General features: G+C 50.9%; 52 protein-coding genes and 2 pseudogenes (1 of these 54 running past the window's edge). 27 read left to right on the top strand and 27 right to left on the bottom strand.

What is annotated here, in order from left to right:
- From pepA to valS, 3 genes are all read left to right on the top strand, one after another.
- Positions 1-793, top strand: partial view of a leucyl aminopeptidase gene (gene pepA / locus ACJHW7_RS21630; protein WP_000397144.1) — the 3' portion only. It extends 719 nt beyond the left edge of the window; 793 of the gene's 1,512 nt are visible here — the last part of the coding sequence; its start codon lies off the left edge, out of view; its stop codon occupies positions 791-793.
- A 352-nt stretch (positions 794-1,145) separates the two neighbouring features.
- On the top strand, positions 1,146-1,589 hold the full coding sequence (holC, locus tag ACJHW7_RS21625; protein WP_000786399.1) for a DNA polymerase III subunit chi: 444 nt from the start codon (positions 1,146-1,148) through the stop codon (positions 1,587-1,589).
- Positions 1,589-4,444: a valine--tRNA ligase gene (gene valS, locus ACJHW7_RS21620; RefSeq protein ID WP_000416407.1), complete on the top strand. Its 2,856-nt coding sequence runs from the start codon at positions 1,589-1,591 to the stop codon at positions 4,442-4,444. Before holC ends, valS begins: the two co-directional genes overlap by 1 nt.
- Positions 4,445-4,499: 55 nt before the next feature.
- On the opposite strand, the gene ACJHW7_RS21615 is transcribed toward valS, so the two are convergent.
- Positions 4,500-5,696, bottom strand: coding sequence for a YjgN family protein (locus tag ACJHW7_RS21615; protein WP_021557478.1), 1,197 nt, complete (start codon positions 5,694-5,696; stop codon positions 4,500-4,502).
- A gap of 192 nt (positions 5,697-5,888) precedes the next feature.
- On the opposite strand from ACJHW7_RS21615, the gene ACJHW7_RS21610 reads away from it, so the two are divergent.
- Positions 5,889-6,392 carry a GNAT family N-acetyltransferase gene (locus ACJHW7_RS21610; protein WP_001059397.1) on the top strand — a complete coding sequence of 168 codons (504 nt, stop codon included), beginning with the start codon at positions 5,889-5,891 and terminating at the stop codon, positions 6,390-6,392.
- Positions 6,393-6,437: 45 nt separating this feature from the next.
- Here the strand turns inward: ACJHW7_RS21610 and rraB are convergent, their stop codons facing one another.
- Positions 6,438-6,854: a ribonuclease E inhibitor RraB gene (rraB, locus tag ACJHW7_RS21605; protein ID WP_000002953.1), complete on the bottom strand. Its 417-nt coding sequence runs from the start codon at positions 6,852-6,854 to the stop codon at positions 6,438-6,440.
- A gap of 161 nt (positions 6,855-7,015) precedes the next feature.
- Here rraB and argF point away from each other — a divergent pair, with 161 nt between their 5' ends.
- Positions 7,016-8,020: an ornithine carbamoyltransferase gene (gene argF / locus ACJHW7_RS21600; RefSeq protein ID WP_040234452.1), complete on the top strand. Its 1,005-nt coding sequence runs from the start codon at positions 7,016-7,018 to the stop codon at positions 8,018-8,020.
- A gap of 56 nt (positions 8,021-8,076) precedes the next feature.
- Here the strand turns inward: argF and ACJHW7_RS21595 are convergent, their stop codons facing one another.
- From ACJHW7_RS21595 to ACJHW7_RS21585, 3 genes are all read right to left on the bottom strand, one after another.
- Positions 8,077-9,873, bottom strand: coding sequence for a hypothetical protein (locus ACJHW7_RS21595; RefSeq protein WP_021557476.1), 1,797 nt, complete (start codon positions 9,871-9,873; stop codon positions 8,077-8,079).
- A gap of 122 nt (positions 9,874-9,995) precedes the next feature.
- A complete protein-coding gene (gene tabA, locus ACJHW7_RS21590) occupies positions 9,996-10,448 on the bottom strand; it encodes a toxin-antitoxin biofilm protein TabA (protein ID WP_001308227.1) in 453 nt (150 codons plus the stop codon).
- Positions 10,449-10,592: 144 nt separating this feature from the next.
- Positions 10,593-11,186, bottom strand: coding sequence for a TetR/AcrR family transcriptional regulator (locus tag ACJHW7_RS21585; protein WP_001545166.1), 594 nt, complete (start codon positions 11,184-11,186; stop codon positions 10,593-10,595).
- A 70-nt stretch (positions 11,187-11,256) separates the two neighbouring features.
- Here ACJHW7_RS21585 and bdcA point away from each other — a divergent pair, with 70 nt between their 5' ends.
- From bdcA to ridA, 6 genes are all read left to right on the top strand, one after another.
- Entirely contained in the window at positions 11,257-11,970 is a 714-nt protein-coding gene (gene bdcA / locus ACJHW7_RS21580) for an SDR family oxidoreductase (RefSeq protein WP_021557475.1), read from the top strand.
- 130 nt (positions 11,971-12,100) lie between these two features.
- Entirely contained in the window at positions 12,101-12,496 is a 396-nt protein-coding gene (locus ACJHW7_RS21575; protein ID WP_000230277.1) for a RidA family protein, read from the top strand.
- Between the two features lie 280 nt (positions 12,497-12,776).
- On the top strand, positions 12,777-12,911 hold the full coding sequence (gene pyrL, locus ACJHW7_RS21570) for a pyr operon leader peptide (RefSeq protein ID WP_001296693.1): 135 nt from the start codon (positions 12,777-12,779) through the stop codon (positions 12,909-12,911).
- 3 nt (positions 12,912-12,914) lie between these two features.
- Positions 12,915-13,850, top strand: coding sequence for an aspartate carbamoyltransferase (pyrB, locus tag ACJHW7_RS21565; RefSeq protein WP_000013046.1), 936 nt, complete (start codon positions 12,915-12,917; stop codon positions 13,848-13,850).
- Positions 13,851-13,862: 12 nt separating this feature from the next.
- The gene (gene pyrI / locus ACJHW7_RS21560) at positions 13,863-14,324 is read left to right on the top strand and encodes an aspartate carbamoyltransferase regulatory subunit (RefSeq protein ID WP_000148581.1); all 462 of its coding nucleotides are present in this window, start codon (positions 13,863-13,865) and stop codon (positions 14,322-14,324) included.
- A gap of 72 nt (positions 14,325-14,396) precedes the next feature.
- Positions 14,397-14,783: a 2-iminobutanoate/2-iminopropanoate deaminase gene (gene ridA, locus ACJHW7_RS21555; protein WP_021557474.1), complete on the top strand. Its 387-nt coding sequence runs from the start codon at positions 14,397-14,399 to the stop codon at positions 14,781-14,783.
- Between the two features lie 205 nt (positions 14,784-14,988).
- Here the strand turns inward: ridA and mgtA are convergent, their stop codons facing one another.
- Both mgtA and mgtL read right to left on the bottom strand, forming a co-directional pair.
- On the bottom strand, positions 14,989-17,685 hold the full coding sequence (gene mgtA / locus ACJHW7_RS21550; protein WP_000471866.1) for a magnesium-translocating P-type ATPase: 2,697 nt from the start codon (positions 17,683-17,685) through the stop codon (positions 14,989-14,991).
- 140 nt (positions 17,686-17,825) lie between these two features.
- Positions 17,826-17,879: a mgtA regulatory leader peptide MgtL gene (gene mgtL / locus ACJHW7_RS21545; RefSeq protein WP_001387276.1), complete on the bottom strand. Its 54-nt coding sequence runs from the start codon at positions 17,877-17,879 to the stop codon at positions 17,826-17,828.
- 184 nt (positions 17,880-18,063) lie between these two features.
- Between mgtL and treR the strand changes: the two genes are divergently transcribed.
- The 5 genes from treR (at position 18,064) to nrdG (ending at position 25,410) form a co-directional block, all read left to right on the top strand.
- Entirely contained in the window at positions 18,064-19,011 is a 948-nt protein-coding gene (gene treR, locus ACJHW7_RS21540; protein ID WP_001181332.1) for a trehalose operon repressor TreR, read from the top strand.
- A 118-nt stretch (positions 19,012-19,129) separates the two neighbouring features.
- Complete coding sequence (gene treB, locus ACJHW7_RS21535) at positions 19,130-20,551, top strand: PTS trehalose transporter subunit IIBC (protein ID WP_001299664.1); 1,422 nt, start codon at positions 19,130-19,132, stop codon at positions 20,549-20,551.
- A gap of 49 nt (positions 20,552-20,600) precedes the next feature.
- Positions 20,601-22,256, top strand: coding sequence for an alpha,alpha-phosphotrehalase (gene treC / locus ACJHW7_RS21530; protein ID WP_001331056.1), 1,656 nt, complete (start codon positions 20,601-20,603; stop codon positions 22,254-22,256).
- A 393-nt stretch (positions 22,257-22,649) separates the two neighbouring features.
- Entirely contained in the window at positions 22,650-24,788 is a 2,139-nt protein-coding gene (nrdD, locus tag ACJHW7_RS21525) for an anaerobic ribonucleoside-triphosphate reductase (protein WP_000187778.1), read from the top strand.
- A gap of 157 nt (positions 24,789-24,945) precedes the next feature.
- Positions 24,946-25,410 carry an anaerobic ribonucleoside-triphosphate reductase-activating protein gene (gene nrdG / locus ACJHW7_RS21520; RefSeq protein ID WP_001106233.1) on the top strand — a complete coding sequence of 155 codons (465 nt, stop codon included), beginning with the start codon at positions 24,946-24,948 and terminating at the stop codon, positions 25,408-25,410.
- A gap of 44 nt (positions 25,411-25,454) precedes the next feature.
- Here the strand turns inward: nrdG and cybC are convergent, their stop codons facing one another.
- Both cybC and pmbA read right to left on the bottom strand, forming a co-directional pair.
- A complete protein-coding gene (gene cybC, locus ACJHW7_RS21515; protein WP_021557473.1) occupies positions 25,455-25,841 on the bottom strand; it encodes a cytochrome b562 in 387 nt (128 codons plus the stop codon).
- A gap of 183 nt (positions 25,842-26,024) precedes the next feature.
- Positions 26,025-27,377, bottom strand: coding sequence for a metalloprotease PmbA (pmbA, locus tag ACJHW7_RS21510; RefSeq protein WP_001162171.1), 1,353 nt, complete (start codon positions 27,375-27,377; stop codon positions 26,025-26,027).
- 93 nt (positions 27,378-27,470) lie between these two features.
- Between pmbA and yjgA the strand changes: the two genes are divergently transcribed.
- Positions 27,471-28,022 carry a ribosome biogenesis factor YjgA gene (gene yjgA / locus ACJHW7_RS21505; protein ID WP_000166270.1) on the top strand — a complete coding sequence of 184 codons (552 nt, stop codon included), beginning with the start codon at positions 27,471-27,473 and terminating at the stop codon, positions 28,020-28,022.
- A gap of 155 nt (positions 28,023-28,177) precedes the next feature.
- On the opposite strand, the gene mpl is transcribed toward yjgA, so the two are convergent.
- Positions 28,178-29,551 carry a UDP-N-acetylmuramate:L-alanyl-gamma-D-glutamyl-meso-diaminopimelate ligase gene (gene mpl, locus ACJHW7_RS21500; protein ID WP_001219792.1) on the bottom strand — a complete coding sequence of 458 codons (1,374 nt, stop codon included), beginning with the start codon at positions 29,549-29,551 and terminating at the stop codon, positions 28,178-28,180.
- A gap of 175 nt (positions 29,552-29,726) precedes the next feature.
- Here mpl and fbp point away from each other — a divergent pair, with 175 nt between their 5' ends.
- Positions 29,727-30,725, top strand: a complete 999-nt coding sequence (gene fbp, locus ACJHW7_RS21495; protein ID WP_000853753.1) for a class 1 fructose-bisphosphatase — start codon at positions 29,727-29,729, stop codon at positions 30,723-30,725.
- 32 nt (positions 30,726-30,757) lie between these two features.
- Here the strand turns inward: fbp and yjfF are convergent, their stop codons facing one another.
- The 4 genes from yjfF to ytfQ form a co-directional block, all read right to left on the bottom strand.
- Entirely contained in the window at positions 30,758-31,753 is a 996-nt protein-coding gene (gene yjfF, locus ACJHW7_RS21490; protein WP_021557472.1) for a galactofuranose ABC transporter, permease protein YjfF, read from the bottom strand.
- Positions 31,740-32,762, bottom strand: a complete 1,023-nt coding sequence (gene ytfT, locus ACJHW7_RS21485) for a galactofuranose ABC transporter, ATP-binding protein YtfT (RefSeq protein WP_001313531.1) — start codon at positions 32,760-32,762, stop codon at positions 31,740-31,742. The genes yjfF and ytfT overlap by 14 nt, the downstream gene beginning before the upstream one ends.
- Positions 32,763-32,775: 13 nt before the next feature.
- A complete protein-coding gene (ytfR, locus tag ACJHW7_RS21480; protein WP_021557471.1) occupies positions 32,776-34,278 on the bottom strand; it encodes a galactofuranose ABC transporter, ATP-binding protein YtfR in 1,503 nt (500 codons plus the stop codon).
- A 139-nt stretch (positions 34,279-34,417) separates the two neighbouring features.
- Complete coding sequence (gene ytfQ / locus ACJHW7_RS21475) at positions 34,418-35,374, bottom strand: galactofuranose ABC transporter substrate-binding protein YtfQ (protein WP_000265933.1); 957 nt, start codon at positions 35,372-35,374, stop codon at positions 34,418-34,420.
- Between the two features lie 309 nt (positions 35,375-35,683).
- Between ytfQ and ppa the strand changes: the two genes are divergently transcribed.
- The gene (ppa, locus tag ACJHW7_RS21470) at positions 35,684-36,214 is read left to right on the top strand and encodes an inorganic diphosphatase (RefSeq protein WP_000055072.1); all 531 of its coding nucleotides are present in this window, start codon (positions 35,684-35,686) and stop codon (positions 36,212-36,214) included.
- 79 nt (positions 36,215-36,293) lie between these two features.
- Here the strand turns inward: ppa and chpB are convergent, their stop codons facing one another.
- From chpB to tamA, 5 genes are all read right to left on the bottom strand, one after another.
- Positions 36,294-36,644, bottom strand: a complete 351-nt coding sequence (gene chpB / locus ACJHW7_RS21465; RefSeq protein WP_000239579.1) for an endoribonuclease toxin ChpB — start codon at positions 36,642-36,644, stop codon at positions 36,294-36,296.
- A complete protein-coding gene (chpS, locus tag ACJHW7_RS21460) occupies positions 36,638-36,889 on the bottom strand; it encodes a type II toxin-antitoxin system antitoxin ChpS (protein WP_001223208.1) in 252 nt (83 codons plus the stop codon). Before chpS ends, chpB begins: the two co-directional genes overlap by 7 nt.
- A 212-nt stretch (positions 36,890-37,101) precedes the next feature.
- Positions 37,102-37,443, bottom strand: coding sequence for a gamma-glutamylcyclotransferase (locus ACJHW7_RS21455; RefSeq protein WP_001219160.1), 342 nt, complete (start codon positions 37,441-37,443; stop codon positions 37,102-37,104).
- Between the two features lie 2 nt (positions 37,444-37,445).
- Positions 37,446-41,225 (bottom strand): autotransporter assembly complex protein TamB, encoded by a 3,780-nt coding sequence (gene tamB / locus ACJHW7_RS21450; RefSeq protein ID WP_410233577.1) that lies wholly within the window; start codon positions 41,223-41,225, stop codon positions 37,446-37,448.
- Entirely contained in the window at positions 41,222-42,955 is a 1,734-nt protein-coding gene (tamA, locus tag ACJHW7_RS21445) for an autotransporter assembly complex protein TamA (protein ID WP_001269327.1), read from the bottom strand. The genes tamB and tamA overlap by 4 nt, the downstream gene beginning before the upstream one ends.
- Before the next feature lie 205 nt (positions 42,956-43,160).
- On the opposite strand from tamA, the gene msrA reads away from it, so the two are divergent.
- Positions 43,161-43,799 (top strand): peptide-methionine (S)-S-oxide reductase MsrA, encoded by a 639-nt coding sequence (msrA, locus tag ACJHW7_RS21440; RefSeq protein ID WP_001295196.1) that lies wholly within the window; start codon positions 43,161-43,163, stop codon positions 43,797-43,799.
- Between the two features lie 322 nt (positions 43,800-44,121).
- The gene (locus ACJHW7_RS21435; RefSeq protein WP_000935036.1) at positions 44,122-45,465 is read left to right on the top strand and encodes a hemolysin family protein; all 1,344 of its coding nucleotides are present in this window, start codon (positions 44,122-44,124) and stop codon (positions 45,463-45,465) included.
- Between the two features lie 78 nt (positions 45,466-45,543).
- Here ACJHW7_RS21435 and ACJHW7_RS21430 read toward each other — a convergent pair whose 3' ends face one another.
- Positions 45,544-45,750 carry a DUF1107 domain-containing protein gene (locus ACJHW7_RS21430; RefSeq protein WP_000689228.1) on the bottom strand — a complete coding sequence of 69 codons (207 nt, stop codon included), beginning with the start codon at positions 45,748-45,750 and terminating at the stop codon, positions 45,544-45,546.
- A gap of 324 nt (positions 45,751-46,074) precedes the next feature.
- Here ACJHW7_RS21430 and ACJHW7_RS21425 point away from each other — a divergent pair, with 324 nt between their 5' ends.
- On the top strand, positions 46,075-46,629 hold the full coding sequence (locus ACJHW7_RS21425; RefSeq protein ID WP_000175284.1) for a YtfJ family protein: 555 nt from the start codon (positions 46,075-46,077) through the stop codon (positions 46,627-46,629).
- Positions 46,630-46,718: 89 nt separating this feature from the next.
- Here the strand turns inward: ACJHW7_RS21425 and ytfI are convergent.
- Together ytfI and cysQ are read right to left on the bottom strand one after the other, a co-directional pair.
- Positions 46,719-47,630 (bottom strand): annotated as a pseudogene (gene ytfI / locus ACJHW7_RS21420) (protein YtfI).
- 211 nt (positions 47,631-47,841) lie between these two features.
- A complete protein-coding gene (cysQ, locus tag ACJHW7_RS21415; protein WP_000886909.1) occupies positions 47,842-48,582 on the bottom strand; it encodes a 3'(2'),5'-bisphosphate nucleotidase CysQ in 741 nt (246 codons plus the stop codon).
- Between the two features lie 189 nt (positions 48,583-48,771).
- On the opposite strand from cysQ, the gene cpdB reads away from it, so the two are divergent.
- The gene (cpdB, locus tag ACJHW7_RS21410) at positions 48,772-50,715 is read left to right on the top strand and encodes a 2',3'-cyclic-nucleotide 2'-phosphodiesterase (protein ID WP_000589431.1); all 1,944 of its coding nucleotides are present in this window, start codon (positions 48,772-48,774) and stop codon (positions 50,713-50,715) included.
- Positions 50,716-50,832: 117 nt separating this feature from the next.
- On the opposite strand, the gene ACJHW7_RS21405 is transcribed toward cpdB, so the two are convergent.
- Complete coding sequence (locus ACJHW7_RS21405) at positions 50,833-51,213, bottom strand: winged helix-turn-helix transcriptional regulator (RefSeq protein WP_001317588.1); 381 nt, start codon at positions 51,211-51,213, stop codon at positions 50,833-50,835.
- 88 nt (positions 51,214-51,301) lie between these two features.
- Here ACJHW7_RS21405 and qorB point away from each other — a divergent pair, with 88 nt between their 5' ends.
- The 3 genes from qorB (at position 51,302) to ytfE (ending at position 54,005) form a co-directional block, all read left to right on the top strand.
- Complete coding sequence (gene qorB, locus ACJHW7_RS21400; protein ID WP_040234448.1) at positions 51,302-52,162, top strand: NAD(P)H:quinone oxidoreductase; 861 nt, start codon at positions 51,302-51,304, stop codon at positions 52,160-52,162.
- Positions 52,163-52,269: 107 nt separating this feature from the next.
- Positions 52,270-53,235, top strand: coding sequence for a DMT family transporter (locus ACJHW7_RS21395; protein ID WP_001308223.1), 966 nt, complete (start codon positions 52,270-52,272; stop codon positions 53,233-53,235).
- A gap of 107 nt (positions 53,236-53,342) precedes the next feature.
- Complete coding sequence (gene ytfE / locus ACJHW7_RS21390; RefSeq protein WP_000331457.1) at positions 53,343-54,005, top strand: iron-sulfur cluster repair protein YtfE; 663 nt, start codon at positions 53,343-53,345, stop codon at positions 54,003-54,005.
- Between the two features lie 44 nt (positions 54,006-54,049).
- Here ytfE and cycA read toward each other — a convergent pair whose 3' ends face one another.
- Together cycA and fklB are read right to left on the bottom strand one after the other, a co-directional pair.
- The gene (gene cycA, locus ACJHW7_RS21385) at positions 54,050-55,462 is read right to left on the bottom strand and encodes a D-serine/D-alanine/glycine transporter (RefSeq protein ID WP_000228346.1); all 1,413 of its coding nucleotides are present in this window, start codon (positions 55,460-55,462) and stop codon (positions 54,050-54,052) included.
- Positions 55,463-55,770: 308 nt separating this feature from the next.
- Positions 55,771-56,391, bottom strand: a complete 621-nt coding sequence (fklB, locus tag ACJHW7_RS21380; protein WP_000211225.1) for an FKBP-type peptidyl-prolyl cis-trans isomerase — start codon at positions 56,389-56,391, stop codon at positions 55,771-55,773.
- A gap of 218 nt (positions 56,392-56,609) precedes the next feature.
- Here fklB and ytfB point away from each other — a divergent pair, with 218 nt between their 5' ends.
- On the top strand, positions 56,610-57,248 hold the full coding sequence (ytfB, locus tag ACJHW7_RS21375) for a cell division protein YtfB (protein WP_001119478.1): 639 nt from the start codon (positions 56,610-56,612) through the stop codon (positions 57,246-57,248).
- Here the strand turns inward: ytfB and ACJHW7_RS21370 are convergent.
- Both ACJHW7_RS21370 and ACJHW7_RS21365 read right to left on the bottom strand, forming a co-directional pair.
- Positions 57,232-57,339 (bottom strand): annotated as a pseudogene (locus ACJHW7_RS21370) (TetR/AcrR family transcriptional regulator); the annotation flags it as partial. The gene ytfB and the pseudogene ACJHW7_RS21370 overlap by 17 nt on opposite strands.
- A gap of 43 nt (positions 57,340-57,382) precedes the next feature.
- The coding region (locus tag ACJHW7_RS21365; RefSeq protein WP_139813317.1) for an RNA-guided endonuclease InsQ/TnpB family protein at positions 57,383-57,671 on the bottom strand (289 nt) is incomplete at its 5' end.

Genomic DNA, 57,671 nt, shown 5'->3' with positions numbered 1-57,671 from the left:
TCAGGGTTCGCAAAACGAATCGCTGATGTCGGTGATTGAGTACAAAGGCAACGCGTCGGAAGATGCACGCCCAATCGTGCTGGTGGGTAAAGGTTTAACCTTCGACTCCGGCGGTATCTCGATCAAGCCTTCAGAAGGCATGGATGAGATGAAGTACGATATGTGCGGTGCGGCAGCGGTTTACGGCGTGATGCGGATGGTCGCGGAGCTACAACTGCCGATTAACGTTATCGGCGTGTTGGCAGGCTGCGAAAACATGCCTGGCGGACGAGCCTATCGTCCGGGCGATGTGTTAACCACCATGTCCGGTCAAACCGTTGAAGTGCTGAATACTGACGCTGAAGGCCGCCTGGTACTGTGCGACGTGTTAACTTACGTTGAGCGTTTTGAGCCGGAAGCGGTGATTGACGTGGCGACGCTGACCGGTGCCTGCGTGATCGCGCTGGGTCATCATATTACTGGTCTGATGGCGAACCATAATCCGCTGGCCCATGAACTGATTGCCGCGTCTGAACAATCCGGTGACCGCGCATGGCGCTTACCGCTGGGTGACGAGTATCAGGAACAACTGGAGTCCAATTTTGCCGATATGGCGAACATTGGCGGTCGTCCTGGTGGGGCGATTACCGCAGGTTGCTTCCTGTCGCGCTTTACCCGTAAGTACAACTGGGCGCACCTGGATATCGCCGGTACCGCCTGGCGTTCTGGTAAAGCGAAAGGCGCAACCGGTCGTCCGGTAGCGTTGCTGGCACAGTTCCTGTTAAACCGCGCTGGGTTTAACGGCGAAGAGTAATTGCGTCAGGCAAGGCTGTTATTGCCGGATGCGGCGTGAACGCCTTATCCGACCTACACAGCACTGAACTCGTAGGCCTGATAAGACGCGCAAGCGTCGCATCAGGCAATGCTGTTATTGTCGGATGCGGCGTGAACGCCTTATCCGACCTACACAGCACTGAACTCGTAGGCCTGATAAGACGCCAAGCGTCGCATCAGGCAATGCTGTTATTGTCGGATGCGGCGTGAGCGCCTTATCCGACCTACACACAGCACTGAACTCGTAGGCCTGATAAGACACAACAGCGTCGCATCAGGCGCTGCGGTGTATACCTGATGCGTATTTAAATCCACCACAAGAAGCCCCATATATGAAAAACGCAACGTTCTACCTTCTGGACAATGACACCACCGTCGATGGCTTAAGCGCCGTTGAGCAGCTGGTGTGTGAAATTGCCGCAGAACGTTGGCGCAGCGGTAAGCGCGTGCTCATCGCCTGTGAAGATGAAAAGCAGGCTTACCGGCTGGATGAAGCCCTGTGGGCGCGTCCGGCAGAAAGCTTTGTTCCGCATAATTTAGCGGGAGAAGGACCGCGCGGCGGTGCGCCGGTGGAGATCGCCTGGCCGCAAAAGCGCAGCAGCAGCCCGCGCGATATATTGATTAGTCTGCGAACAAGCTTTGCAGATTTTGCCACCGCTTTCACAGAAGTGGTAGACTTCGTCCCTTATGAAGATTCTCTGAAACAACTGGCGCGCGAACGCTATAAAGCCTACCGCGTGGCTGGTTTCAACCTGAATACGGCAACCTGGAAATAATGGAAAAGACATATAACCCACAAGATATCGAACAGCCGCTTTACGAGCACTGGGAAAAGCAGGGCTACTTTAAGCCTAATGGCGATGAAAGCCAGGAAAGTTTCTGCATCATGATCCCGCCGCCGAACGTCACCGGCAGTTTGCATATGGGTCACGCCTTCCAGCAAACCATCATGGATACCATGATCCGCTATCAGCGCATGCAGGGCAAAAACACCCTGTGGCAGGTCGGTACTGACCACGCCGGGATCGCTACCCAGATGGTCGTTGAGCGCAAGATTGCCGCAGAAGAAGGTAAAACCCGTCACGACTACGGCCGCGAAGCTTTCATCGACAAAATTTGGGAATGGAAAGCGGAATCCGGCGGCACGATTACCCGTCAGATGCGCCGTCTCGGCAACTCCGTCGACTGGGAGCGTGAACGCTTCACGATGGACGAAGGCCTGTCCAATGCGGTGAAAGAAGTTTTCGTTCGTCTGTATAAAGAAGACCTGATTTACCGTGGCAAACGCCTGGTAAACTGGGATCCGAAACTGCGCACCGCTATCTCTGACCTGGAAGTGGAAAACCGCGAATCGAAAGGTTCGATGTGGCACATCCGCTATCCGCTGGCTGACGGCGCGAAAACCGCAGACGGTAAAGATTATCTGGTGGTTGCGACTACCCGTCCGGAAACCCTGTTGGGCGATACCGGCGTGGCCGTTAACCCGGAAGATCCGCGTTACAAAGACCTGATTGGCAAATATGTCATTCTACCGCTGGTTAACCGTCGTATTCCGATCGTTGGCGACGAACACGCCGACATGGAAAAAGGCACCGGCTGCGTGAAAATCACTCCGGCGCACGACTTTAACGACTATGAAGTGGGTAAACGTCACGCGCTGCCGATGATCAACATCCTGACCTTTGACGGCGATATCCGTGAAAGCGCCCAGGTGTTCGATACCAAAGGTAACGAATCTGACGTTTATTCCAGCGAAATCCCGGCAGAATTCCAGAAACTGGAGCGTTTTGCTGCACGTAAAGCAGTCGTTGCTGCGGTTGACGCACTCGGCCTGCTGGAAGAAATTAAACCGCACGACCTGACCGTTCCTTACGGCGACCGTGGCGGCGTAGTTATCGAACCAATGCTGACCGACCAGTGGTACGTGCGTGCCGATGTACTGGCGAAACCGGCGGTTGAAGCGGTTGAGAACGGCGACATTCAGTTCGTACCGAAGCAGTACGAAAACATGTATTTCTCCTGGATGCGCGATATTCAGGACTGGTGTATCTCTCGTCAGCTGTGGTGGGGTCACCGTATCCCGGCATGGTATGACGAAGCGGGTAATGTTTATGTTGGCCGCAACGAAGAAGAAGTGCGCAAGGAAAATAACCTCGGTGCCGACGTTGCCCTGCGTCAGGACGAAGACGTTCTCGACACCTGGTTCTCTTCTGCGCTGTGGACCTTCTCTACCCTTGGCTGGCCGGAAAACACCGACGCCCTGCGTCAGTTCCACCCAACCAGCGTGATGGTATCCGGCTTCGACATCATCTTCTTCTGGATTGCCCGCATGATCATGATGACCATGCACTTCATCAAAGATGAAAATGGCAAACCGCAGGTGCCGTTCCACACTGTTTACATGACAGGTCTGATTCGTGACGACGAAGGCCAGAAGATGTCCAAATCCAAGGGTAACGTTATCGACCCGCTGGATATGGTTGACGGTATTTCGCTGCCAGAACTGCTGGAAAAACGTACCGGCAATATGATGCAGCCGCAGCTGGCGGACAAAATCCGTAAGCGCACCGAGAAGCAGTTCCCGAACGGTATTGAGCCGCACGGTACTGACGCGCTGCGCTTCACCCTGGCGGCGCTGGCGTCTACCGGTCGTGACATCAACTGGGATATGAAGCGTCTGGAAGGCTACCGTAACTTCTGTAACAAGCTGTGGAACGCCAGCCGCTTTGTGCTGATGAACACGGAAGGTCAGGATTGCGGCTTCAACGGCGGTGAAATGACGCTGTCGCTGGCGGACCGCTGGATTCTGGCGGAGTTCAACCAGACCATCAAAGCGTACCGCGAAGCGCTGGACAGCTTCCGCTTCGATATCGCCGCTGGCATTCTGTATGAATTCACCTGGAACCAGTTCTGTGACTGGTATCTGGAGCTGACCAAGCCGGTAATGAACGGTGGCACCGAAGCCGAACTGCGTGGTACTCGCCATACGCTGGTGACTGTACTGGAAGGTCTGCTGCGCCTCGCGCATCCGATCATTCCGTTCATCACCGAAACCATCTGGCAGCGTGTGAAGGTACTTTGCGGTATCACCGCCGACACCATCATGCTGCAGCCGTTCCCGCAGTATGATGCGTCTCAGGTTGATGAAGCGGCGCTGGCCGACACCGAGTGGCTGAAACAGGCGATCGTTGCCGTACGTAACATCCGTGCAGAAATGAATATCGCGCCGGGCAAACCGCTGGAGCTGCTGCTGCGTGGTTGCAGCGCGGATGCAGAACGTCGCGTAAATGAAAACCGTGGCTTCCTGCAAACCCTGGCGCGTCTGGAAAGCATCACCGTGCTGCCTGCCGATGACAAAGGTCCGGTTTCCGTTACGAAGATCATCGACGGCGCAGAGCTGCTGATCCCGATGGCTGGCCTCATCAACAAAGAAGATGAGCTGGCGCGTCTGGCGAAAGAAGTGGCGAAGATCGAAGGCGAAATCAGCCGTATCGAGAACAAGCTGGCGAATGAAGGCTTTGTCGCCCGCGCACCGGAAGCGGTCATCGCGAAAGAGCGTGAGAAGCTGGAAGGCTATGCAGAAGCGAAAGCTAAGCTGATTGAACAGCAGGCTGTTATCGCCGCGCTGTAATCAAAACACAGTGATGAAAACGAAGGCCGGAGCATGCTCCGGCCTTTTTTATCTCTTACAGAAATGGTAAAGAAGGCATGATTCCCCGTGAAATACTGGCTAAGAAGCCTTTATCTGGTTGTTCTTCTTTATTGATTAAAGGAAGGTCATCCAAATCGCCCAGCAAATACGTATTTTTTGCCTGCCAGTCAATCATCCATATTTTCAGCAGTGGATAAGCCAGACCGCCCGTAATCCCGGATATCACCACCAACGCACACATGCGATAAAGCATACCGTGGTATGTTAAAGTTGAGCGAAAACGAATACGCCCATCATTCAGTGACAGGTTGCTCATAAAATGATTTCGCAACGACACCGTTAAATAACTGGTGCTAACAGCAATCCCAAAATAATAGATTAACTGCGCGATTATCATTTTACGCTGCATTTCCATAAATTGCTGTAAATTCTCAATATCATCATTTGCATACACAGAACTATCATACGCATTTAATATTTGATCGAAGATAATATAACCAGCAACAGCGAGAAAAGGTAATAAAGCTAAAAATGCGAGGATGGCATATTTTATACAATACGCAGTATCTAATTTCACCTTGAAACGATGTATACCGAAACTGGTATTGCTCCAGAGAAAACTCATTACCAGGCTATATAAAGTACCATTAAAAATACCAATGGAAACAATACCAACTATTGCCATCAGAACCACAGATATAATAACACTACTTGAACTATTGGCATGTAGCATCTTTGTCGAGATAAAGAAAACAGTCCCCATCCCAATGGCCATTAAAATCGGCAAGAAAAAGGTTACCCACCAGAACCCTTTCATAGAGCAATTAAAACTAAATCTTACGCCGTTGAGACTAGTCATCAAGGCCTGATAACGCAGTCCTTTTACTGCCATAAATATAAGCAAAACCAACAGTGACAAAGTCAAAACACAGCCAACAAGCGGCATATCTGCTGACACTGTCATTAAGATTGCGAAATAGAAAAAAACAAAAACAAGACAACTAAAAAAAACATTCCCACCAGTAATTCCATAAGAAAATCGTTGTCCGTTAACTTCCATATTAGCATAGAGATAACGCCTACATTTCATTAATGCCCATGGTAAATAGATACCTAGCGTTATAATCGTTAACAACACATTCACCACACAAATAAGAAAATATCTCTCACCTGTACCATGAAAAACAAACGAATGGGACGGAACATCCATTTCATTAATAACTTGAGCCATAAAAATTCCCTGAATTAAAAAATCCATTGATATAATTTATAGATACAGACAGTAAAATGTTCTGCCACGTTACAATACTCTTATCAGTAATAGGCTGGCAAAAACTTTATTGCTTTATAAGATGCTTGCGCACGTAAGAAGAGAGTGGTATTAAACAAATGTATAATTACTTTATTTTTATTGGGTTAAACTATGAATAACATTGCGCCGCAATCACCTGTAATGCGTCGCCTGACGTTGCAGGATAATCCTGCTATCGCCCGCGTCATTCGTCAGGTATCCGCCGAATACGGTCTTACCGCTGATAAAGGCTACACCGTCGCCGATCCGAATCTTGACGAGCTGTATCAAGTGTATAGTCAGCCTGGTCATGCATATTGGGTGGTTGAGTACGAGGGTGAAGTGGTCGGCGGCGGTGGGATTGCGCCATTAGCAGGTAGTGAATCGGACATTTGCGAACTGCAAAAGATGTATTTTCTTCCGGCTATTCGCGGCAAAGGGCTGGCAAAAAAACTGGCCTTAAAGGCGATGGAGGAGGCAAGAGAAATGGGCTTCAAACGCTGCTATCTGGAAACGACCGCTTTTTTGAAAGAAGCGATTGGTTTGTATGAACATTTAGGTTTTCAACATATCGACTATGCACTTGGCTGCACGGGCCATGTTGATTGTGAAGTGCGGATGTTGCGCGAACTCTAAAAAAATGCCCGCTAGTGTGTGCTATCGGGCATTTTAATCAATTAATTAGTGGCGAACACCGTCATCGTCTTCATCGACAAAATCTTCATCGTCGCCGTCTTCGCCGTTGGGATCTTCAAAGTAAGTGCCCCAACCGTCGTACTCAACGTCAAATTTCTCCGCCAGCGTCATCAGTTGTTCAACCTGGGCATCGATCAGATCGGCATTCAACGCGCACTCGCTGAGGATGTCGCAGCAAATCACGATATCACCATCTTCAACTTCCAGCTCTTCTGGATCGGTCACTTCGTAACCGAGTTTAAACGCTTCAACTGCCGCTTTTTCCAGAGTTTCCAGATCGTCTGCGGAAAGATGGTGTTCGATGGTATACAGCGCGTCCGGATCGCTGCCATCTTCCAGTAATTCTTCAATAATCAAACGTGTTTCTTCACGCTGTTCTTCCAGTTGTTCCGGGTTTGCCATGGCTCATTCCTCTTAATGTCCTGCCGATACTCTTATTGTCACACACCACTGACATTGCCTCCACCTTTGTGACAAAGATTTATGCTTTAGACTTGCAAATGAATAATCATCCATATAAATTGAATTTTAATTCATTGAGGCGTTAGCCACAGGAGGGATCTATGTCCGGGTTTTATCATAAGCATTTCCTGAAATTACTCGATTTCACGCCAGCTGAACTCAACAGCCTGCTGCAGTTAGGCGCGAAGCTGAAAGCCGATAAGAAAAGCGGCAAAGAAGAAGCCAAACTCACTGGTAAAAACATCGCGCTCATCTTCGAAAAAGACTCGACCCGTACCCGATGCTCTTTCGAAGTTGCCGCATATGACCAGGGTGCTCGCGTTACTTATCTCGGCCCAAGCGGCAGCCAGATTGGTCATAAAGAGTCGATTAAAGACACTGCCCGCGTGCTGGGTCGCATGTATGACGGTATTCAGTATCGCGGCTATGGTCAGGAGATTGTCGAAACACTGGCGGATTACGCTGGCGTGCCGGTATGGAACGGCCTGACCAATGAGTTTCACCCCACGCAGTTGCTGGCGGATCTCCTCACCATGCAGGAGCATTTACCCGGTAAAGCATTCAACGAAATGACGCTGGTCTATGCAGGTGACGCACGTAACAACATGGGCAATTCGATGCTCGAAGCTGCGGCGCTTACCGGTCTGGATTTGCGTCTGGTCGCGCCACAGGCATGCTGGCCGGAAGCTGCGCTGGTTACGGAATGCCGCGCCCTGGCACAGCAAAATGGCGGGAATATTACGCTGACGGAAGATGTAGCCAAAGGAGTTGAAGGTGCTGACTTTATCTATACCGATGTGTGGGTGTCGATGGGGGAAGCAAAAGAGAAATGGGCAGAACGGATTGCATTACTGCGTGATTATCAGGTGAACAGCAAGATGATGCAGTTGACCGGTAACCCGGAGGTCAAATTCCTCCACTGCCTGCCCGCGTTTCATGACGACCAGACGACGCTTGGTAAGAAAATGGCGGAAGAGTTTGGCCTACATGGCGGAATGGAAGTGACTGATGAGGTCTTCGAATCTGCCGCCAGCATTGTTTTTGATCAGGCGGAAAACCGTATGCATACCATCAAAGCAGTGATGGTCGCGACGCTCAGTAACTAATTGATATCGCTATAAAGATGCCGGGAAATACAAAACTATCCCGGCATCACATTATTTTATGCAGTGATAGGTCTATTCTTCCACCCAATTTTTTCTATTGCAGAACGTAAATCTTGCGGTGGATTTAATTTTTCTAACTGTTTTTCATTAATATAATCATATATATTGATTTTCCCATCCCGCAGGGTTTCCATCATTCTTGTTCTAATTTTTAATTCATTATCGATCTTTTCTTCAAAAATCTTAACGACATAACCCGGAAGTTTATTTACAATTTCATTTGTTTTTTCTTCATTACCATAAACATATCCTAACTCATTAAGATACAGCTGTTCGCCCTCATAATCTTTAAGTAATTGATAGAAATACCACTTAGCAAAATCAGGTTGCTTCATAAAAAAAACCTTCAAAAAAATATCATTTACCAAAATGCTGACAGGCACTTCATTAAATAGCAACTTAACATCATCAAATAACCTTAGTATTAAGCGCGATTTTTCTTGATTACTTAAATTAAAATCATTGACATATACAACCAACTTCTCCCAAATCAATTCCTGTAACTCGGGGCTGTTTTTATAGGGTTCTTTATTGAGGTTGAAAAATAATGCCTCAGCTATTTTAGATTGATTGCAATCAAAATCAATATGACTCATCACGGAGCATGCATGCGTTATCTTTTCAGAATCACCAAGATATTGCATACTTTTATTAAAACACCAATCCAGTATTCTTACATCATTAATATATGGGGATTTTGAAAAAGTCTCCAGAATCGAATCGATGACCGGTGTAAGGTTAACCTTTGCATCATCTAAGGAATCAATAAGAATATGAGACAGGTTAACTTTGATTTCATTAATTTCATTGTTACCTACTTTGTCATTATCAATTCCGTGATCATTTAATTCGTAGAGCTTATCTATTTCTTCCAGTATACCATTTTCGCTCAGTAAGTATGAAATCGATTCATTACATACATGAGGCATTAATAGCAGATGTTCGTTCCTTATTGCTAATAATGCATTATTCAATGTTGTTTCTAATAAATCCGTAATCGTAGAATCAACTGAACCTTTACAACTCACCTGCGAGTTATTTAACTCCTGCGAATCATTTGACTCCTGAGAATTATTTAGCTCCTGTGGATTATTTAACTCCTGCGAATTATTTAACGCCTGCGAATTATTTAACTCCTGCGAATTATTTAACTCCTGCGAATTATTTAACTCCTGTATATTATTTAACTTCTGTAGATTATTTAACTTCTGTAGATTATTTAACTTCTGATGATTATTTAATAGACGCGCTATTTCCTTGTTAGCTTCGCGTTGGTAACACGCCAGAACCTTGTTAGTAATCAGGTGTAATGAACTATCATCTTTTCTTTCAAAAGACTTCCCTTCATAACGAAAACTCAAAAAATCAGATTGTGGAAATATAATGGCTGTATGTCCTTGACGAGTCCCCATAGTAGTAGTGGAAAGTGAAATTTCTATAATCACCTTAGATGAATCCGCTCGCTCACCTTCAGGATTATTCATAACAAACTTCATTATTTCACTGCCATCATTATTTTTGATATAAGATGAGGACTCAATATGAGCCATCATATTTCTACCCGCTTCGTTGGAGCGTTTGCTAAAATCCACATAACCCAGGGTAAATATTTTTGCCAAAAACTCCAAAAATGCTCCAGGAGAAAGAATATTCCTTCTGCTATCCTGCCCCCCGGCAATACGGGCAAAATCATTCATTCCCACACACCAGGTATTTAAGACTTCATTTTTTGGTTTAAAATTATCGGCTGATGTAATGTGTTGAGAATAATTCAAATCTGATATTTTGCTCATGACGAACTCCTTGAGTTAATAAGAACGTCTAAGCATTACAAATTTTACTCACAAAAAAATATCAAAAAACGCTCTTTTCACAAACTCGCCGTAAACCTGGAGTTATTTACGGCGAAAAGTCATCACGCCATCAGCATCTTCACTACTGCTTTGCGAACCTGGGCTGGCGCGCCCACTGCGCACAGCGGTTTATGCACTTCCCCCGGATAAAACACAACAAAATCACCTTCATTAAGGATAACTGTTTTCTCATCAACGCCTTCCGGCAAAAATGCGATGTCTTTATCAGCTAACCAGTCGGTATCCGGCGTACCTGCCGGTTGTGTGCTGAAGGTCATGCCTTCCTGACCTTTTAACACAATCTGAATGTCGAGATAGCGGGCATGGTACTCCGCACGGCGAGCTTCGTACGGCTCGGTCATATCTTCCGAGATAAGATAAAACAGACGATTGCCTTCGATATCGTGCTTGCCCTTTGGCGTTTCTACCGTAACGTGTGCTTTGATATGCTCAATCGCCTGGCGTAACTCCTGGGGTAGCCACGGCTGAAGATTATGAATATTTCCGATGATCATCTTTTCCACTCCTTAATTAAAACAACGTTTCATTTCTATCGTTATACGAAAAGATGATCAATTCCGCTAGCCTTAACGCGTGAATTATTGTCTTATCACAACTTATCGGCAGGCGCGTTCCCGCCTTTCGGGTCAAGGCCCGCATCACTCCTTGAGAATAGTTTTTATCGCTCCCCCCGCCAGTGCAGCTGTTGCACAGAGTTGTTCGAGGGAGTGCCCCTCTCGTGCCTTCGCAGAAAGCCCTGACATCACGGTACTCATAAAATCAGTCACACATTGTGCGCTTTGTGGATGCCGCCTGGCGATATAGTCATAAATGGCCGTTTCTGCGGCGTGATAATATTGAACGGCAATATCACGCGCTTGTGGATCATGACTATGAATGCCTTCAAGAACCATACAGCCAGCGCAGCCGCCGTTTTGGCTATATCTGCGCGCCGCTTCTTTTAATACCTCAGCCAGGCACTCCCCTACCGGACGATCATCACGAAGAATATCGGCAAGCGGAATAGCTTCCGTACCGACATATTCATTGAGTACACGGCTAAATAACCCAGCCTTATTGCCAAAAGCCGCGTAGAGGCTCGGGGGGTTAATACCAAGATAATCAGTAACTTCAGCAACACTGACAGCATCGAAACCTTTTTGGTGAAAAAGCACTTTTGCCGCAGAGACTGCCTGCTCAGGAGCGAAACGTCTGGGACGACCTGGAACGCGAGATTGTTTTTTAGTGACCATTACAAAACTTATTGACAGAAAGTTAAAACAGTTTTGTAATGCATGTTACATAATAAATCAAGGAGTCCTTATGGGCGCTTTTACAGGTAAGACAGTTCTCACCCTCGGTGGCAGTCGTGGTATCGGTGCCGCTATCGTACGTCGTTTCGTCACCGATGGGGCCAATGTACGATTCACCTATGCGGGGTCGAAAGATGCCGCTGAACACCTGGCACAAGAGACTGGAGCGACAGCAGTATTCACAGATAGTGCTGACAGAGACGCTGTCATTGATGTCGTTCGTAAGAGCGGCGCATTGGATATCCTGGTGGTAAATGCAGGTATTGGCGTCTTTGGCGATGCCCTGGAATTAAATGCCGACGATATTGATCGCCTTTTCAAAATCAATATTCATGCTCCTTACCATGCCTCTGTTGAAGCCGCCCGGCAGATGCCCGAAGGCGGGCGCATCTTAATCATCGGCTCCGTGAATGGCGATCGTATGCCTGTTGCAGGCATGGCTGCTTATGCCGCCAGTAAATCTGCCCTACAAGGCATGGCGCGCGGGCTGGCCCGTGATTTTGGACCGCGTGGGATCACCATCAACGTCGTCCAGCCAGGGCCAATTGATACCGACGCTAATCCCGCCAACGGGCCAATGCGCGATATGTTGCATAGTTTTATGGCTATCAAAAGACATGGGCAACCGGAAGAGGTCGCTGGTATGGTCGCATGGTTAGCAGGGCCAGAAGCCAGTTTTGTTACCGGCGCGATGCATACCATTGATGGCGCGTTTGGCGCATAACCGACTACGCTCAATTAAGCCCAGCCATTTCCCATGATGTCTGGGTTTTGTTTACTCACGTCGTCCGCTAAAAGCGGCTCCTGGTAAATATAAATCTTCTGTTCATGTCGTAAATCTTGAGGATAACCAAATGGTAGAAAGAACCGCTGTTTTCCCTGCTGGCCGACATTCACTGTATGCAGAACATCGTTATTCTGCGGCTATTCGTTCCGGCGATTTGCTGTTTGTTTCCGGGCAAGTAGGAAGTCGAGAGGACGGAACACCAGAACCCGATTTTCAGCAACAAGTCAGACTGGCATTTGATAATTTGCATGCGACCCTGGCAGCTGCGGGATGCACTTTTGACGATATCATTGATGTTACGAGCTTTCATACCGATCCAGAAAAACAATTTGAAGACATCATGACGGTGAAAAATGAAATATTTAGCGCGCCACCTTATCCAACCTGGACGGCGGTGGGCGTTACATGGCTGGCAGGCTTTGATTTTGAAATTAAAGTGATAGCACGCATCCCTGAGCTGTAAGCAATAGTGTTAGCCGTTCGTTTTCACACTCCGCCCTATAAGTCGGATGAATGGAATAAAATGCATATCTGATTGCGTGAAAGTGAAAAAGAAAAAAGCAGGAAATGTCTGCAATTATTGATACCGAACGACAGTTCCCCTCCAGAATCACAGTAAATAAAAATGCATATATTTTGACTTATAATTCAAATAAACCGTTTGCGCTGACAAAATATTGCATCAAATGCTTGCACCGCTTCTGACGATGAGTATAATGCCGGACAATTTGCCGGGAGGATGTATGGTTCAGTGTGTTCGACATTTTGTCTTACCGCGTCTGAAAAAAGACGCTGGCCTGCCGTTTTTCTTCCCGTTGATCACCCATTCCCAGCCCCTCAATCGAGGGGCTTTTTTTTGCCCAGGCGTCAGGAGATAAAAGATGGCTAATCCGCTATATCAGAAACATATCATTTCCATAAACGACCTTAGTCGCGATGACCTTAATCTGGTGCTGGCGACAGCGGCGAAACTGAAAGCAAACCCGCAACCAGAGCTGTTGAAGCACAAAGTCATTGCCAGCTGTTTCTTCGAAGCCTCTACCCGTACCCGCCTCTCTTTCGAAACTTCCATGCACCGCCTGGGTGCCAGCGTGGTGGGCTTTTCCGACAGCGCCAATACATCACTGGGTAAAAAGGGCGAAACGCTGGCCGATACCATTTCGGTTATCAGCACTTACGTTGATGCGATAGTGATGCGTCATCCGCAGGAAGGTGCGGCGCGCCTGGCCACCGAGTTTTCCGGCAATGTACCGGTACTGAATGCCGGTGATGGCTCCAACCAACATCCGACGCAAACCTTGCTGGACTTATTCACTATTCAGGAAACCCAGGGGCGTCTGGACAATCTCCACGTCGCAATGGTTGGTGACCTGAAATATGGCCGCACCGTTCACTCCCTGACTCAGGCGTTAGCGAAGTTCGACGGCAACCGTTTTTACTTCATCGCGCCGGACGCGCTGGCAATGCCGCAATACATTCTGGATATGCTCGATGAAAAAGGGATCGCATGGAGTCTGCACAGCTCTATTGAAGAAGTGATGGCGGAAGTTGACATCCTGTACATGACCCGCGTGCAAAAAGAGCGTCTGGACCCGTCCGAGTACGCCAACGTGAAAGCGCAGTTTGTTCTTCGCGCCAGCGATCTCCACAACGCCAAAGCCAATATGAAAGTACTGCATCCGCTGCCGCGTGTTGATGAGATTGCGACGGATGTTGATAAAACGCCACACGCCTGGTACTTCCAGCAGGCAGGCAACGGGATTTTCGCTCGCCAGGCGTTACTGGCACTGGTTCTGAATCGCGATCTGGTACTGTAAGGGGAAATAGAGATGACACACGATAATAAATTGCAGGTTGAAGCTATTAAACGCGGCACGGTAATTGACCATATCCCCGCCCAGATCGGTTTTAAGCTGTTGAGTCTGTTCAAGCTGACCGAAACGGATCAGCGCATCACCATCGGTCTGAACCTGCCTTCTGGCGAGATGGGCCGCAAAGATCTGATCAAAATCGAAAATACCTTTTTGAGTGAAGATCAAGTAGATCAACTGGCATTGTATGCGCCGCAAGCCACGGTTAACCGTATCGACAACTATGAAGTGGTGGGTAAATCGCGCCCAAGTCTGCCGGAGCGCATCGACAATGTGCTGGTCTGCCCGAACAGCAACTGTATCAGCCATGCCGAACCGGTTTCTTCCAGCTTTGCCGTGCGAAAACGCGCCAATGACATCGCGCTCAAATGCAAATACTGTGAAAAAGAGTTTTCCCATAATGTGGTGCTGGCCAATTAATTGCGGTTGGTAATAAAAGTCTGGCTCCCTATAATGAGCCAGACTTTTTACCGCTGTAATAAAGGAGAAATCATGAGCAAAACTATCGCGACGGAAAATGCACCGGCAGCTATCGGTCCTTACGTACAGGGCGTTGATCTGGGCAATATGATCATCACCTCCGGTCAGATCCCGGTAAATCCGAAAACGGGCGAAGTACCGGCAGACGTCGCTGCACAGGTACGTCAGTCGCTGGATAACGTAAAAGCGATCGTCGAAGCCGCTGGCCTGAAAGTGGGCGACATCGTTAAAACCACCGTGTTTGTGAAAGATCTGAACGACTTCGCAACCGTAAACGCCACTTACGAAGCCTTCTTCACCGAACACAACGCCACCTTCCCGGCACGTTCTTGCGTTGAAGTTGCCCGTCTGCCGAAAGACGTGAAGATTGAGATCGAAGCGATCGCTGTTCGTCGCTAATCTTGATGGAAATCCGGGCTATCATGCCCGGATTAAGTCTGATGACAAACGCAAAATCGCCTGATGCGCTACGCTTATCAGGCCTACGTGATTCCTGCAATTTATTGAATTTGTTGGCCGGATAAGGCATTTACGCCGCATCCGGCATGAACAAAACTCACTTTGTCTGCAATTCGAATCCAGGCCACCATGCCCAGTTGATTCTTTATTGCCAGCCGTAACGACGGCTATAAAATCCTTTCACCAACTGGGTTAACGTCATATACCCTGCCAAAATCGCAACCAGCCACGGGAAATAGCTTAACGGCAGCGCCTGCAGCTGCAGATAACTGGCCAGCGGTGAAAACGGCAATGCGATCCCGACAATCATCACGATCACGGTCATGATCATTAACGGCCACGATGCACAGCTCTGAATAAACGGCACACGGCGGGTGCGGATCATATGCACAATCAGCGTTTGCGACAGTAAGCCCACCACAAACCATCCCGACTGGAACAGCGTTTGCGTTTCCGGCGTGTTGGCATGGAATACCCACCACATCAGGCAAAACGTCAGAATATCGAAGATCGAGCTGATCGGTCCGAAGAAGATCATAAAGCGCCCCAGATCCGCCGGATTCCAACGCTGCGGCTTTTGAATTTGCTCGTCGTCGACGTTATCAAACGGGATCGCCACCTGTGACACATCATACAGCAGGTTCTGAATAAGCAAGTGTAACGGCAACATCGGCAGGAAGGGCAAGAAAGCACTCGCCACCAGCACGCTGAACACATTACCGAAGTTGGAGCTCGCCGTCATTTTGATGTATTTCAGCATGTTGGCGAAAGTGCGACGTCCTTCAATAACCCCCTCTTCCAGCACCATCAGGCTTTTTTCCAGCAGGATGATATCAGCCGCTTCACGGGCAATATCTACCGCGCCGTCCACAGAAATGCCGATATCCGCAGCGCGTAAGGCGGGCGCATCATTAATACCATCGCCCATAAAGCCAACCACATGCCCTTCGCGCTTCAGTAAGGTCACAATGCGTTCTTTATGCATCGGCGTCAGGCGGGCAAACAGCGTGGTGCGCTGTGCGAGATTTGCCAGTTCGTCGTCAGATAGCGTTTCAATATCACTACCAATGACCACCTCTCCCGCGTCCAGCCCCACTTCATGGCACACTTTCGCTGCAACTAACTCACTGTCGCCAGTAAGGATTTTTACGGTGATTCCACTCGCTTTTAATGCCTTCAGTGCCGGAGCGGTTGTCTCTTTTGGCGGATCAAGGAAAGCAATATATCCTTCGAGGATCAGGTCGGATTCATCCGCCCGCTGGTAATCTCCTTCACGCGCTGGCAGGTATTTCGTCGCCACCGCAACCACGCGCAGCCCCTGACGATTAAGCGTATCAGTAACCCGCTTAATCTTACGCAGCATGATGTCATCGAGCGGCACAATCTCGCCATTGTGACGCACCTGCGAACACACATTGAGGATTTCCTGCAATGCACCTTTGCAAACCAGCTGATGGTGCTCGGTATTTTCTGCCACTACCACCGACATCCGGCGACGCTCGAAATCAAACGGAATCTCATCAATTTTTTGCCAACGACTGGCCAGCGAGCGCGCTGACTCTTCATCCGTACCTTCGAGCACCGCTGTATCGAGCAGGTTTTTAAGTCCGGTCTGATAATGACTGTTCAACCACGCGCTATGCAGCACGCGTTCGCTGGTTTTACCGGAGATATCGGTATGATTCTCCAGCACAATTTTGTCCTGTGTCAGGGTGCCAGTTTTATCAGTGCACAGAATATCCATTGCGCCAAAGTTCTGAATAGCATCCAGATGTTTGACGATCACTTTCTGTTTCGACAGCTTTACTGCGCCGCGCGCCAGCGTCGAGGTAACAATCATCGGCAACATTTCCGGCGTTAAGCCTACCGCGACCGAAAGCGCAAACAGTGCCGCTTCCCACCAGTCGCCTTTGGTGTAACCATTGATTAACAGCACCACCGGAGCCATCACCAGCATAAAGCGAATCAGCAGCATACTGACGCGGCTGATCCCTTGCTGAAAGGCATTCGGCTCGCTTTCCTGCTCACTAACACGCCCCGCCAGTTGACCAAACCAGGTATTGGCACCTGTAGCAATCACCATTGCTTGTGCCGTGCCGCTCACCACGGTGGTGCCCATAAAACACAGGGTGTCACACTCCAGCGGATTGCTGTGCTCCGGCTGGCGAGTGGTAGCGGCTTTTTCTACGGGCAGAGACTCACCGGTTAACGACGCCTGAGCGACGAACAGATCCCGCGCCTGCAAGATACGTAAATCTGCCGGGATCATATCCCCCGCCGCCAGTTTTATTATATCGCCGGGCACCAGCTGGTCGATCGGGATCTCCAGCCAGCCATTTTCGCCTTTGTCGTTAATTACGCGCAGAACCGTCGCTGTATTGCTGACCATCGCTTTCAGGGCATCTGCCGCTTTAGTGGAACGTGCTTCCTGAATAAAGTTCAGCAACGTAGAAATAGCGACCATTAGCGCGATAACGCCCGCGGCAAATAAATCTTCCGTGGCGTAAGAAATAGCGCCGAGAATGGTGAGTAAAATATTAAAGGGGTTGCGATAGCAGACCCATAAATGTACCCACCACGGCGACGGTTGTTGTGCGGGTAATTTATTTTCACCATGTTGTTCGCGGGCAGATTCCACTTCCGCCTGATTTAACCCTTCCGGATGGGTGTCGAACGTTTTCCATAATTCTTCTTCGGGCATCACCGCCATTTTCAGGCAATGCGCACTTAAGGACGGCGGGACCGCCGTATTCACTGTCTGCTGCGCGCCAGGCAATGGATCGCGATGAACCAGACGGGAAGGTAAATGGCGAATGAGCCGGGTAAAAATTTCTTTAAACATAAGGAGTCCCTCCGCACTGTCTGAAACAGTACAGAAATGTCTTCAGGCGTGGCGAAGCCTTACCTGAAGGTAATAAAGCTGAGCAGGGACGTTAAAACGTCACGGCCTTACGCATCCGGTAACGCCGTGAAAAGACGGGCTTACCGGAAAAGTTTTAATCTCCGTCGAGGGAGAGGCGTGGGATCAGGTTCCATATAACCTCCGGTAAGTGAAAAAAGCGCCGCAAATAATAAGGAGAATCCAATAATATTCGTAGCATCTATGGCGATATAATACCTGCTGGCAACTAAACCAACGATAAACCAGACTTTACCCATTGCTGAATGCACGGGTAAAGTTAGGCTCAAATAATTAAACAACACGTTACAGGACAACAGGATGCAAAATCGGCTGACCATCAAAGACATCGCACGCTTAAGCGGCGTGGGGAAATCTACAGTTTCCCGGGTGCTGAATAACGAAAGCGGCGTGAGCCAGCGCACCCGCGAGCGTGTTGAAGCAGTGATGAATCAGCATGGATTTTCCCCTTCCCGCTCTGCGCGCGCTATGCGTGGGCAAAGCGATAAAGTGGTCGCCATCATTGTTACCCGCCTGGATTCGTTGTCAGAAAATCTCGCCGTTCAAACCATGCTGCCAGCGTTCTATGAACAAGGTTACGACCCAATCATGATGGAAAGTCAGTTTTCCCCGCAATTAGTTGCCGAACATTTGGGGGTGCTGAAACGGCGTAATATCGACGGCGTAGTGCTGTTCGGTTTTACTGGCATAACAGAAGAAATGTTAGCCCACTGGCAGTCATCGCTGGTTCTGCTGGCGCGTGACGCAAAAGGTTTTGCTTCGGTCTGTTATGACGACGAAGGGGCAATCAAGATCCTGATGCAACGGCTGTATGACCAGGGGCATCGTAATATCAGTTATCTCGGCGTGCCGCATAGTGACGTGACGACCGGGAAGCGACGTCACGAAGCCTACCTGGCGTTCTGCAAAGCGCATAAACTGAATCCCGTTGCCGCTCTGCCAGGCCTTGCTATGAAGCAAGGCTATGAGAACGTAGCAAAAGTGATTACGCCTGAAACTACCGCCTTACTGTGCGCAACCGACACGCTGGCACTTGGCGCAAGTAAATACCTGCAAGAGCAACGCATCGACACCTTGCAACTGGCGAGCGTCGGTAATACGCCATTAATGAAATTCCTTCATCCGGAGATCGTCACCGTAGATCCTGGTTACGCCGAAGCTGGACGCCAGGCGGCCTGCCAATTGATCGCACAGGTAACCGGGCGCAGCGAACCGCAACAAATCATCATCCCCGCCACCCTGTCCTGATCGTTTCCTGAACGATAAATTGTGATCTTCGCTGCGTTTCGGGAACGTTCCCGTTTTTAAATTTTTCCGCGCAATATATTCTGCAGCCAACCAAAAATGTCATCTGCCATGGGGCTTTATGATGAGCAAAATAAACCAAACGGATATCGATCGGTTGATTGAACTAGTCGGCGGGCGCGGCAATATTGCGACGGTGAGCCACTGTATTACTCGCCTGCGCTTTGTCCTCAACCAACCGGCCAATGCCAGACCGAAAGAAATTGAGCAACTCCCCATGGTGAAAGGCTGTTTCACCAATGCCGGGCAATTTCAGGTGGTGATTGGCACCAATGTGGGTGATTACTATCAAGCACTAATAGCGTCAACCGGACAGGCGCAGGTTGATAAAGAGCAGGTAAAAAAAGCCGCCCGGCAGAATATGAAATGGCATGAGCAGTTGATCTCTCATTTCGCGGAGATCTTCTTCCCGTTGCTGCCCGCGTTGATTAGCGGCGGTTTGATCCTCGGTTTTCGCAATGTGATCGGCGATTTGCCCATGAGCAACGGTCAGACGCTGGCGCAAATGTACCCTTCCCTGCAAACGATCTACGATTTTCTGTGGTTGATCGGTGAAGCGATCTTCTTCTACCTGCCGGTCGGTATTTGCTGGTCAGCGGTGAAAAAAATGGGCGGCACGCCGATCCTTGGTATCGTGCTTGGCGTGACACTGGTTTCCCCCCAGCTGATGAACGCTTATCTGCTCGGGCAGCAGCTGCCGGAAGTGTGGGACTTTGGCATGTTCAGCATCGCCAAAGTGGGCTATCAGGCGCAGGTGATCCCGGCACTGTTAGCCGGGCTGGCGCTGGGCGTTATTGAAACTCGCCTTAAACGCATCGTACCGGATTACCTCTATCTGGTGGTGGTGCCCGTCTGTTCGCTGATCCTCGCGGTGTTCCTCGCCCATGCGCTGATTGGTCCGTTTGGTCGCATGATTGGCGATGGCGTTGCCTTTGCGGTACGTCACCTGATGACCGGCAGCTTTGCTCCGATTGGTGCGGCATTGTTTGGCTTCCTGTACGCGCCGCTGGTGATCACCGGCGTACACCAGACCACCCTTGCTATTGATTTGCAGATGATTCAAAGCATGGGTGGCACGCCAGTGTGGCCGCTGATTGCGCTGTCGAATATCGCTCAGGGCTCCGCCGTGATAGGCATTATCATTTCCAGCCGCAAGCACAATGAACGCGAGATCTCCGTGCCTGCCGCTATCTCCGCCTGGCTTGGGGTCACTGAGCCTGCAATGTACGGCATCAACCTGAAATATCGCTTCCCGATGCTGTGCGCGATGATTGGTTCTGGTCTGGCAGGATTGCTATGCGGCCTGAACGGCGTTATGGCGAATGGTATCGGCGTAGGGGGCCTGCCGGGAATTCTCTCGATTCAACCGAGCTACTGGCAGGTATTTGCGCTGGCAATGGCTATCGCCATCATCATCCCGATTGTACTCACCTCGTTTATCTACCAGCGGAAATACCGCCTGGGCACGCTGGACATTGTTTAATTTTCTTCGGGGCGCAATTGCGCCCCCTCGCATTTGCAGGAATAACGTAATGACTAATCTTCCCCACTGGTGGCAAAACGGCGTTATCTACCAGATTTATCCAAAGAGTTTTCAGGACACCACGGGTAGCGGCACCGGCGATTTACGTGGCGTTATCCAACGCCTGGACTATCTGCATAAACTGGGCGTTGATGCCATCTGGCTAACCCCCTTTTATGTCTCTCCCCAGGTCGATAACGGTTACGATGTAGCGAACTATACGGCGATTGATCCCACCTACGGCACGCTGGACGATTTTGACGAACTGGTGACGCAGGCAAAATCGCGCGGGATTCGTATCATTCTCGATATGGTGTTTAACCATACCTCTACCCAACATGCCTGGTTTCGCGAGGCGCTGAACAAAGAAAGCCCTTACCGCCAGTTTTATATCTGGCGCGATGGCGAACCAGAAACGCCACCGAACAACTGGCGTTCAAAATTTGGCGGTAGTGCGTGGCGCTGGCATGCGGAAAGCGAACAGTACTATTTGCATCTCTTTGCACCAGAACAGGCGGATCTCAACTGGGAGAATCCAGCGGTACGCGCAGAGCTGAAAAAAGTCTGTGAATTCTGGGCCGATCGTGGGGTCGACGGGTTGCGCCTGGATGTGGTGAATCTGATCTCCAAAGACCCGCGTTTCCCTGAAGACCTGGATGGCGACGGGCGTCGCTTTTACACCGACGGGCCACGAGCACACGAGTTTTTGCACGAGATGAACCGCGATGTGTTTACGCCACGCGGGTTAATGACCGTAGGTGAAATGTCCTCCACCAGCCTTGAGCATTGCCAGCGATACGCGGCACTGACAGGCAGTGAATTGTCGATGACCTTTAATTTTCATCACCTGAAGGTCGATTATCCCGGTGGTGAAAAATGGACGCTGGCTAAACCTGACTTTGTGGCGTTGAAAACATTGTTCCGCCACTGGCAACAAGGAATGCACAACGTGGCATGGAATGCCTTGTTCTGGTGTAACCACGATCAGCCGCGCATTATTTCTCGCTTTGGTGATGAAGGTGAATACCGCGTGCCTGCGGCAAAAATGCTGGCGATGGTGCTGCATGGCATGCAGGGAACGCCGTATATCTACCAGGGCGAAGAGATTGGCATGACCAACCCGCATTTCACGCGCATTACTGACTATCGCGACGTGGAGAGCCTCAATATGTTTGCCGAGCTGCGCAACGATGGTCGTGATGCCGACGAGTTATTGGCAATCCTCGCCAGTAAATCCCGTGACAACAGCCGCACGCCCATGCAATGGAGCAACGGCGATAATGCCGGGTTTACGGCTGGCGAACCGTGGATTGGCCTGGGCGATAACTATCAACAAATCAACGTAGAAGCCGCGCTGGCCGATGAGTCCTCGGTGTTTTACACCTACCAAAAGTTAATCGCACTGCGTAAGCAAGAAGCCATCCTGACATGGGGCAATTACCAGGATCTGCTGCCAAACAGCCCTGTATTGTGGTGCTATCGCCGTGAATGGAAGGGGCAAACCTTGCTGGTCATTGCCAACCTTAGCCGTGAGATCCAACCCTGGCAGCCAGGGCAAATGCGCGGCAACTGGCAGCTTGTGATGCATAACTACGAAGAAGCCTCACCACAACCCTGTGCCATGAATTTACGGCCTTTTGAGGCTGTCTGGTGGTTACAGAAGTAAATCTTCCCTAAGCCCCGGTAATGCCGGTCATTCCGGGGTTTTGTCTGTCAGCATGTTGTTTTTGTTGATTTTTCAACCAGCAAATTCATTAAAAAATTTACATAACGCTGTAGCGCCCGTCATCCGTACGCTCTGCTTTTTACTTTGAGCTACATCAAAAAAAGTTAAAACATCCTTGATGCAAAGCACTATATATAGACTTTAAAATGCGTCCCAACCCAATATGTTGTATTAATCGACTATAATTGCTACTACAGCTCCCCACGAAAAAGGTGCGGCGTTGTGGATAAGCGGATGGCGATTGCGGAAAGCACCGGAAAACGAAACGAAAAAACCGGAAAACGCCTTTCCCAATTTCTGTGGATAACCTGTTCTTAAAAATATGGAGCGATCATGACACCGCATGTGATGAAACGAGACGGCTGCAAAGTGCCGTTTAAATCAGAGCGCATCAAAGAAGCGATTCTGCGTGCAGCTAAAGCAGCGGAAGTCGATGATGCCGATTATTGCGCCACTGTTGCCGCGGTTGTCAGCGAGCAGATGCAGGGCCGCAACCAGGTGGATATCAACGAGATCCAGACCGCAGTTGAAAACCAGCTGATGTCGGGTCCATACAAACAACTGGCTCGTGCTTACATCGAGTACCGTCACGATCGCGACATTGAACGTGAAAAACGCGGTCGCCTGAACCAGGAGATCCGTGGTCTGGTCGAGCAGACCAACGCCTCGTTACTCAACGAAAACGCCAACAAAGACAGCAAGGTGATTCCAACCCAGCGCGACCTGCTGGCCGGGATCGTGGCTAAACACTATGCACGCCAGCACCTGCTGCCGCGTGACGTGGTGCAGGCACATGAGCGTGGCGATATTCACTATCACGATCTCGATTACTCGCCGTTCTTCCCGATGTTCAACTGCATGTTGATCGACCTGAAAGGCATGCTGACCCAGGGCTTTAAAATGGGGAACGCCGAGATTGAACCGCCGAAGTCGATCTCTACGGCAACCGCGGTAACTGCGCAGATTATTGCTCAGGTCGCCAGCCATATTTATGGCGGCACCACCATTAACCGTATCGATGAAGTGCTGGCACCGTTTGTCACCGCCAGCTACAACAAACATCGCAAGACCGCAGAAGAGTGGAACATCCCGGACGCCGAAGGCTACGCTAACTCTCGTACCATTAAAGAGTGCTACGATGCCTTCCAGTCGCTGGAGTACGAAGTAAACACCCTGCACACCGCCAACGGTCAGACGCCGTTTGTAACCTTTGGTTTTGGCCTGGGCACCAGCTGGGAATCGCGCCTGATTCAGGAATCGATCCTGCGTAACCGTATCGCAGGCCTCGGTAAAAACCGTAAAACTGCGGTGTTCCCGAAACTGGTGTTTGCGATTCGCGATGGCCTGAACCATAAAAAAGGCGATCCGAACTACGACATCAAACAGCTGGCGCTGGAGTGCGCAAGCAAGCGCATGTATCCGGATATCCTGAACTACGATCAGGTAGTGAAAGTCACCGGTTCGTTTAAAACCCCGATGGGCTGCCGCAGCTTCCTCGGCGTGTGGGAAAATGAAAACGGCGAGCAGATCCACGATGGTCGTAACAACCTCGGCGTGATCAGCCTGAACCTGCCGCGTATTGCTCTGGAAGCAAAAGGCGATGAAGCCACCTTCTGGAAGCTGCTGGATGAACGTCTGGTGCTGGCACGTAAGGCGCTGATGACCCGTATCGCTCGTCTCGAAGGCGTGAAAGCGCGCGTGGCCCCGATCCTCTATATGGAAGGTGCTTGTGGCGTGCGTCTGAATGCTGACGATGATGTTTCTGAAATCTTCAAAAACGGTCGTGCGTCTATTTCGCTGGGTTACATCGGCATCCACGAAACCATTAACGCGCTGTTCGGCGGCGAGCATGTATATGACAACGAGCAGCTTCGCGCGAAAGGTATCGCCATTGTTGAACGTCTGCGTCAGGCAGTGGATCAGTGGAAAGAAGAAACGGGTTATGGTTTCAGTCTCTACAGCACGCCGAGTGAAAACCTGTGCGACCGCTTCTGCCGTCTCGATACTGCTGAGTTTGGCGTGGTGCCGGGCGTGACCGATAAAGGTTACTACACCAACAGTTTCCACCTCGATGTGGAGAAGAAGGTGAACCCGTACGACAAGATCGACTTTGAAGCGCCTTACCCGCCGCTGGCGAACGGTGGTTTCATTTGCTACGGCGAGTATCCAAACATTCAGCACAACCTGAAGGCGCTGGAAGATGTCTGGGATTACAGCTATCAGCATGTACCGTATTACGGCACCAATACACCGATTGATGAGTGCTACGAGTGTGGCTTTACCGGTGAGTTCGAGTGCACCAGCAAAGGCTTCACTTGCCCGAAATGTGGTAACCATGACGCCTCCCGTGTGTCGGTAACTCGCCGCGTGTGCGGATATTTAGGTAGCCCGGATGCACGTCCGTTTAACGCTGGTAAGCAGGAAGAAGTTAAGCGCCGCGTTAAACATTTGGGGAATGGGCAGATAGGTTAATCTTCACTCTGCGCTAAGCAAATGCCGGATGCGGCGTAAACGCCTTATCCGGCCTACATTTGGCAACGGCTGTAGGCCTGATAAGACGCGACAGCGTCGCATCAGGCATTGATTACCGGATGCAGCCTACACGCGGACTGATAAGCCAGGCGAAATAATGAATTATCATCAGTACTATCCTGTCGACATCGTCAACGGCCCCGGCACTCGCTGCACCCTGTTTGTCTCCGGGTGTGTTCATGAATGCCCCGGTTGCTATAACAAAAGCACATGGCGGGTAAATTCTGGTCAGCCATTTACCAAAGCAATGGAAGACCAGATCATTAACGATCTGAATGACACTCGTATCAAACGCCAGGGGATTTCCCTCTCCGGCGGCGATCCGCTGCATCCGCAAAACGTGCCGGATATTCTGAAACTGGTACAACGCATCCGCGCCGAGTGTCCGGGTAAAGACATCTGGGTGTGGACAGGCTATAAACTCGACGAACTCAACGCTGCGCAAATGCAGGTTGTTGATTTGATTAACGTGCTGGTCGACGGCAAATTTGTGCAGGATTTAAAAGACCCTTCCCTGATCTGGCGCGGCAGCAGCAATCAGGTGGTGCATCATTTGCGATGATAAGTTCCCTGTTACCTGAGTGCAGGCAACAGGGAAATAAGGAATTAACGATACTTCTGGTGATAGGCGTTGCGGGTCGTTTTCAGTTGCTCTGCGGCAGCCTGCGCTTCTTTTACTTTACCTTCATTTGCCAGCTTCAGCGCGTCGTCAATCTGACCGACCAGAATGTCGAAACCGTGGCGGAAATCTTTCATTTCCGGGCTGTCCGGTGATTTATCTTCGAGCTTCGGCGGCGTTGCTTTTTGCGCATCCAGCGCTGCGGCGCGCATCTTCGTTAACGCGTCTTTGACTTGCGCCGCGTTATCGGCTTTTTCGACCACTTTTAAATTGTCGTTGAGGGTTTCCATATTGTCTTCAAGATCAGCGGCAAACGACGCCGAACTGAATACCAACGAGGAGACTGCAAGAATAGCTAACAGGCTTTTTCGCATTGCTCACTTCCTTTTTTATTTACACTTCATCCTTCACACTGCCTCATCGACGACTACGCTCATTCGACCGGATCACGTACTGCGAGTACGCTCCCCGGCCCTCATTCACTTTCCGTCTCGATGCAGTGCGAATGATTTTGTGTAATTTTTTAGTTTATAGCGCGGCAGGTCGCGCCAGTTTTTTTACTGTCCGGCGATTTTCATCTCCGGCAACAGCACAGAACCACACTGTATATTACTGCGTGTTTCAATATCGTTACCGACGGTGACAATATTGCGCCACATATCTTTTAAATTACCTGCGATGGTGATTTCGCTAACCGGATACTGAATTTCGCCGTTTTCTACCCAGAAGCCCGCCGCACCACGGGAATAATCACCGGTAATTGCACTCACGCCCTGGCCCATCAATTCCGTCACCACCAGCCCGGTGCCCATCTCTTTGAGCATCTGCTCGAAGCTTAGACCTTGTCCGGCAATCCGCCAGTTGTGAATACCGCCCGCATGTCCGGTGCTTTTCAGCCCCAGTTTTCGCGCCGAATAGCTGGTCAGCAGCCACTGAGTCAGGATGCCATCTTTAATAATATCGCGACGCTCGGTGCGCACACCTTCGCTGTCGAATGGCGTCGACGCCAGCCCTTTCAGCAGATGCGGATGCTCTTCAATGGTCAGCCAGTCCGGCAGAATTTGTTTACCCAGCGAATCCAGCAGGAAGGTAGATTTACGGTAAACCGATCCACCCGCTATCGCCCCCACCAGATGGCCAAAAAGCCCGGTTGCCACTTCATTGGCAAAAATGACCGGCGCTTTCATGGTGGAGAGTTTACGCGGTGACAGGCGCGATAAAGTACGGCGAGCACAGTCGGCCCCAACCCACTCTGGCGTTTGCAGATCGCTCATCGCACGACCAATGGTGTAGGCGTAATCACGCTCCATATCGCCATTTTCTTCGGCAATTACACAGCTGGAGAGCGAATGACGCGTTGAGCAGTAACCCTGCAACATGCCGTGGCTGTTGCCAAAAACTTTGACACCGTAGTGGCTGTTAAAGCTGCCACCTTCGGTATTGGTGATGCGTTTGTCCGCCTGCAATGCCGCCTGTTCTGCGCGGGCCGCCAGTTCAATGGCTTCATCCGGGGAAACTTCCGCAGGGTGGAACAAGTCGAGATCTGGTGCGTCAAAGGCCAGCAGCTCTTTGTCTGCCACGCCGGCACAGGGATCTGGCGAGGTATAACGGGCAATATCCAGCGCCGCCTGTACAGTACGGGCAATGGCCTGCGGGCTTAAATCGGTGGATGATGCGCTACCTTTGCGGTTCTGGTGATAAACAGTGATCCCCAGCGCGCCATCGCTATTGAATTCAACATTCTCCACTTCACCATAACGCGTGCTTACGCTAATGCCGGTGGTCTTGCTGACGGCAACTTCCGCACCGTCCGATTTGCCTGAGGCCAACTCCAGCGCAGTGGAAACTGCTTCTTCCAGAATCTTGCGCTGCGCTTCAACTTGAGAGATTACTTTCATTGCAAGTGCCATAATGTAGAGAGTTTCTCTGAAGTCTAACAGAGAACCGTTTTTCAGTGCGCATCTTAACTGGTAACATTAGCCTCTTTTTTTAAGGAGCCTGAGATGACTAAGCAGCCCGAAGACTGGCTCGACGACGTTCCCGGTGATGACATCGAAGACGAAGACGATGAAATTATCTGGGTCAGTAAAAGTGAAATTAAACGTGATGCCGAGGAGCTAAAACGCCTTGGCGCGGAAATTGTTGATCTGGGGAAAAACGCGCTGGATAAGATCCCGTTAGATGCGGATCTGCGCGCGGCTATTGAGCTCGCCCAGCGTATTAAGATGGAAGGTCGCCGCCGCCAGTTGCAGCTCATCGGTAAGATGCTGCGCCAGCGCGACGTAGAGCCTATTCGTCAGGCGCTGGATAAGCTGAAAAACCGTCACAACCAGCAGGTGGTGCTGTTCCATAAACTGGAAAACCTGCGCGATCGTCTGATCGATCAAGGTGATGACGCCATCGCTGAGGTATTAAATCTGTGGCCCGATGCCGATCGTCAGCAACTGCGTACTCTGATCCGCAACGCGAAGAAAGAGAAAGAAGGGAATAAGCCGCCGAAATCCGCACGCCAGATTTTCCAGTATCTGCGCGAACTGGCGGAGAATGAAGGGTAATTTTCGTTGTTGATGTGAGTATGGTTTGCCGGATGCGGTGCACCTGTAGGCCTGATAAGACGCATCAAGCGTCGCATCAGGCACTATGCTCAAATGCCGGATGCGGCGTGAACGCCTTATCCGGCCTACGCACACTATATCAGGCTAAGGCCGAATTACTGCGCGGCTTCCGCTTTCTTCGCCAGACCATCCAGCAGTTTCTGATGGATCCCACCAAAACCGCCGTTGCTCATCACCAGAATATGGTCGCCAGGCTGAGCGGTTTTCACCACCATATCTGCCAGCGTATCCACATCGCCACTCCAGTGTGCAGGCTGAACGCAGGCTTCTGCCACTTCTGCCACCTGCCACGGAATATGCGCCGGTTGCAGCAGGAAGACTTCATCGGCACGACCTAAAGAAGGTGCCAAATCGTCTTTGCAGATCCCCATTTTCATGGTATTCGAGCGCGGTTCCAGCACAGCAATAATGCGCGCCGTACCACCAACTTTGCCACGCAGCGCCGCCAGCGTTGCCAGAATCGCCGTCGGGTGATGGGCAAAATCGTCATATACCGTGACGCCATTCGCTTCACCACGCAACTCCAGACGGCGACGAGCATTAATAAACGAACCCAGCGCGTTAGCGGCATCTGCCGGCGCTACACCAACATGGCGAGCCGCTGCAATCGCCATCAGGCCATTGTGCATATTATGTTCGCCTACCAGCGACCATTTCACTTCGCCCACTTTTTCGCCATCCAGCAAAACTTCCCATTCGGAAGCATCGGTGGTCAGCTTTTTCGCCTGCCAGTGACCCTGCTCACCCACCAGCTCCTGCTCGCTCCAGCAGCCCATCGCCATGGTCTGTTTCAGGTTGATGTCGTTTTCTGGCCAGATAATACGGCCCTGCCCCGGAACGATACGCACCAGATGGTGGAACTGTTTCTGGATCGCTTTCAGGTCGTCAAAGATATCGGCGTGATCGAACTCAAGGTTGTTGAGGATCAGCGTACGCGGGCAGTAATGGACAAATTTAGAGCGTTTGTCGAAGAAGGCGCAGTCGTACTCATCCGCTTCGATAACAAAGAAGTCGCTTTCGCCCAGACGCGCCGAAACCTCAAAGTTCCCCGGCACACCGCCGATTACAAAGCCCGGTTTGTAACCACACTGTTCCAGAATCCAGGTCGCCATTCCCGCGGTGGTGGTTTTGCCGTGTGTACCGGCAACGGCCAGCACCCAGCGGTCGCGCAGCACAAAATCGTGCAGCCACTGTGGACCTGACATATAAGGGATGTTTTTTTCCAGTACCGCTTCCACACACGGATTTCCACGGGTCATGGCGTTGCCAATAATCACCAGATCCGGCTGCGGATCGAGCTGGCTGGCATCGTAACCCTGAATCAGTTCAATGCCTTGCTTCTCAAGTAAGGTGCTCATCGGCGGATACACATTGGCGTCCGAACCCGTTACTTCATGGCCTAACTGGCGCGCCAGCATCGCCAGACCGCCCATAAACGTGCCACAAATTCCTAAAATATGAATGCGCATACGTCACTATCCTTTTTTAATCTGCCGCTCATTTTACGCATATGTCGGGCAAGTGAGAAACGCATTTCAGGATAATCCGCAATTTGCTGGCGCGATTCACCTGAGCGCAACATTGAGATTATTTGTTAAGATTGTTGCGGTCGCTTTACTCCATAAACATTGCAGGGAAAGTTTTATGAAAACGTTAGGTGAATTTATTGTCGAAAAGCAGCACGAGTTTTCTCATGCTACCGGTGAGCTCACTGCTTTGCTGTCGGCAATAAAACTGGGCGCCAAGATTATCCATCGTGATATCAACAAAGCAGGACTGGTTGATATCCTGGGTGCCAGCGGTGCTGAGAACGTGCAGGGCGAGGTTCAACAGAAACTCGACTTGTTCGCTAATGAAAAACTGAAAGCCGCACTGAAAGCACGCGATATCGTTGCGGGCATTGCCTCTGAAGAAGAAGATGAGATTGTCGTCTTTGAAGGCTGTGAACACGCAAAATACGTGGTGCTGATGGACCCCCTGGATGGCTCGTCCAACATCGATGTTAACGTCTCTGTCGGTACCATTTTCTCCATCTACCGCCGCGTTACGCCTGTTGGCACGCCGGTAACGGAAGAAGATTTCCTCCAGCCTGGTAACAAACAGGTTGCGGCAGGTTACGTGGTATACGGCTCCTCTACCATGCTGGTTTACACCACCGGATGCGGTGTTCACGCCTTTACTTACGATCCTTCGCTCGGCGTTTTCTGCCTGTGCCAGGAACGGATGCGCTTCCCGGAGAAAGGCAAAACCTACTCCATCAACGAAGGAAACTACATTAAGTTTCCGAACGGGGTGAAGAAGTACATTAAATTCTGCCAGGAAGAAGATAAATCCACCAACCGCCCGTATACCTCACGTTATATCGGCTCACTGGTTGCGGATTTCCACCGTAACCTACTGAAAGGCGGTATTTATCTCTACCCAAGCACCGCCAGCCACCCGGACGGCAAACTGCGTTTGCTGTATGAGTGCAACCCGATGGCATTCCTGGCGGAACAAGCGGGCGGTAAAGCGAGCGATGGCAAAGAGCGTATTCTGGATATTATCCCGGAAACCCTGCACCAGCGCCGTTCGTTCTTTGTCGGCAACGACCATATGGTTGAAGATGTCGAACGCTTTATCCGTGAGTTCCCGGACGCGTAATCTCCTGCGCCTCTCCACACGGAGAGGCGTTTTTATTGCTGCGCAATGTTGACTCTTGTCACTGGCGAACTCTGACGATTCTCCCACAGCACCGTTAACCCACGCTGTAATGCTATAAAAATAAACAACAAAATACCGATGGCGATTTTCGTCCACCATGAGCTCAGCGTGCCATCAAAGTTTATGTAAGTCTGAATCAGTCCCTGAATCGCCACGCCAAAAAGCGTCCCTAATACCGTTCCAACGCCACCGCTCAAAAGCGTACCGCCAATCACCACTGAGGCGATAGCGTCCAGTTCCACACCTACGCCCGCCAGCGCATATCCGGCCTGGGTATAAATCGAGAAGACAATCCCCGCCAGCGTTGCCAGTCCGGTGGAGAGCATATAAATGCGAATAGTAGTGCTACGGGTAGAAATCCCCATCAGGTTTGCCGACGTCGCATTGCCGCCAATGGCGTATACCTGATTACCAAAACGGGTACGATGCGCGAGGAATATGCCGATAACCACCACCGCCAGCATCAGCAGCCCCATCGCACTTAAGCGACCGCCGCCAGGGATTTTCCATACAAGGCTTGAGAGCGTGTCATAAACAGGATGGTTTATCGGGATCGACTCTTCTGAGATGAGATAGCTGACACCGCGCAAAAAGAACATCCCTGCAAGGGTAATGATAAATGCCGGGATCTTCAGGGCGTCGATCAAAAGCCCCATAAATGCGCCGAAGGCACAGCCCATCACCAGCACCAGCGGAAACGCCAGCAGCGGTGAGAGACCGAAATCTCCAATCACTTTTGCCAGAAACACGCCGGTAAAGGCGATCACCGAACCGACGGAGAGATCGATCCCACCGGAGAGGATCACAAAGGTCATGCCAACGGCAATGATCCCAAGAAAGGCGTTATCGGTCAGGATATTGCAGATCACTCTTGTGGAAGCAAAACCGGGAAACTGGGTCAGGCAGTAAAGATAACCCAACACAAAGACGCCGATGGTGATCATCAGTGGCAAATTACGTTTTATCACGGCTACGTACTCCTTTAATCAGACTGATAAAGCGTTGCGACTGGACAATCAGCACGCAAAGAACCACCACCGCTTTTACAACCTGGTTCATCTCTGGCGGAAAGCCCGAAAGCAAAATTCCGGTGTTCATCCCCTGAATAATCAGCGCCCCCACCACCGAAAGTAGCAGGTTAAAGCGCCCGCCCATCAGCGATCCGCCGCCAATCACCACCGCGAGAATGGCGTCCAGCTCCAGCCATAACCCGGCGTTATTGGCATCGGCACCGCGAATATCCGCCGCCACGATAATGCCCGCAATCGCCGCACACAGCCCGCTCAACACGTAGGTAAGCATGACGATGATCCGCGTGTTTACCCCGGCATTTTTTGCCGCCCGAATGTTGATACCAACGGCTTCGATAAACATCCCCAGCGCCGTTTTGCGGGTCAACAGCCAGAACAGGATAAGCGTCAGCACCGCGATAATGACCGGCGTTGGCAGGAACAACAGCGATCCACTGCCGAACCATGAGAGATCCGGCGAGTTAAACGTGACGATCTGCCCGGCGGTGATCAGTTGCGCCACGCCGCGCCCGGCGACCATCAGGATCAGAGTGGCGACAAACGGCTGAATTTTGAGGATCGCTACCAGTATGCCGTTCCACAATCCCGCCAGGATGCCGGTGCCCAGGGCGCTTAACAAAACAATCGGCAGGCTGAATCCCGCGACCGTCATCGCAGCCGTTGTGGCTCCGGCGATAGCCATCACCGCCCCTACGGAGAGATCAATCCCACCGGTGGCGATCACCAGCGTCATGCCAATCGCCAGTAACGCAACGGGAGCTGCACGGTTAAGAATGTCTATGGGGCTACCGAACAAACGCCCATCCTGAAGCACCACCTGCCAGAAATGCGGGGCTACCAGGCTATCGACCAGCAGCACCAGCAATAGTGCTACCAGCTGCGGCATCCCCGTCGGCCAGCGAAAGCGCCTTTTTGGCGTAGTGGTGTCCGGAAGAGATTGAGGCATCACACTGTTCTCCTTACGCCGCAATGGCGTTCATGATCGCCGGAACGGAAAGCTCTGCCAGCGGGATCTCCGCCACCTGTTTGCGATCGCGCATGATGATCACCCGGTCGGCATAGCCCACCAGTTCTTCCAGTTCGGAGGAGATCACCAGCAGCGCCAGACCATCGGCGCATAGCATTTCAATCAGGCGGATGATCTCGGCGTGCGCACCAACGTCAATTCCACGCGTTGGCTCGTCGAGGATCAGAAATTGCGGACGAGTCAGCAGCCAGCGAGAGAGCAGCACTTTTTGCTGATTGCCGCCGGAGAGAAATTCAATCGGTTGTTCAGTGGAAGGGGTGCGAATGCCAAGCTGGCGGATAAAGCGTTCGGCAATCTCTTGCTGTTCTTTGCGGGAGATCGGTCGCAGCCAGCCGCGCTGGGCCTGTAGCGCGAGGATGATATTTTCCCGCACCGAGGCAGCGGCGATGATGCCATCGGTTTTCCTGTCTTCCGGGCAGAAGCCGATACCCAGTACCGACGCCTGATGTGGCGATCGCAGGGTTTGCGGTTTGCCTTTGATCAACGCAGTGCCGCTGTCAGCAGGTTTGATACCGAAGATCACTTCGGCGGTTTCGGTACGTCCTGATCCCAGCAAGCCAGCCAGACCGACGATCTCGCCGGGGCGTACTTCGAGATCAAACGGTGCGATCGTTCCTTTTTTGCCGTAATTTTTGAACGCGGCAACGGGTTTGTCGCTCAACAATGTTCGCCCGGCACGCTGTAGCGCGTGGGTATCCAGCTCGCGCCCCAGCATCATTTTTACCAGTTCGATCTGCGGTAGCTCGCACGTTTCCCGACAGCCTACGAAACTGCCGTTGCGTAAGACGGTGATCCGATCGCTGACCTGATAGACCTGATCGAGAAAGTGAGTGACAAAAATCAGGCTGACGCCGCGATCGCGCAACTGACGCATCAGGTCAAACAGTAACTCCACTTCCTGGGTGTCGAGACTGGCGGTGGGTTCATCGAGGATCAGCACTTTGGCAGAGAGATCGATAGCCCGGCAAATAGCGACGATTTGCTGCATCGCCACCGAAAAACGGTTGAGCGGTTCGCGCACGTCGAGGGAGAAACCGTAAGATGCCATCAGTTCGGTGGCGCGCTTTTCCATCTCTTTGCGGCGTAGAAGGCCGAAGCGTTTGGGTTCGCGGCCTATAAATAGATTATCAGCGACCGACATATTGGGTAGCAGGTTGACTTCCTGATAGACGGTGCCAATGCCGAGTTGTTGCGCGTGGGCGGTATTTTTCGGTGAGATAGCCTGGCCTTCCAGCCAGATGGTGCCGCGATCGGCGTGGTATACACCAGTTAATGCTTTGATTAGCGTTGATTTTCCTGCCCCGTTTTCACCGAGCAGCGCCATGATTTCGCCACGGCGCAGGCTGAAATCAACGTTGTCTAACGCTTTGACGCCGGGGAAAAATTTACTTAATCCTTCGGTGCGGAGGATCTCCTGGTGTTGGTCGGTCGTCATGGTTTCCCCCGGTGTAAAGCGTGCTCCCAGTAGGCATGATAAGACGCGGTAAGCGTCGCATCAGGCTTCAGTGCACCATCGCCGGATGCGGCGCGAGCGCCTTATCCGGCCTACGAATCGGCATCAGGCATAGCAACCCTCAATACCCCATATTTTTCTTCTTCTCTAACTCTTCTTTTGCGGTATCAGGCAGGTAAAGGGTGGATTTGGTTAACGTCAGCTTTTCAGGCATGGTGCCGTCTTTTTTGTATTTCTCCAGCGCGTCGAAGGCGGGACCTGCCATATTCGGCGTCAGTTCAACGCTGGCGTTCGCCTCGCCATCAATCATCGCTTTGTAGATGTCCGGTACACCGTCAATGGAACCCGTGAGGATATCTTTGCCCGGTTTCAGGCCCGCTTCTTTAATTGCCTGAATTGCACCAATCACCATGTCGTCGTTATGGGCGTAAACCATGCAGATGTTTTTGCCGTTGTTTTCCGCTTTGATAAAGCTCTCCATGACTTCTTTGCCTTTACTGCGGGTGAAGTCACCTGACTGCGAGCGGATGATTTTGATATTTGGCGCATTCTTAATGGCTTCGGCAAAGCCTTTCTTACGGTCAATGGCGACGCTGGCCCCAACGGTGCCCTGCAGCTCCACCACGTTGCATGGTTTGCCATTCACTTCTTTTACCAGCCAGTCACCGATCAACTTACCTTCGAGGATGTTGTCGGCAGTAACGGTGGTCATATAGAGAGATTTGTCTTTCACATCGATGGAACGGTCGAGCAAGAAGACCGGGATTTCGGCATCTTTCGCCTCTTTTAATACCGGTTCCCAACCTGTCGCGACCACCGGAGCGATAAAGATCGCATCCACCCCTTGCGCGACGAAGGAACGTACCGCTTTAATCTGGTTTTCCTGCTTTTGCTGACCATCGGCAATTTTCAGCGTAATTCCGCGTTTTTCGGCCTCACTTTTCGCCACATTGGTTTCTGCAGCGCGCCAGCCGGATTCCGATCCGACCTGCGAAAATCCTACGGTTAATGGAGCGGCCAACGCCATAGACGACATGGCTGCCGAGACTGCAGAGACTACAAGTAAGCGTTTCCACATAGGGTTGTCCTCGTCGGGGTAATTATTATTGGTGAAAAGATGTTCGCGGAAAAACTATAGACAATTCGTTATGTAACGGATTGCGTTACATCACACTTCATAAAAGTAAATAAAACGTTAATCACAAGTTTGTAATCGCTTTCATCTCACTATGAAAAATGCGGCTACGGTTATGGATTTTCCTGCTCTGTATACCGTCTTAAAACTGGCGAAAAAGGAAAATGAAGACGAAAACAAGCGAAGACATTCGGCGCGAGTTGGCTATAATACTCGGCACTTGTTTGCCACATATTTTTAAAGGAAACAGACATGAGCTTACTCAACGTCCCTGCGGGTAAAGATCTGCCGGAAGACATCTACGTTGTTATTGAGATCCCGGCTAACGCAGATCCGATCAAATACGAAATCGACAAAGAGAGCGGCGCACTGTTCGTTGACCGCTTCATGTCCACCGCGATGTTCTATCCGTGCAACTACGGCTATATCAACCACACTCTGTCTCTGGACGGTGACCCGGTTGACGTACTGGTCCCGACTCCGTACCCGCTGCAGCCGGGTTCTGTGATCCGTTGCCGTCCGGTTGGCGTTCTGAAAATGACCGACGAAGCCGGTGAAGATGCGAAACTGATTGCTGTTCCGCACACCAAGCTGAGCAAAGAATACGATCACATTAAAGACGTTAACGATCTGCCAGAGCTGCTGAAAGCGCAGATCGCTCACTTCTTCGAGCACTACAAAGACCTCGAAAAAGGCAAGTGGGTGAAAGTTGAAGGTTGGGAAAACGCAGAAGCCGCTAAAGCTGAAATCGTTGCCTCCTTCGAGCGCGCAAAGAATAAATAAGTTCTTATAGCGCAATAACCCTGAACACCGGGCTTCGGTTAGTAAGGGTTTTTTTATGCCCGCGATAAATAAACACACCTTATTCCACCACCGCCTGCAAGCGTAATAACGCCTCTTCCACCACCTCATCCGCAGCCAGACCAATACGCTTTGCCAGCCGGGCGCGTAGATCCATCATCCGCACCTGATTCACCAGCACCACGCCGTGCACATCGCCTTCTTCGCAATGTAAAGGAACGCTAAATCCGGCATAACGGGCAAAATTTCCGCCCTGCGTAATGGGGGCCACCAGCGTCATTCCCAGTTGATTAAAGGCTTGAACGGAGAGCACAAGCGCAGGTCGACCAGCACCTTGCTGTTCATGGCCGCTTGCTGGATCAAAGCCAACCAGCACAATGTCTCCCCGTTCAAATTCACTTTTCTTTACCATATTTCGTCACCCGCAGGGGTGGATTTACCCCAGACATCCTGCTCGCTAAGTTCCGCGGCGTTCATGTCACACTGTGCCAGCAGTTCATCAAGCGAGTAGCGCCTGGAGATGGGTGTCAGAATCAGTTGGTTGTTGCTCACCTGCGCTTCCACGCTCTGCCCCGGCTGTAAGTTAAGTTCTTTCATTACGATATTGGGAATGACCATACCTGCACTGTTCCCCCATCTTTTTATGGTAATACGCATCTGCACCTCCTTAAGTTATACAAAGTATAACTCACGGTGCTACAGGAAACGTTTTACCCCTGCACATTTGTGAACGCCAGCAGAGTTTTTTATGCGATTGCAGATATGGAAAGCGGCTCGGAGAGAAAAGCAAAAGATGGAAAAGTTACAAAAAAAAATCGCGAGATACATCGCATAAAACAACGCCACCCGAAGGTGGCGTGCTTTTATTATTACTTATCCCTGTCTAACCAGTCGCCGCTTTCAATTAGCTTTAATCCATCGACGGGTCGTTGATAAACGTACATCCATGCACTCCCGTACGGCGTCTGAATCAACTGGCGCGCGTATTCACCGCCCCTGGTGCGCAAGGCATCAAGTTCGGCCAGCGTGGCGTTGTCAATACGATAAACTTCACCGTGTACTGTTCCGTTCCCCGGAACTGCGCCTGGATAGTGGCCCAGGCTATACAACTGGTAGTTATCGATACTGAAATCGCCCAGTAACTGGGCATTGGTCATCCAGTGACTGTTGCCTTGTTTGTGGCGTAAACTGCCGTAGACAAATATTCGCATTGCTAAAACTCGAACTGATAGAGCAAATCCAGTGCCTGGTCTACACCAGACACGGCTTCCAGATATAGCTTAGGCATCAGGCGATAACGTAACGTGAGTGTTGCTATAGAGTCAAATATACCCACGCCGTATTTCACTTGCAGACCTGGCAATACATAGCCGCTGACCACTACCTGGGAGGAGTCGCCTACTCCCAGGGTGTCGAGCGCTAAATTGCTTACGCCAAACGTCTCGCCGATTTTACCCACAATCTGGCCACTTTGCGCAACCCCCAGGCCAATCAGCATTGAGGTCATCGCCGCACTGTCGCTCTGATCGCTCTCCAGCCCTTGTCCACGTAGCAAATAAGACAATGCAGCTTGTTGCGACATAGCCGGGTCAGAGAAGATCTCCGCTTTCGGTTCGTCCGCCAGACCAGTGACGCGAACTCCGGCGATTACGTCGTCTTCTGTAGCATCCGGGTTACGAATAGCTTCAATATTAAGATACGGTTGATCCGGCGGACCAGAGAACAGTAACTCACCCTTACGCACAATCAGATCCTGACCATAGGCATGGAAGCGCCCTTCAGGGATGTTGATCTGCCCGTTCAGGCCCAGCCCTTGTTTGTCCTGAACGACGTTAAGATCGCCCGTCAGCCGCGCTTTCAGGCCAAAGGCGTCAATGCGCACATTATTGCCAACGTGGACAATCAGGTTACTGTTAATCGGAATCGACGCCGTTTTCGGCTCTTCCGGTTGCAGGTTATCGTTAAGCATCACCACATCGCTGGAGACGCCTACTGCGCTTTCCGGCAGATCGTGCACCACGATGCGCGCCCAAGGGACATCCACGCGACCATCGAGGGTAAACAGGTTTGGTGTAGCCTCGAATACAACATCTGGCGATACATCCATTCGTACCATCGGCGGCACGGTGATCCGCACTTTACTGCCTTTCGCCGTTACCCGCGCCCGCCAGTTTTCAATTTGGCTCCAGTCGGCATCACCGTTCAGGTAGATTTCACCCTGCTGGGTCCGTACTGTACCGGCAAGCGTCGAGCGCATACCGTTAAAGTTGACCGCAAGCTGGCTCGGTTGCATATCAAACGGCATAAAGTTGCCGTCGATATCCACACCCGTAACCTGAAGCTGACCAAACAACTGCGGGCTTTGCACATCACCACCCAGACGCAAGTTGGCACTCACCATCCCCGCTGCTTTTTCCCCACGGGTAAAGATGGGGTTTATCATCGCAAGGTTGAAGTTACGGATATTGACGTTGCCACCAAGATTACGGCGGCCTTGCGGATCGGTCACCTGCACCTGTCCATCAAACTGGCCGTTATTGGTCAGGCGGATGGTCCAGCCCAATTCGGCACGGTTGTTACGCAATTCCGCCGTCAGATTCAGCGTCTGAAACGCCACGGGCAGCGCCGCATCGTTGACGGTTTGCGTTACCTGCACGTTACGCCCCGAAAGGGTGATACTGCCCTGCGGCAGCCCCTCTTTCGTGGTGTCCCAGGCAACATCCGCTTTACCCGTGAAGATACCGCTGGCCTGAGTGGTTTCTGGCATAAACGGTTTCAGCATGGCGAGGTCGAAGCGGTTGAGATTCACCACCGCACGCCCTTCGGCCCCCGCATCGATAGTTTGCGGCACGCACAGCTCCGCATTCGGGTTAAGCCAACAGTGTGGCCCGATGCTGATTTTTTGCTCCTTATTGCGGTAATCCAGCGCAATATCGCGGGTCAGCGACCACGGGCCGACCGGCGTCTGGAAGCGGGTATTGCTAAGAGTTCCCTTCCAGCGTTCTTCTTTGCGATCAAAACTTCCTGCCAGATTAAGCTGCCCGGAGACAGGCTCGCCCTGAATCCGCAACTGTAGCTCGTGCTGCTTTTCGCTGCCTTTGGCATTCAGGGTGACGAGGTTGATATTTACATCCGGCTGCGAAATTTGCTCAACGCGTACGTCGAGTTTACCCGCAATCTGATCGGTGGATTTGATATCGCCTTCCACGCGAACCTGCGCCACGGAAAGTTCCTGCCAGCGCAGGCCGCGCGCGGTGATATCTGCCAGTAGTTGTGGCGCTTCCACCGTGCCGCGTACTTTCACCAACCCTTTCGCTGTACCGCCAAGCCCCGGCAGCGCGTTATCCAGCCCCGGCGCGTTGATGGTGGCATCAAGATTAAGATCTTTTACCCCCAGCTCGCCTTTCACTTCGGCACTGTTTGGCCCGAGTTCCAGATGCAGTCCAGGGATCATCCACTGCATATAACTGTTGCCTTTCAGCGTGCCGTCAACGTTCACTTTGTTCTGTTTGACGTTACCGGTCAGCTTCAGTTCTGGCACCTCCATCTGCCAGGTGCCGCCGTACAGGCTACCGCGGGTTTTAATCAAGCCATTGAGTTTCGACGGCCACTCCGGGAACTCTTTGGCGGTGTTAATGCCATTAAGCGTTAGCTCACCGCGCCAACTAATGGCCTGTTGCCAGTCGAGCAACGCCTTGAGTTCAGTTTTCCCTTCCAGCGCCGCGACGGTGAGTTTGTCGAGATTGACCTGCTGTTCATTACCTTTGGCGTCGAGGGTAATAGTCGCGGGCGGAATCTCCTGTCCCTTCACTGCCGTACGCATAGAGAGCGTGTAATCGGTCATTTTGCCGGTAAGTTTCAGTTTCAGATCATCCGCCTGATACTGCTTCTCACCAGTGAACGGCCAGTAAATCTGTTTGCTGTTCACTTCCACGTTGAGCGGCAATCCGGCTTCCGCCAGTCGCGTCTGGGCGCGTAAATCCATATCCACCGGACCGGAAAGATTAACGCCAATCTCCAGCTGTTCGCGCAGCGCGCCGCCCACTTTCAGCTTCACTTTTTCACCTTTCAACGGCTCCACGTTCAGTGTACTGTTGAGAGTGATGTCCACCGGCCAGTTGTCTGACAGCTGCGCCGTGCCGCTGGCGTTGACGATCCCTTGACTGGAATCGATATCCAGGGCGTCCAGTTTAGTATTGCCGTCAATGCTGCTCACTTTCAGCAGCATGGTGCTCACGGTGATGTCCGTGTCGCCCGTCACGCGCAGCTGCTCGCCCTTAAACTCTTCAATGTTCAGGTTAAGCGGCAAATGCACGTCGGTCATTTCCGGCAATACCGGGCGAGAAAAGAGATCTTTCAGCGTTTCGCCGAGCGGCTTTTCCTCCGGCTGCGGATTTTCAATTTTCGGTTCGACCACTTCTTCCTGCGCCACTTCCGCCACTTTCGGCAGAGCAATCAGCAGGCCTTTCAGCGACGTCGGTTTCAGGGTCAGGGTTTTCTCCTGCCAGTTCAGGCCGGAGGTGAAGTCCATCACCGATACCGTGGTGTCATCAATCTTGATGTTGACGTTGTCCAGTGCCACCCGTGTCAGGGTGATGGGATACGGCGTGGAGAGATCCAGCGGACCGCTATCTTCCTCTTCTTCAACCTGTTCAGAAGGGGGCATTTTTTTGCTGTCGATATTGACCTGGATGTCTTTCAGCGCCAGATCATTAATACAAACACTGCTGTTCCACAGGCACTCAAGCCCGACCGCCAGATGCAGATTGCCTGCTTTTACCGCCACGCCTGGCTGCTCATAACGAACGTCAGACAAGGTGAGATCGCGCCAGCCGCCGGTGACCTTGCCAATATCCAGTCCTGGCACCCAGCGATCCGCCGCTTTAAATACCAGATGCAGGCCGCTGGTGGTGCCCACCAGAAACGCCACCGATCCCAGCAACAGTAAGATAACGATAACCACGCCGAGGCTGATTTTTTTCCATAAACTCATAATTCTGGCCCCAGACCGATGTAAAACTGTAACCCGTGTTCGTCTTTATCCGCGACCGGTACGGCAAAATCGAGTTTGATTGGCCCGACCGGCGATTCCCAGCGTACGCCGACCCCGGTACCGGTTTTAAAGTCGCTGCGGCGAATATCGCTTACCGCTTCGCCACTATCGACAAACACCGCGCCCCACCATTTTCCGGTCACGTTGTACTGGTACTCCAGCGATCCGGTTATCAACTTCGAGGCCCCTTTCAGGTCACCGTTGGCGTATTTCGGAGCGATAGATTTGTATTTGTAGCCACGAATACTGCGGTCGCCCCCGGCGAAAAAACGCAGATCCGGCGGTACTTTGTCGAAATCACCGGTTTCAATCCAGCCCAGCGTGCCGCGTGTCACAAAACGATGGCGATCGTACAGTGTGCGGATCCAGACGTTTTGTGCCTGGAAAACGGAGAAATCGACATCTGAGCCCCAGGCAGTGTTGGAGTAGTCGATAGAGTAGCGTTGCGAGTCGCCCCAGGTTGGCATCAGGCCACCACGAGAACGCGTGCGGCTAATCATCACCCCAGGATAAAACAGCATCGTGGTGTTGGTAATTTCACCCTGGGTAAAGTGGTCGAGACTCCAGCGCAGGTTAATGGCACGCTGCCAGCCGCTGGAGAGATCCCAGTAGCGAGAAGCCACCAGCGTAGTGGAGTCAGACTCGGTATCGTTCAGGTCAGTGCGCTTAAAACCGCCCTGCACCAAATAATATTGTTCCAGTGGATTCTTCAGCAGCGGCATTTTATAGCTGAAGTCGAGGGTCTGTTCCGGCGCGGAAATACTGGTACTGGTGGTCAGACTGTGACCATAAGAGTTCATCCACGGCTTTTTCCACGTCGCTTTCACGCGCGGTCCCACGTCCGTAGAGTAACCGACCCCGGTTTCGATGGTGTTTTCTGTTCGCGGCGAAACCACGCCCGTCAATGGTAATACTTTCGTTTCGCGCGCTTTATCAAATTGTGGAGCCACCACCACCGAGTTAAACCAGCCGGTAGCAGAAAGTCGGCGGTTCAGTTCTGCCAGATCTTTCGATTCGTACTCATCGCCCTCTTTAAACGGCACCAGATTTTGCAGGTATTCATCGCGGATTTGTGATCCTTCAAAGGTCACATGCCCAAAGCGGTAACGTTCGCCACTGTTATAATCAATATCCCAGAAGGCTTTATGCAGGCCGAGCGCAATGCCCAGCTGCGCTTTGGTAAATTCGCTATCGAAATAACCTTTACGCAACGCAATGCTGGTTAAGGACTTTTTGAAATTTTCATAATCGCCCTGGTTCAGTACCGTACCAATAGCCGGGCGAGTATCGAGCAATTTCAAATAGTCTTTATCGGTCCGCGCGCCGCCGCGCAATACCACATCGGTGCCGCCAATTAACACCGGCACGCCTGGCGTGACTTTGGCGATCAATACCTGCCGCCCTTTCTTTGGCGGTGGACGGAGATCAAATTCAATGGTCGGCTGGTAATAACCCAGCGCTTTCAGACCTTCGCGGATAGCATCATCGACGCGTGCGCGAAAGCGACGGTCTGGCGTCACTTCATCACTTTCAATCGTAGAAAGCTGCGCACGAACGTTCTTTTCCAGCTGTCCCGATAACCCCTCGACCTGTAGACGGACGTTCGCGGCGACGGCAGATCCGCTTAAGCAGAGTAAGCTTACACAGCATAACTGTCGGATATAGCGCACATTTTCTCCTGAATATCCTTTTTTCCTGCCCCTGGAACGCCGTTAAACGGCTTAACAAAAATCCAGTAATATGGATTAAAAAGCAGACTAAACCCCAAATATTTCTTATGTTTTACTTTAGACCTATTCACGGTGGTTATTGTGTGCAAATACGCCTCTTGTTACAACCTTAACCCCAATGACCGATTTTCGGGAGAGCGACACCATGAGTTTATTTGATAAAAAGCATCTGGTTTCCCCCGCCGATGCCCTGCCTGGACGTAACACCCCGATGCCCGTAGCCACGCTGCATGCGGTCAACGGTCACTCAATGACCAATGTACCTGACGGAATGGAGATTGCCATTTTTGCGATGGGTTGTTTCTGGGGTGTGGAGCGTCTGTTCTGGCAGTTACCCGGCGTTTACAGCACCGCCGCAGGCTATACCGGCGGCTACACGCCAAATCCGACTTATCGGGAAGTGTGCTCCGGTGATACGGGTCATGCCGAAGCGGTACGCATTGTTTACGATCCTTCCGTCATCAGCTATGAGCAGTTGCTACAGGTATTTTGGGAGAATCACGATCCCGCCCAGGGAATGCGTCAGGGCAATGACCACGGCACGCAGTATCGTTCAGCGATTTATCCGCTGACCCCAGAACAGGATGCCGCAGCTCGCGCCAGTCTGGAACGTTTTCAGGCGGCGATGCTTGCCGCCGATGACGATCGTCACATCACCACGGAAATCGCTAACGCCACACCGTTTTATTATGCCGAAGATGACCACCAGCAATATCTGCATAAAAACCCGTATGGTTACTGTGGAATTGGCGGAATTGGCGTCTGTCTGCCACCGGAAGCATAGCGTTACGGGTACAAATGTAGATTGTTGATAAAGTGCGCTTTATTTATGCCGGATGCGGCGTAAACGCCTTACCAGGCCTACAAAATCGTCCAAATTCAATATATTGCAAGGACTGCGTAGGCCTGATCGGCATAGCGCATCAGGCAGTATTGCATTTATCAGCAGTCTGAATTTTAACCCTCTGGCGACTTTACAGTACCTTACGCTATACTAGCCACTGAAAATGCCGGTTCACTTTCTTCGAATCGGCTTTCAATGTGTATTTCACACAAATTAATCAACTTCCCCTTCCGAGGATCTGGCCTGAAAGGTCGGATAAGATATGTTAAACAGTATTTTAGTCATACTCTGCTTGATCGCTGTAAGTGCGTTCTTCTCGATGTCCGAGATCTCGCTTGCCGCCTCACGCAAAATCAAACTTAAACTGCTGGCTGATGAAGGCAATATAAATGCCCAACGCGTTCTGAATATGCAGGAAAATCCCGGCATGTTCTTTACCGTGGTCCAAATCGGTCTGAACGCAGTGGCGATTCTCGGCGGTATCGTCGGTGATGCGGCATTTTCTCCAGCTTTTCACAGCCTGTTCTCCCGCTATATGTCGGCAGAGCTCTCTGAGCAACTGAGCTTTATTCTCTCTTTCTCGTTAGTGACTGGCATGTTTATCCTGTTTGCGGATTTAACCCCGAAACGCATCGGTATGATTGCGCCAGAAGCTGTGGCTTTGCGTATCATCAACCCGATGCGCTTCTGCCTGTACGTTTGCACCCCGCTGGTGTGGTTCTTCAACGGCCTGGCGAACATAATCTTCCGTATTTTCAAACTGCCAATGGTACGTAAAGATGACATCACTTCTGATGACATCTACGCGGTAGTGGAAGCCGGTGCGCTGGCGGGCGTGTTACGTAAACAGGAACACGAGCTGATTGAAAACGTCTTTGAGCTGGAATCCCGTACCGTTCCGTCTTCAATGACACCGCGTGAAAACGTGATTTGGTTTGATCTCCACGAAGATGAGCAAAGCCTGAAGAATAAGGTGGCGGAACATCCGCACTCTAAGTTCCTCGTCTGTAATGAAGATATTGACCACATCATCGGTTATGTCGATTCTAAAGACCTGCTGAACCGCGTGCTGGCTAACCAAAGCCTGGCACTGAACAGCGGCGTACAAATTCGCAACACGCTGATTGTGCCGGATACGTTAACCCTTTCAGAGGCGTTGGAAAGTTTTAAAACCGCAGGTGAAGACTTCGCGGTGATCATGAACGAGTACGCGCTGGTGGTGGGGATCATCACCCTCAATGACGTGATGACCACGCTGATGGGCGATCTGGTCGGTCAGGGGCTGGAAGAGCAGATTGTCGCCCGTGATGAGAACTCATGGCTGATTGACGGCGGCACCCCGATTGACGACGTCATGCGCGTACTGGATATTGACGAGTTCCCGCAGTCGGGCAACTACGAAACCATCGGCGGCTTTATGATGTTTATGCTGCGTAAGATCCCGAAACGCACCGATTCGGTGAAATTCGCCGGCTACAAATTTGAAGTGGTGGATATCGATAACTACCGCATCGACCAGCTGCTGGTGACCCGGATCGACAGCAAGGCCACCGCCCTTTCGCCAAAACTGCCTGACGCTAAAGATAAAGAAGAAAGCGTCGCGTAACCCCCAGAAACATCAACGGCTCCTGAATCAGGAGCCGTCTTATTACTGCATAGCACTTTTTACTGCATAGCACTTTGGTTAAGCCATCTCTGTTTGCAGACGCATAACCTGACGGTTAACTTCGGACATCACTGACAAATGCAGCTTATCCTTCACTTTTGGGATAAGAATCTTACCCTTATCAAATTCAAAAGCGCCAACGTCCTTGATGTATAACCGTCCACGGAACAGGATCTTTACGTACTTCGCCACCTGAAGTGGGTTGTACCGTTGGAAAATTTTCATTGTTATCTCCTGCTGAGTATTACGCCTGTGCGGTGCCACAATCGGCCCAACTATTATGAGGCGCAAATTTTAATGCCTAGTGACTATAGACTATCCGGGCAATGTTTCCACCGCGTATAACTTTTTTTACCTAAAGGTTACAATTATTCAGAATTATCTTTTTACCGAAGCGCGGTCTTCAGTATAAGCATTCATTTTTCATATGATTTGTGCGCTTGACCGCAAACTGGCATCACACTTGCGGGAAATTCGATAAATAGCACATATGATTAAAACTCAGACCCAAGTGGTCGGATCACCTGCATATCATAAGAAGGAAACACCATGACCCTACGCAAGATTCTGGCACTCACCTGCCTGCTGTTGCCGATGATGGCTTCCGCACATCAGTTCGAAACCGGTCAGCGAGTGCCGCCGATTGGCATTACCGATCGTGGCGAGTTGGTGCTTGATAAAGATCAGTTTAGCTACAAAACCTGGAACAGCGCGCAGTTAGTGGGAAAAGTGCGAGTACTGCAACATATTGCTGGTCGCACCTCTGCAAAAGAGAAAAACGCGACGCTGATTGAAGCGATTAAATCAGCGAAGTTACCGCACGATCGTTACCAGACCACCACCATTGTTAACACCGACGACGCGATTCCGGGTTCAGGGATGTTTGTGCGCAGCAGTCTGGAGAGTAATAAAAAGCTTTATCCCTGGTCGCAGTTTATTGTCGATAGCAATGGCGTCGCGCGCGGTGCCTGGCAGCTGGATGAAGAGAGTTCCGCTGTAGTGGTGCTGGATAAAGACGGTCGCGTGCAATGGGCCAAAGACGGGGCGCTCACACCGGAAGAGGTGCAGCAAGTGATGGACCTGCTGCAAAAGTTGCTCAAATAATGGCAATAACATAAATTCTGCAAAAATAATTTTCCCCTATCGTTATCTATGGGATAGGGGAATTAAGTCTCTGAGTTCTTACACCGAACTCATACTGGTAACGCTAGTTGCTCTTTTTTAAACGCCTCAATGGTCGATTTATATTTCTCGCAAATCTTTTCTTTAGTAATATCACTATCTGCGGCCAGATTCGCACTTACTATCGCATCCACTTGTTCGGCTAATTCGACTTGTTGGCAACCTGCATTAACCAGAAAATTATAAATAAGAGAGTAATCTTCATCCTCCAAAACAACAGAGGAACCATTACGAAAACGTTCATCCCCTCCATAGATTTTAAGCGCAAAGCCCAAAGATTCTATGACTATGGCAAAATTATCATCAATTATTTTTTCGTAAATATACCATCCATCGCATTCTTTAATTCCACCTCCTGGTATTTGGAGTTCAAATTTACCCCGTTTTAATTTGCTTACTATATCCTCCAATAAGGCATAACCTAAAGACACGTCACCAATCGCCTGGTGAATATAACCTTTAATCCTTTTCGGTATGTCAGACTGTTTTTTCTGCAGAATATCCTAGGCATACAATCGTCTGTTTTGTTCTAACGGAAATTCACGGTTTTTGAAATCCATGAATGAGTTATACTCATTTATTGTTATGGGGGTTTCTTCGTATTCAAATCCACTGCCTCGCAATGTCATTGTATATTCGGCACCGTTATCTTTAAGGCTGAAACTGATAAGAAACTTATCCATAGCGTTAACAGTTCCATTTTTTGATGAAAGCACTTGATAACTATCTTTATCAATCTGAGTTGCGCAACGAAAGAACTCCCTCAAAGTTAACAGGCTATCATAATTCGAAATCCAATCTTTTTTCTTAAATGCATGCTGAATATTATTAAAAAAATTGTTTGAATGTGTTTTTGTATGCGATGATTTTACAAATAACTCCACCGCACCAATAAAATTATTGTGTCTGATCCTGGGTAACATATGGCTACCTTATTTTATTAGGTTATTTTATGTCGCCATTAAATATCTCATTATAGAAGTAAACTATCAAAAAACGCTCATTATTAAAATGTAACTTATTAGCAATTGAATTTTTGCACTTTAAATACAATCTCTTTTTATTTATAACTTATTAGGTTGGGATAAATCAGGATGGCAGAATCAGGAAATACACTGTTTCTGCCATCTGAATTTAGTAAATAGACACTCTGAACCCCGGATTCAGGAACGACTCGCGCGGAGTGTAATCCAGCGGTTTACCCTGCCAGTCGTGAACGTGCGCTCCGGCAGCTGCAGCCACAGCATGTCCAGCGGCGGTGTCCCAAATATTCGTTGGTCCGAAGCGCGGGTACAGCTGCGCCTGTCCTTCCGCCACCAGGCAGAATTTCAGCGAAGAGCCGATGGACGTGGTCTGATGTTCGCCAAGCTGTTGCAGATACTCTTTCAGCTCCGCATCTGCATGGGAACGGCTGATAACCACCAGCGGCGGGCGCGCATCGCGGACCTGAATCTGCTTGCGCACACCGCACTCTTCTTTCCAGGCCTTGCCTTCTGCCGCGCTGTACATTACGTTCATTACCGGCGCATACACCACACCTAAAATCGGTTTGCCATGATCAATGAGCGCAATGTTAACGGTGAATTCGCCATTACGTTTAATAAACTCTTTAGTACCATCCAGTGGGTCTACCAGCCAGTAACGCTGCCAGTGCTGACGGACTTCCCAACCGGGAGGATCTTCTTCAGAAAGGACCGGAATATCCGGTGTCAGCGTACGTAAACCGTCCATGATAACGGTGTGTGCGGCAATATCCGCTGCCGTTACCGGAGAATTGTCCGCTTTGCTGACGACGTCCATCGGTTTCGTCCCGTCGTAGACCTGCATAATGGCATCGCCTGCATTCCGTGCAAGCTGGCATACTTGATCTAACATTTCTCCACCTCGTCTCTGTGAGCGGTGTTAACTTATTGTTTTACTTATACCCTATCGTTAATGAATGCGCCAACTGTGATAGTGTCATCATTTTCAAAGCGTAAAATTGTGGCATTCTTCACTGTTCTATAAGTAAGGCGTTTATTCTCCCTTTTCTTTCGTATTCCCGATGATAAAAGGATGTCCCTGATGATTAAGTTTAGCGCAACGCTCCTGGCCACGCTGATTGCCGCCAGTGTGAATGCAGCGACGGTCGATCTGCGTATCATGGAAACCACTGATCTGCATAGCAACATGATGGATTTCGATTATTACAAAGACACCGCCACGGAAAAATTCGGACTGGTACGTACGGCAAGCCTGATTAACGATGCCCGCAATGAAGTGAAAAACAGCGTACTGGTTGATAACGGCGACTTGATTCAGGGGAGTCCGCTGGCAGATTACATGTCGGCGAAAGGATTAAAAGCAGGCGATATTCACCCGGTCTATAAGGCATTAAATACGCTGGACTATACCGTCGGAACGCTTGGCAACCACGAGTTTAACTACGGTCTGGATTACCTGAAAAATGCGCTGGCAGGAGCGAAATTCCCTTATGTAAATGCCAACGTCATTGACGCCAGAACCAAACAGCCAATGTTTACACCGTATTTAATTAAAGACACCGAAGTGGTCGATAAAGACGGAAAAAAACAGACGCTGAAGATTGGCTATATTGGCGTCGTGCCGCCACAAATCATGGGCTGGGATAAAGCTAATTTATCCGGGAAAGTGACGGTGAATGATATTACCGAAACCGTGCGCAAATACGTGCCTGAAATGCGCGAGAAAGGTGCCGATGTCGTTGTCGTTCTGGCGCATTCCGGGCTATCTGCCGATCCGTATAAAGTGATGGCGGAAAACTCAGTTTATTACCTCAGTGAAATTCCGGGCGTTAACGCCATTATGTTTGGCCATGCTCACGCCGTTTTCCCGGGTAAAGATTTTGCTGATATCGAAGGGGCTGATATCGCCAAAGGCACGCTGAATGGTGTTCCGGCGGTAATGCCAGGCATGTGGGGCGATCATCTTGGGGTGGTCGACTTACAACTCAGTAATGACAGCGGTAAATGGCAGGTGACGCAGGCGAAAGCGGAAGCACGACCGATTTACGACATCGCTAATAAAAAATCCCTCGCGGCGGAAGACAGCAAGCTGGTAGAAACACTCAAAGCCGATCACGATGCCACACGCCAGTTCGTCAGCAAGCCAATCGGTAAATCTGCCGACAATATGTATAGCTATCTGGCGCTGGTGCAGGACGATCCGACCGTGCAGGTGGTGAACAACGCGCAAAAAGCGTATGTCGAGCATTACATTCAGGGCGATCCCGATCTGGCAAAACTGCCGGTGCTTTCAGCTGCCGCACCGTTTAAAGTTGGTGGTCGCAAAAATGACCCGGCAAGCTATGTAGAGGTGGAAAAAGGTCAGCTGACTTTCCGTAATGCCGCCGATCTTTATCTCTATCCCAATACGCTGATTGTGGTGAAAGCCAGCGGTAAAGAGGTGAAAGAGTGGCTGGAGTGCTCCGCCGGACAGTTTAACCAGATTGATCCCAACAGCACGAAACCACAGTCACTCATCAACTGGGACGGTTTCCGCACCTATAACTTTGATGTTATTGATGGTGTGAATTATCAGATTGATGTTACCCAGCCCGCCCGTTATGACGGCGAGTGCCAGATGATTAATGCCAATGCGGAAAGGATTAAGAACCTGACCTTTAATGGCAAGCCGATTGATCCGAACGCTATGTTCCTCGTTGCCACCAATAACTATCGCGCTTACGGCGGCAAATTTGCCGGTACGGGCGACAGCCATATCGCTTTTGCTTCACCGGATGAGAACCGCTCGGTGCTGGCAGCGTGGATTGCTGATGAGTCGAAACGTGCGGGGGAAATTCACCCGGCGGCAGATAACAACTGGCGTTTAGCACCGATAGCTGGCGATAAGAAACTGGATATCCGTTTCGAAACTTCCCCGTCAGATAAAGCCGCAGCGTTTATTAAAGAGAAAGGGCAGTATCCGATGAATAAAGTCGCGACCGATGATATCGGGTTTGCGATTTATCAGGTGGATTTGAGTAAGTAAAACACTTCTTTTTCGGCCTATAAATCATCAATCGCATCCGGCATTTATTGGCGGATGCGATGCTGGCGCATCTTATCCGCCCTACAAGTCATACACCGTAGGCCGCGCATCCGGCAGTTATGCCGCACGTTCATCCCGCACCGCTAACACCTCGGGCAAATTCAACTCAATCCAGTCCGCCAGTGCAGCAACCTTTTCGCTCACCTGCTCGCCCAGCGGCGTGAGGCTATATTCCACATGCGGCGGCACCACCGGATACGCGATACGGTTAAGAAAACCATCCTGCTCTAGCGCCTGTAACGACTGCGCAAGCATCTTTTCACTCACCCCGCCCATTTTGCGCCGCAGGTCGCTAAAGCGATGAGTACCTTCGCGTAGCGCCACCAGAATCAACACCCCCCAACGGCTGGTGACGTGTTTCAACACCTCGCGCGACGGGCACTGTTCCGCAAAGAGATTACCCTCTTTCAGTTGTTGCGACAGGCTAACCTGACTCATTTCATACTTACCTTTTTGTACGTACTTACTAAAAGTAAGTTTAGGTGTTAGCGTATTTAAACTCAAGACAAAACGATGGAGACTTCCCATGATCGCTATTACTGGTGCCACTGGCCAACTTGGTCACTATGTTATTGAATCTTTGATGAAAACGGTTCCTGCCAGCCAAATAGTGGCTATCGTTCGTAATCCGGCAAAAGCCCAGGCCCTGGCAGCACAAGGCATTACCGTGCGTCAGGCTGACTACGGCGATGAAGCCGCACTGACATCTGCACTTCAGGGAGTGGAAAAACTACTGCTGATCTCTTCCAGCGAAGTGGGTCAACGTGCCCCGCAGCATCGTAATGTTATTAATGCCGCAAAGGCGGCTGGCGTGAAATTTATCGCTTATACCAGCCTGCTACATGCAGATACCTCCCCGCTCGACCTCGCCGATGAGCACATTGAGACGGAGAAAATGTTGGCTGATTCTGGCATCGTTTACACCCTGCTGCGCAACGGCTGGTACAGCGAAAACTACCTCGCCAGCGCCCCGGCAGCACTGGAACACGGCGTATTTATCGGTGCGGCGGGCGATGGCAAAATCGCCTCAGCAACGCGGGCCGATTATGCGGCAGCTGCGGCACGCGTGATTAGCGAAGCCGGTCACGAAGGCAAGGTTTACGAACTGGCGGGCGATAGTGCCTGGACGTTGACACAGTTAGCGGCAGAGCTGACCAAACAGAGCGGCAAACAGGTTACCTATCAAAATCTGAGCGAAGCCGATTTCGCCGCGGCACTGAAAAGCGTCGGACTGCCCGACGGACTGGCGGATATGCTGGCGGATTCTGACGTTGGCGCATCGAAAGGCGGTCTATTTGATGACAGCAAAACGCTTAGCAAATTGATTGGCCGCCCAACGACAACGTTAGCCGAAAGCGTAAGCCATCGTTTTAATGTTAATAACTAGTTAATTAAAGTGGCATCCTCCCGCATCCTCTCTGATAATGACGGGATGCCGGGAGCAATCATGTCTGCTTCCTGAACTTTCTTCTGACAGATCAATGGATGCCAGTAATGATTAGCGGCGTGCTGTACGCCCTGTTAGCAGGGTTGATGTGGGGGCTTATTTTTGTCGGGCCGTTGATCGTGCCGGAATACCCGGCGATGTTGCAGTCGATGGGGCGTTATCTGGCGTTAGGGTTAATTGCGCTGCCCATTGCCTGGCTGGGACGCGTGCGTCTGCGTCAGTTGGCGCGTCGCGACTGGCTTACCGCCTTGATGCTCACTATGATGGGCAACCTCATTTATTACTTCTGCCTTGCCAGTGCCATTCAACGTACTGGCGCGCCTGTTTCCACGATGATTATCGGCACCCTGCCGGTGGTCATTCCTGTCTTTGCCAATCTGCTTTATAGCCAGCGCGACGGCAAACTCGCGTGGGGAAAACTCGCCCCGGCACTGATTTGTATTGGCATCGGCCTGGCGTGTGTGAATATTGCTGAGTTAAACCACGGACTCCCCGATTTTGACTGGGCACGTTATACCTCTGGCATCGTGCTGGCGTTAGTTTCCGTGGTCTGCTGGGCGTGGTATGCCCTGCGCAACGCCCGCTGGCTGCGGGAAAATCCCGACAAACATCCGATGATGTGGGCAACGGCGCAGGCGCTGGTCACACTGCCGGTTTCTCTCATCGGCTATCTCGTCGCTTGTTACTGGCTGAATACGCAAACGCCGGACTTCTCCCTACCCTTTGGCCCCCGTCCGCTGGTGTTTATTAGTCTGATGATTGCGATAGCCGTGCTTTGCTCATGGGTCGGCGCACTCTGCTGGAACGTCGCCAGCCAGCGATTACCGACCGTGATTCTCGGGCCGCTGATTGTTTTCGAAACGCTGGCAGGTTTGCTGTACACCTTTTTACTCCGCCAGCAAATGCCGCCGCTAATGACGCTGAGCGGTATCGCGCTGTTAGTGATTGGCGTGGTCATCGCGGTCAGAGCAAAACCAGAAAAACCTTTAACTGAATCTGTCTCAGAAAGTTGACACGCTGGCAGTGAGTTAAATAAGCCTCTGCTACGTAAGGGTTATAGCTTTTGCCTTAAAGATGCATTTAAAATACATCTTATCTTATTAAGAATGAGGTATCAGCTATGGCTTATCGCGACCAACCTTTAGGTGAACTGGCGCTCTCTATTCCTCGCGCTTCGGCTCTGTTTCGTAAATATGATATGGATTACTGCTGTGGCGGTAAGCAGACGCTGGCGCGTGCGGCGGCACGTAAAGAACTGGATGTTGAGGTCATTGAAGCTGAGCTGGCAAAGCTTGCTGAACAACCGATTGAGAAAGACTGGCGTAGCGCCCCGCTGGCAGAAATCATCGACCATATCATCGTGCGCTACCACGATCGTCACCGCGAGCAACTGCCGGAGCTGATTCTGCAAGCGACTAAAGTCGAGCGCGTTCACGCCGACAAACCGAGCGTGCCAAAAGGGCTGACAAAATACCTGACCATGCTGCATGAAGAGCTTTCCAGCCACATGATGAAAGAAGAGCAGATCCTCTTCCCGATGATCAAACAAGGCATGGGCAGCCAGGCAATGGGGCCAATCAGCGTAATGGAAAGCGAGCACGATGAAGCGGGCGAACTGCTGGAAGTGATTAAACACACCACCAATAACGTCACACCGCCGCCAGAAGCCTGCACCACCTGGAAAGCGATGTATAACGGCATTAATGAACTGATTGATGACCTGATGGAGCACATCAGCCTGGAAAATAATGTGCTGTTCCCAAGGGCGCTGGCGGGTGAGTGATCTAAAAGCTGGATGGCATTGCGCCATCCAGCATGATAATGCGGTTATTTCCGCAGTTCAGCAGCCCGCTTCTTACCAATAAACAGCCAGCCCAGCCCCAGCGCGATAAACCACAGCGGGGTAACCAGCAGCGCCTGGCGAGTGTCATCTTCCAGTGTCAGCAACACGACCACGAACACAAAGAACGCCATACATACCCAGCACATCAGCTTGCCGAGCGGCATCTTGTAGATCGACTTCTCATGTAGATGAGGACGCTGTTTGCGATACACAAGGTACGAGCAAAGGATAATCGTCCAGACGAACATAAACAGAATCGCGGAAACGGTTGTAATCATCGTGAACGCGCCAATCACACTAGGATTCACATACAACATCACCACGCCGCCGAGCAGACAGATACACGAGAACGTCAGCCCTTTCGCGGGTACTGCGCGCTTAGAAAGTTTAGCGAACGCTTTCGGTGCCACACCTTCCTGCGCCAGACCAAACAGCATACGGCTGGTAGAGAAGACGCCGCTGTTAGCGGAAGACGCCGCAGAGGTCAGCACCACAAAGTTGATCACGCTTGCGGCAGCAGGCAGCCCTACCAACACGAACAGTTCAACAAACGGGCTTTTCTCCGGGACTACCGAACTCCACGGCGTCACGGACATAATCACAATCAGCGCGAAGACGTAGAACATAATGATACGGATCGGAATGGAGTTAATCGCGCGTGGCAGTGATTTCTCTGGATCTTTGGTTTCCGCAGCTGTTGTACCTACCAGCTCAATCCCCACGAAAGCGAAAACCGCTATCTGGAATCCGGCAAAGAAGCCACTTAAACCTTTCGGGAACCAGCCGCCGTCATTCCACAAATGCGCGAATGACGCTTCCACACCAGTCGGTGACTGAAAGTGCATCGCCACCATGACCAGGCCGACGACAATCAGCGACACAATGGCGACGATTTTGATCATCGCAAACCAGAACTCCATCTCACCGAACATTTTCACGGTGGCGAGGTTAAGCGTCAGCAGCAGCACTATCACCGCCAGCGAGGCGACCCAGTCGGAGAGATCGGGGAACCAGAACTGAGCATAAGCCGTGATCGCCACCACGTCTGCCATACCGGTTACAACCCAGCAGAACCAGTAAGTCCAGCCGGTGAAATATCCTGCCCACGGCCCGAGTAAATCGGAAGCGAAGTCACTAAAAGATTTGTATTCCAGATTCGAAAGCAGCAATTCCCCCATTGCCCGCATCACGAAAAAGAGCATAAAACCAATGATCATATAAACGAAAATGATCGACGGCCCGGCAAGGCTAATCGTTTTGCCAGACCCCATAAACAACCCCGTACCAATGGCACCGCCAATGGCAATAAGCTGAATATGTCGGTTTGTGAGATTGCGCCGTAGCGACTGTTCAGCCGGAGCCTGATCATCGGCAACGACTTTTACCTGATCTACCATGTTTTTTTCTTCCTGTACCTGTCTGTGTTGTTCAGGCTCTACGGCCTTTAGTCAGTCTATGATACGACGAATCTGTATCGGGACTCATCGATATTAGGTAACAATACGCGGGATGAATACTAAGATTTAGATCTAATGTTAATTTTATGTTTAAAGTGAGTGTCATATCACGGTGATAACGCGAAACAGCTCACAAAAATACACGCTTACGGGGTCTTTGCAACACAAAATAGCGCCGTTTGGCAAACTGAAGGGTTTATTGCTGAATGCCTGCTCCCCTCTGGTTCGAGGGGAACAGAATGCGCTGCTTAGAGGATTTCCAGCAGTTCGACTTCAAACACCAGGGTGCTGAACGGAGGGATGGATGCGCCTGCGCCGCGCTCGCCATATGCCAGTTCCTGCGGGATAGTCAGTTCCCATTTAGAACCTACCGGCATCAGAGTCAGTGCTTCAATCCAGCCAGGGATCACGCCATTAACCGGAAATTCAGCGGGTTCACCACGAGCAACGGAGCTGTCAAACACGGTGCCGTCGATCAGTTTACCGGTGTAATGAACACGAACGCGGTCGGTACGTGCCGGAATTGCGCCTTCACCCTGGTTGATCACGCGGAATTGCAGGCCAGATTCGGTGCTATTCACACCTTCTTTTTTGGCGTTTTCTTCCAGGTATTTCACACCTTCAGCAGCCATCGCCTGGAAACGCTGACGACGAACGGCATCGGCGCGTTCGTGGATTTCACGCAGTGCGCGATGCACCACATCAACCGGAACAGCCGGATGTTTGCCTTCCAGCGCATCGGCAATACCTGCAACCAGTGCTTCTGGCAGCAGCCCTTCCAGGCCAGATTCACTCAGTTGTTGCCCTACCTGCAAACCAATGCCGTAGCTTGCTTGCGCTTCGATGGTGTCAAAAGTTGGGGTGGTCATCGTATTTCCTTTCTTAGGGTATAAAAGTAGCGGGCAGCATATCAGCCACACTTCTTTGGGTAAAACTTTGTCGCAGGAATGATGACAAATCCCGGGGAAAAAGAAACAATAGCAATATCCCGTATGAATATAATAAAGGCGGGTTTACCACGGACATCATAGCGTTAGCTTATTCATAGGCTATGATTGAGGAACAAGACGCGGAGCAGGAGGAAACCATGCCCGGGCGCTTTGAACTAAAACCAACCCTGGAGAAAGTCTGGCACGCGCCGGACAATTTTCGCTTCATGGACCCGCTGCCGCCGATGCATCGTCGGGGGATCATTATTGCCGCCATTGTATTGGTGGTCGGATTTCTGCTTCCATCTGATGATACGCCCAACGCGCCGGTGGTGACGCGTGAAGCGCAGTTAGATATTCAGTCACAATCACAACCGCCGACAGAAGAACAGCTGCGGGCGCAATTAGTCACACCACAAAATGATCCTGATCAGGTGGCTCCGGTCGCTCCAGAACCTATACAGGAAGGCCAGCCAGAAGAGCAGCCGCAAACTACCCAAACACAACCATTCCAGCCAGATAGCGGAATTGATAATCAATGGCGCTCTTACCGTGTCGAACCCGGTAAAACGATGGCGCAGCTGTTCCGCGACCACGGACTGCCCGCTACCGATGTCTATGCAATGGCGCAGGTAGAAGGCGCGGGTAAACCGCTGAGTAATTTGCAAAATGGGCAGATGGTGAAAATCCGCCAGAACGCCAGCGGCGTGGTGACAGGCTTAACCATTGATACGGGGAATAATCAACAGGTCCTGTTTACCCGCCAGCCGGATGGCAGTTTTATTCGCGCGCGGTAGATGAAGGGTCAACCAGAAGCCAGCTAAGGATTGTCTCTTTGATGACCTTACGTCTGGCTTCCAGTGCCTGGGGTGAAACCATACTGATGTGTTGACATCCTCCACGCCCTGAAGGACGTGGATCCCTGCTACGTTCAGGCTGTCGCCTGAATCATTTCGGTGGGTTCCTGCTTCAACGGGCGGCCTGACTGCACCATCTCTCCACAGGCAAGAACGGCGTGCCCCGCCGCTAAAATGTTACGAGCGCCATTTACATCAGCGTTCGCTGTATATCCACATGCCTGGCATCTGAATTTACTTTGTGACAGGCGATTTTCTTTCGCTGTATGACCACAGCACGCGCAACGCTGGCTTGTGTACGCTGGCGGAACAGCAAGCACCTGACCGCCACGCCAGAGCTGCTTGTACTCAAGCTGGCGGCGC

Source organism: Escherichia sp. WS1152 (assembly GCF_046487665.1).
In the GTDB taxonomy this organism is placed as follows: Bacteria; Pseudomonadota; Gammaproteobacteria; order Enterobacterales; family Enterobacteriaceae; genus Escherichia; species Escherichia coli.
This window is presented reverse-complemented; position numbering and strand designations above follow the sequence as displayed.

Bases quoted from the DNA above. Each gene is read 5' to 3' on its own strand.
- holC (WP_000786399.1), top strand. From the start codon at position 1,146: ATGAAAAACGCAACGTTCTACCTTCTGGACAATGACACCACCGTCGAT.
- valS (WP_000416407.1), top strand. From the start codon at position 1,589: ATGGAAAAGACATATAACCCACAAGATATCGAACAGCCGCTTTACGAG.
- ACJHW7_RS21615 (WP_021557478.1), bottom strand. From the start codon at position 5,696: ATGGCTCAAGTTATTAATGAAATGGATGTTCCGTCCCATTCGTTTGTT.
- ACJHW7_RS21610 (WP_001059397.1), top strand. From the start codon at position 5,889: ATGAATAACATTGCGCCGCAATCACCTGTAATGCGTCGCCTGACGTTG.
- rraB (WP_000002953.1), bottom strand. From the start codon at position 6,854: ATGGCAAACCCGGAACAACTGGAAGAACAGCGTGAAGAAACACGTTTG.
- argF (WP_040234452.1), top strand. From the start codon at position 7,016: ATGTCCGGGTTTTATCATAAGCATTTCCTGAAATTACTCGATTTCACG.
- ACJHW7_RS21595 (WP_021557476.1), bottom strand. From the start codon at position 9,873: ATGAGCAAAATATCAGATTTGAATTATTCTCAACACATTACATCAGCC.
- tabA (WP_001308227.1), bottom strand. From the start codon at position 10,448: ATGATCATCGGAAATATTCATAATCTTCAGCCGTGGCTACCCCAGGAG.
- ACJHW7_RS21585 (WP_001545166.1), bottom strand. From the start codon at position 11,186: ATGGTCACTAAAAAACAATCTCGCGTTCCAGGTCGTCCCAGACGTTTC.
- bdcA (WP_021557475.1), top strand. From the start codon at position 11,257: ATGGGCGCTTTTACAGGTAAGACAGTTCTCACCCTCGGTGGCAGTCGT.
- ACJHW7_RS21575 (WP_000230277.1), top strand. From the start codon at position 12,101: ATGGTAGAAAGAACCGCTGTTTTCCCTGCTGGCCGACATTCACTGTAT.
- pyrL (WP_001296693.1), top strand. From the start codon at position 12,777: ATGGTTCAGTGTGTTCGACATTTTGTCTTACCGCGTCTGAAAAAAGAC.
- pyrB (WP_000013046.1), top strand. From the start codon at position 12,915: ATGGCTAATCCGCTATATCAGAAACATATCATTTCCATAAACGACCTT.
- pyrI (WP_000148581.1), top strand. From the start codon at position 13,863: ATGACACACGATAATAAATTGCAGGTTGAAGCTATTAAACGCGGCACG.
- ridA (WP_021557474.1), top strand. From the start codon at position 14,397: ATGAGCAAAACTATCGCGACGGAAAATGCACCGGCAGCTATCGGTCCT.
- mgtA (WP_000471866.1), bottom strand. From the start codon at position 17,685: ATGTTTAAAGAAATTTTTACCCGGCTCATTCGCCATTTACCTTCCCGT.
- treR (WP_001181332.1), top strand. From the start codon at position 18,064: ATGCAAAATCGGCTGACCATCAAAGACATCGCACGCTTAAGCGGCGTG.
- treB (WP_001299664.1), top strand. From the start codon at position 19,130: ATGATGAGCAAAATAAACCAAACGGATATCGATCGGTTGATTGAACTA.
- treC (WP_001331056.1), top strand. From the start codon at position 20,601: ATGACTAATCTTCCCCACTGGTGGCAAAACGGCGTTATCTACCAGATT.
- nrdD (WP_000187778.1), top strand. From the start codon at position 22,650: ATGACACCGCATGTGATGAAACGAGACGGCTGCAAAGTGCCGTTTAAA.
- nrdG (WP_001106233.1), top strand. From the start codon at position 24,946: ATGAATTATCATCAGTACTATCCTGTCGACATCGTCAACGGCCCCGGC.
- cybC (WP_021557473.1), bottom strand. From the start codon at position 25,841: ATGCGAAAAAGCCTGTTAGCTATTCTTGCAGTCTCCTCGTTGGTATTC.
- pmbA (WP_001162171.1), bottom strand. From the start codon at position 27,377: ATGGCACTTGCAATGAAAGTAATCTCTCAAGTTGAAGCGCAGCGCAAG.
- yjgA (WP_000166270.1), top strand. From the start codon at position 27,471: ATGACTAAGCAGCCCGAAGACTGGCTCGACGACGTTCCCGGTGATGAC.
- mpl (WP_001219792.1), bottom strand. From the start codon at position 29,551: ATGCGCATTCATATTTTAGGAATTTGTGGCACGTTTATGGGCGGTCTG.
- fbp (WP_000853753.1), top strand. From the start codon at position 29,727: ATGAAAACGTTAGGTGAATTTATTGTCGAAAAGCAGCACGAGTTTTCT.
- ytfT (WP_001313531.1), bottom strand. From the start codon at position 32,762: ATGCCTCAATCTCTTCCGGACACCACTACGCCAAAAAGGCGCTTTCGC.
- ytfR (WP_021557471.1), bottom strand. From the start codon at position 34,278: ATGACGACCGACCAACACCAGGAGATCCTCCGCACCGAAGGATTAAGT.
- ytfQ (WP_000265933.1), bottom strand. From the start codon at position 35,374: ATGTGGAAACGCTTACTTGTAGTCTCTGCAGTCTCGGCAGCCATGTCG.
- ppa (WP_000055072.1), top strand. From the start codon at position 35,684: ATGAGCTTACTCAACGTCCCTGCGGGTAAAGATCTGCCGGAAGACATC.
- chpB (WP_000239579.1), bottom strand. From the start codon at position 36,644: ATGGTAAAGAAAAGTGAATTTGAACGGGGAGACATTGTGCTGGTTGGC.
- chpS (WP_001223208.1), bottom strand. From the start codon at position 36,889: ATGCGTATTACCATAAAAAGATGGGGGAACAGTGCAGGTATGGTCATT.
- ACJHW7_RS21455 (WP_001219160.1), bottom strand. From the start codon at position 37,443: ATGCGAATATTTGTCTACGGCAGTTTACGCCACAAACAAGGCAACAGT.
- tamB (WP_410233577.1), bottom strand. From the start codon at position 41,225: ATGAGTTTATGGAAAAAAATCAGCCTCGGCGTGGTTATCGTTATCTTA.
- msrA (WP_001295196.1), top strand. From the start codon at position 43,161: ATGAGTTTATTTGATAAAAAGCATCTGGTTTCCCCCGCCGATGCCCTG.
- ACJHW7_RS21435 (WP_000935036.1), top strand. From the start codon at position 44,122: ATGTTAAACAGTATTTTAGTCATACTCTGCTTGATCGCTGTAAGTGCG.
- ACJHW7_RS21430 (WP_000689228.1), bottom strand. From the start codon at position 45,750: ATGAAAATTTTCCAACGGTACAACCCACTTCAGGTGGCGAAGTACGTA.
- ACJHW7_RS21425 (WP_000175284.1), top strand. From the start codon at position 46,075: ATGACCCTACGCAAGATTCTGGCACTCACCTGCCTGCTGTTGCCGATG.
- cysQ (WP_000886909.1), bottom strand. From the start codon at position 48,582: ATGTTAGATCAAGTATGCCAGCTTGCACGGAATGCAGGCGATGCCATT.
- cpdB (WP_000589431.1), top strand. From the start codon at position 48,772: ATGATTAAGTTTAGCGCAACGCTCCTGGCCACGCTGATTGCCGCCAGT.
- ACJHW7_RS21405 (WP_001317588.1), bottom strand. From the start codon at position 51,213: ATGAGTCAGGTTAGCCTGTCGCAACAACTGAAAGAGGGTAATCTCTTT.
- qorB (WP_040234448.1), top strand. From the start codon at position 51,302: ATGATCGCTATTACTGGTGCCACTGGCCAACTTGGTCACTATGTTATT.
- ACJHW7_RS21395 (WP_001308223.1), top strand. From the start codon at position 52,270: ATGATTAGCGGCGTGCTGTACGCCCTGTTAGCAGGGTTGATGTGGGGG.
- ytfE (WP_000331457.1), top strand. From the start codon at position 53,343: ATGGCTTATCGCGACCAACCTTTAGGTGAACTGGCGCTCTCTATTCCT.
- cycA (WP_000228346.1), bottom strand. From the start codon at position 55,462: ATGGTAGATCAGGTAAAAGTCGTTGCCGATGATCAGGCTCCGGCTGAA.
- fklB (WP_000211225.1), bottom strand. From the start codon at position 56,391: ATGACCACCCCAACTTTTGACACCATCGAAGCGCAAGCAAGCTACGGC.
- ytfB (WP_001119478.1), top strand. From the start codon at position 56,610: ATGCCCGGGCGCTTTGAACTAAAACCAACCCTGGAGAAAGTCTGGCAC.